The following is a 57,141-nucleotide window of genomic DNA, read 5'->3' on the forward strand; positions in this document are numbered from 1 at the left end:
ACGGTGAGACGCTGGCCGTCTACAAGACCGCTGCCGCCAACTGGTCCGGCAAGATCGTCTGATCTTCCCCCCGGTAAAGCAGAGTCAAGGAAAGGGCCCGGCCTCCAGCCGGGCCCTTTTCCGTTGCCCGAAACACCCACACGCGCGCTTCATCGCGCGGCGGTCACGCCATCGAGCCGATCTCACGCCGGTCTCAGGGCCGGTCTCACGGTCGATCACAGGCCCGATCACAGGGGTGTTCGCCCCGGCCCGCCCCTCTCCCCGCTCCACGGCCGCCGTCTCGCCGTAGCGGGCATCAGAGGCCCGATCGGGCGCTTCGCGAGCGCGTGGAGCAGTCACCCCACACCCCGTAGGCCGCACCCCATATGCGCACGCTTGAGCCGTCCGCCGTCAGAGCCGTATGACGGGCCGACTCACCGCGCGGGCCTTACGTCGCCCCAGACGGACGGGAACGGCACGAGCCCCCCCACCCCATCAGGTCGCCGCAGACCGCCGGTCGAGCCCTTTTGGGCGTCCGGAACGACACACTGAGAGCGTGGGCACCTTCCGCTGAAGGCCCTTTGGACGTTGCACCCCCTCTTCCGGTTTCATCCCTTCGGTGTGATTTACCTCACATGCAGCCCCGCCTCGGAACGGTCGCACTGCGTGACAACGGACATCCGACACCGCTCGTGATCAGCACAGATGCCGCATACACCCACCAACCGGAGCGAAGCACGCGAGCCCGGAGGTGACCGGCAGACGTCGCGGTTCCACTTACACCACACCAACTTCTCCTATAACTTTCTGACCGTTCCTTTACTGACGCATGGGGCGCAGGAGTCGCCTCACGACAGACCAGGGAGAGAAAGTTGAAGCGCACCCTCGCACTCGGTGGCGTTGCGGCCGGCCTGCTGGCCTCCGCTGCGATCGCCGCCCCGGCTCACGCCGACTCGGTTCCGAGCACGAACCTGGCCAACACCAACCTCGCCGCTCAGCAGGTCGCCCAGTACTGGCTCGGCCAGGCCAAGGCCAACCTGGTCAACGCCACGCCGTACACCGCGGAGACCACGGTTTCCGCCAAGCACGTGTCGACCGGCGGCGTCTCCGCCGACGACAAGGCCGGCGTCGTGGGCTCCAGCGGTGACCAGAAGGCTTCCACCGGCACGTCGAAGAACGTGAACCTGCCGAAGACCACCGGCAAGGTGTTCTTCACCGGCGCCGACAACAAGCCGCACTGGTGCTCGGCGACCGCTCTGCAGTCGCAGTACAAGAACATCGTGGCGACCGCGGGTCACTGCGTCTACGACACCAAGTCGAACGCGGCCACCCTGGACAACTGGGTCTTCGTCCCCGGCTACTACGAGGGCAAGACCCCCTGGGGCATCTACGTCGGCAAGACCGCTTACACGCACTACGACTACAGCGTGTACGAGGACGGCGACCGCGACTACGCGTTCGTCGCGGTCTACAACGGCGTCATCCCCACCGAGGGTGACACCCACGGCGGCAAGTACGAGTCCCGGCTCTACAAGAACAAGTGGGACGCTTACAAGGCGCTGAAGAGCCTCCAGGCCGACAAGACCACGGGCTACTCCAAGCTCCAGGTCGTGCCGGTCTACGAGCGCAGCTCGCACAACGGCGGCTGGAACAACAGCGGCTCGCACAACAGCGGCTGGAACAACCAGCACGACAGCCACTCGACGCCGGCCCCGGGCAAGGTCATCGGCTACAAGGTCGTCGGCTTCAAGGTCTCGATCGGCCTCAAGGACGTCGGCACCCTCGGCGCCAACGTCGGCGGTCAGGGCCTGGCCTACAACCAGAAGGTCGGCACCGCCGTCTTCGAGTTCGGCTACCCGAGCGGCTCGCACCCGGACGGCAACTACGCCTTCACCGGCAAGACCCAGAAGTGGGCCTACGGCAAGACCTTCAAGGCCTCTGCCCCGTCGATGAAGGCCGAGGAGCTCGTCGGCATCAAGTCCTCCTTCACCGGTGAGGGCGCCCTCGGCTCGTCCTGGCTGTACCGCTACAGCAGCGCCAAGCGGCTCGGCTACCTCAACGGTGTGACCATCGCGGTCTCCGACACCGATGGGAACGGCCGCATCGACACCAGCGTCTCCCCGTACTTCGACGGTGAGACCCTGGCCGTCTACAAGACCGCTCAGGCCAACTGGTCCGGCAAGATCGTCTGATCTTTTCTCCAGTCGGTGAGATGAAGAAAAGGGCCCGGCCTCCAGCCGGGCCCTTTTCTTTCGCATTTCGCGGGCGACGAGACGGACGACGAGAAAAGGAACGGCGCCGTCAATTCATCCTGCCCTTCTTTCCTTCCCGGACCGCTCGGCCGATCGCGCGCAGGCGCCCCCGCCCCAGGCGTCCCGGCGGACTCTCCGTCCACACGGCCAGCGAGGACCTCTCATCCCTTCAGGGCCTGGTGCGGCCCGTCCGGCCACACGTCCTCCGTGGAAGCGCTGCGCCACCGGCTCAATTCCGGAGTGAAGCGCCCGGCAGCGCCGGGGTGCAATGGCATATCGAGATTGAAGATCACGAGGTGATACCCATCGGTTCTCCTCTCTTACGCCATCAGCTATCAATCCGGTAGTTTTTGCGCATCCTTTACTGACGCATGAGGCGAAAGCCGCGCCTCACGACAGACCATGGAGAGCACTTTGAAGCGCACCCTCGCGTTCGGCGGCGTCGCGGTCGGCCTGCTGGCCACCGCCCTCGTCGCCTCCCCGGCGCACGCCGACCGCGGCCACGGCAAGCCCAAGGCCAAGCCGCTGGCCGAGACCAATTTCGCCGCCAAGCAGGTCGCCGCCTTCTGGTTCGGCGAGAAGATGGCGAACCTGGTCAACGCCACGCCGTACGGCACCGAGACCAAGGTCACCGCCAAGCACGTCTCGACGATGCCCAAGGAGATCACCGACACCAAGCCCGGTGTCGTCTCGTCGAGCGGCGACAAGAAGACCACCAGCACGTCGAAGAACGTCAACCTGCCCCGCACCACGGGCAAGGTGTTCTTCATCGGCACCGACAACAAGCCGCACTGGTGCACCGCGACCGCCCTGCAGTCGCTGCACAAGAACCTGGTGGCCACTGCCGGTCACTGTGTCTACGACACGGTGAAGGACAAGGACCTGATGGACAAGTGGGTCTTCGTCCCGGGTTACTACAACGGCAAGACGCCGTACGGCATCTACGTCGGCAAGATGGCGTTCACCCACTTCGACTACACCACGTACGGTGACGGCGACTTCGACTACGCGTTCGTCGCCGTCTACAACGGCGTCACCCCGACCGACGCCGGCGCCAGCGGCAAGTACGAGTCGCAGGTCTACAAGACCAAGTGGGAAGCCGAGCGGGCCAAGGCCAAGCTCGCCGCCGACAAGACCACCGCTCTCTCCAAGCTCGGCGTCGTGGAGATCAGCACTCTCTCGAGTCGCGCCCCCGAGGTTCCGGTCACCGTCGCCGAGTTCCAGGCCTGGAACAAGGGCAAGAACCTGACCGGAAACGGCCCGTGGGCTCCTCTGACGTCCGCCGGCGCGATCAACGACAGGGTCCGGTCGTACGACTACAGGTCGGACAAGGACTCCTACGTCAGCAGGGACGGGAAGACCCTGTTCTGGCGGGTGAAGCAGCAGAGCAGCCACGAGTACAAGTACTACAGCCGGACGTTCAAGGCGAAGGCCTTCAAGGGCTACAAGGTCGTCGGCGCGAAGCTGACGGTCGGCCTGAAGGACGTCGGCAAGCTCGGGGACAACGTCGGCGGCCAGGGCCTGGCCTACAACCAGAAGGTGGGCCAGCCGACCTTCGTGTTCGGCTACCCGAGCGGGTCGCACCCGGACGGCAACTACGCCTTCTCCGGCAAGACCCTCAAGTACAGCTACGGCAAGACCTTCCCCGCCACCGCTTCGGCTCTGAAGGGCGAGGCCCTCCAGGGCATCAAGTCGTCGTTCACCGGCGAGGGCGCTTCCGGCTCCGCCTGGCTGTACAAGTACAACAACTCGACGCGGTTCGGCTACCTGAACGGCGTCACCATCGGCGTCTCCGACACCGACGGCAACAACCGGTACGACACCAGCGTCTCGCCGTACTTCGACGGTGAGACCCTGGCCGTCTACAAGGCCGCGGCCGCCACCCCCTCGGCCAACATCGTCTGACGCCTCGTGAGGCCCAGCTGAGCAAGGGCCCGGCCGCGTGCGGCCGGGCCCTTCTCTGTTTTCCGGCTCCTGCGTGTCCGTCTGCTCCCACGCGCGCTCTCCCGCGCCCCACATCCCCTCAGGGCCGTCTCCCGTGCCGCTCCTGGGCCAACTCTCGTGGCCGCCGGCGCGACGCGCGCACGGGCGGAATCAGACGTGATCACACGGTCGCGCGGTTCCATCCCTTTAATGTGATTTACCTCACAATAATCACTTGAACGATCAGTCACGCAGCGTGCTCACGAGCTCTCAAAATCAGCATCTCATCAGCGGAAACACAGCAACCTTTCAGGTTCGGAGCCGGTTCTGAGCAAACGCGGGGGCGCGGACGGGACGGTTTGCGGCGCTACTTTGCGCCTTCCTCCTCCGATAGCTTGCTTACCGTCCCTTTACTGACGAGTGGGCGTACTTTGTGCCCCCGACAGACCAAGGAGAACAACCCTTGAAGCGCACCCTCACCCTCGGCGGCATCGCGGTCGGCCTGCTGGCCTCCGCGGTCGTCGCCGCCCCCGCACAGGCGGATTCCGTACCGCACGACACCCTGGCCAGCTCCAACTTCGCCGCCAAGCAGGTCGCCGCCTTCTGGTTCGGCGAGCGTATGGCCAACCTCCGCAACGCCAAGCCGTACAACGTGGAGACGCAGGTCTCGGCCAAGCACGTGTCTACCGGCGGGGCCTCCGCGGACAGCAAGGCCGGCGTGGTCGGCTCCAGCGGCGACAAGAAGGCGACCACCAGCACGAAGAACGTCAACCTGCCCAAGACCACGGGCAAGGTGTTCTTCATCGGCGCGGACAAGAAGCCGCACTGGTGCACCGCGACCGCGGTCCAGTCGCGTTACAAGAACCTGGTGGCGACCGCCGGCCATTGCGTGTACGACACCAAGAGCAACAAGGCGACCCTCGACAAGTGGGTCTTCGTCCCCGGTTACTACCAGGGCAAGACCCCGTGGGGCATCTACGTCGGCAAGACCGCGTACACCCACTACGACTTCGACGTCTACGAGGACGGCGACCGCGACTACGCGTTCGTCACCGTCTACAACGGCGTCCTGCCCACCAGCGGCTCCAGCAAGAGCTACGCCCACACCTACGAGACCTCTTTCCAGGCGAAGTGGGCCAAGGCCAAGCTCGACAAGGACAACGCCTACTCCCACCTCCGTATCCAGTCCGTGGTCGACACGCGCCACGTGGTCAAGGAGGGCACCCGCGACTCGCAGAAGGTCTACGTCAAGCGGGACGACTGGAAGAAGCTCAACCCCGAGGGCACTCCGGCCGACGGGCCCTTCAAGGAGGGCACCGGCGTCACGGACAAGGAATACCGCTTCAAGCCGCGCGGCTGGGACGAGGGCAAGGCGTCCCGCGACGGCAGGGCGTTCTACCTCAAGAAGGGCGACAAGTACGTCGTCCGCACCTACTGGATCAACTACGACGTCGACTACCGCCTGACCGGCCGGACGCTGTCCATCGGTCTCAAGGACGTCGGCACCCTCGGCTCCAACGTGGGCGGTCAGGGTCTGGCCTACAACCAGAAGATCGGCACGGGCATCTTCGTGTTCGGTTACCCGAGCGGCTCGCACCCGGACGGCAACCACGCCTTCTCCGGCAACACCCTCAAGTGGTCGTACGGCAAGACCTTCAAGGCCAGCTCCCCCACCATCAAGGCGCAGGAGCTCGTCGGCATCAAGTCGTCGTTCACCGGTGAGGGCGCGCTCGGCTCGGCGTGGCTGTACCGCTACAGCAGCACCAAGCGGCTCGGCTACCTGAACGGCGTGACCATCGGCGTCGCCGACCGCGACGGCAACAAGCGCTACGACACCAGCGTCTCCCCGTACTTCGACGGTGAGACCTACGGCGTGTACAAGACCGCCGCGAACAACTGGTCCGGCAAGATCGTCTGACCTGTCACCGCGCACGCGAAGGGGCCCGGCACCGCGCCGGGCCCCTTTCCGTTCCTCACCGCGCGGGCGACACCCTCACCACGCGGGCGACACCCTCATCCCAGCGGCGGCGGCTCCACCGCGCCGGCCGGCGTCGCGCCCGTGGCCGACCGTGGTCGCCCGTGGCCGACATTGGCCGACATTGGCCGACGGTGGCCGGCCGATCTGGCCCTACTGCCCTTCGAGGCGCTCGGCCGCCGTCATCCACTCGAACTCGGCCGACTCCTTCTGCGCGGCGATCTCCCGCAGCTCGGCGTCGAGCTTGGCCAGGCGCTCGAAGTCGCTCGCCGCATCGGCCATCTCGGCGTGCAGCTTCGCCTCACGCTCGCCGAGCTTGTCGATCTGCCGTTCCAGCCGGTTGAGCTCCTTCTGCAGCTCCCGCAGCTCCTTGGCGGTCGGCCCGCCCACCGGCGCCGGCTGATCGTCCTGGCCGCCCCGCTCGGGAGCGCTCGCGGCAGAGGCCGCCCGCGCCGACAGGGCCGCGCCCGCCGCACGGCGTTCGAGGTATTCGTCCACTCCGCCGGGCAGCATCGACAACCTGCCGTCTCCGAGGAGCGCGACGCAGCGGTCCGCCACCCTCTCCAGGAAGTACCGGTCGTGGCTCACCACCACCAGCGTGCCCGGCCAGCCGTCGAGGAGGTCCTCCAGCTCGGTGAGCGTCTCGATGTCGAGGTCGTTGGTCGGCTCGTCGAGCAGCAGCACGTTCGGCTCGTTCATGATCAGCCGGAGGAACTGCAAGCGCCGCCGCTCGCCGCCCGACAGGTCGCCGACGACCTTCCACTGGGCCTCGCCCCGGAAGCCGAGGCGTTCGAGCAGCTGGGAGGCCGACCACTCCTTCTTGCCCACCTGGACGTACTTGCGGATCTCCTCGACCGTCTCCAGCACCCGCCGCGTGGGGTCCAGCTCGGCCAGCTCCTGCGACAGGTGCGCGAGCCGCACCGTCCTGCCGCGCACGAGGCGGCCGGAGTCGGGCTCGACCGTGCCGGACAGCAGGCGCAGCACCGACGACTTGCCCGAGCCGTTCACCCCGATCAGGCCGATCCGGTCCCCCGGGCCGAACTGGTACGTGCACTGGTCGAGCACCAGCGGACCCGATGCCGGGCCTCCCGCGTGGAGCGTCACGTCCTCCAGGTCCGCGACGGTCTTGCCGAGCCGCGCCGAGGCGAAGCTGAGCAGCTCGACGGCCTCCCGCGGCGGCGGCTCGTTCGCGATCAGCGCCTCGGCCGCGTTGATCCGGAACTTGGGCTTGGAAGTCCGGGCCGGCGGTCCGCGCCGCAGCCAGGCGATCTCCTTGCGCATGAGGTTCTGCCGGCGCTCCTCCGCCGCCTGCGCGATCCGCGCCCGCTCGGCCTTGGCCAGCACGTACGCCGCGTAGCCGCCCTCGTATCGCTCGACGGAGCCGTCCACGACCTCCCACGTGCGGGTGGAGACCGCGTCGAGGAACCAGCGGTCGTGGGTGACGACCAGCAGCGCGGACTTGCGCTGGACGAGATGCCCGGCGAGCCAGGCGATGGCCTCGATGTCGAGGTGGTTCGTGGGCTCGTCGAGGATCAGCAGGTCGTGCTCCTCGATCAGCAGCCGCGCCAGGGCCGTACGGCGACGCTCCCCGCCCGACAGCGCGCCCGCGGGGGCCGCGAGGTCGATGTCGGCGAGCAGGTTGGCGAGGATCTCCCTGATCGCGGCGTCGCCGGCCCACTCGTGCTCGGCCCGGCCGGCCAGGACGATGTCCTTCACCGCGACGTCCGGGTCGAACTGGTCACGCTGGGAGAGCGCGCCGACCCGCAGTCCGCGGGTGTGGGTGACTCGGCCGCTGTCGGGTTTCAGCGCTCCGGCGATGATCGAGATGAGCGTTGTCTTGCCTCCGCCGTTGCGGCCGACGACGCCGATCCGGTCACCCTCCTCTAGTCCGAGAGAGACGTCGGCGAGCAGGGGCTTGGGCCCGAAGGCGTGGGAGACGGACTCCAGATTGACCAGATTCATCGCCCGTAAAGCTTATCCGGCCACAGTGGCCCCGGGGACGGGCCCGGAGGCGGTGACGACGGACCTGCATCCGTCCACGTCCTTGATCAGAGCGGCCAGCTCGTGCGCCCGCTCCGCCGACTCTGCGAGGAACGCGCAGGTGGGACCGGACCCGGAGACGAGCGCGCCGAGCGCCCCGTGCTCACGGCCGGCGGCGAGCGTGTTCGCGAGCGAGGGACGCAGGGCCAGCGCGGCGGGCTGGAGGTCGTTGGACAGCGCCTGCCCGAGCGCCCTGACGTCGCCCTCGCGCAGGGCGGCGAGCAGAGCCTCGCTCACTGCCGGCGTGGGCGCGGCCACCCCCGCCTCCTCGCGCAGCCGGTCGCACTCGCCGTACACCCTGGGGGTCGACAGGCCGCCGTCGGCGAGCGCGAAGACCCAGTGGAAGACCCCGGCGGTCTCCAGCGGGGCGAGCCGCTCGCCGCGTCCGGTCCCCACCGCGGTGCCGCCGAGCAGCGCGAACGGCACGTCGCTGCCGATGTCGGCGGCGATCTCCATCAGGTCCTCACGGGGCAGGCCGAGGCCCCACAGTTCGTTGCAGGCCACCAGCGCCGCGGCCGCGTCGGCGCTTCCTCCGGCCATGCCGCCCGCCACGGGGATCGACTTGCGGATCAGCAGATCGGCCCGGTACGAGCGGCCCGTCCGGTCGGCCAGCGCCCTGGCGGCCCGGACCGCGAGGTTGTCGTCGCTCACCGGAACCTCTCCGGCCAGGTCCCCCTCGACCCTGACCACGAGCGGGGCGGCGGAGGGGTCCCGCCCAGGGGCAGGGTCGAACGGCTCGGCGGCCGTGACCTCGTCGAACAGCGAGACCGCGTGGAAGACGTTCACCAGGTCGTGGTAGCCGTCCTCGCGCAGCGGGCCGACCGCGAGCTGGAGGTTGACCTTCGCCGGCACGCGCACCGTGATCGCACTCATCGCCCGCTCGCCGCCTCATGTCGTCGCCGTGCCCGGGGCCGCTCTTCGCATGCTCCTGTTCCTGGCATGGGACCCGAGCTTAGCGTCACCACGCGTCCCGGGAGATTCCACAGGCCGGTCCCTGTCAGGGCAGCGGAAAGGGGCCCGGCGCGGTGCCGAGCCCCTTCGCGTGCGCGGTGACGGATCAGACGATCTTGCCCGACCAGTTGGCCTGAGCGGTCTTGTAGACGGCCAGGGTCTCACCGTCGAAGTACGGGGAGACGCTGGTGTCGATGCGCTTGTTGCCGTCGGTGTCGGAGACCGCGATGGTCACACCGTTGAGGTAGCCGAGCCGCTTGGCGCTGCTGTAGCGGTAGAGCCAGGACGAGCCGATGGCGCCCTCACCGGTGAAGGAGGACTTGATGCCGACGAGCTCCTCGGCCTTCATCGACGGCGCGGCCGCCTTGAAGGTCTTGCCGTACGACCACTTGAGGGTCTTGCCGGAGAAGGCGTAGTTGCCGTCCGGGTGCGAGCCGCTCGGGTAACCGAACACGAACATGCCCGTGCCGATCTTCTGGTTGTAGGCCAGACCCTGACCGCCCACGTTGGAGCCGAGGGTGCCGACGTCCTTGAGACCGATCGACAGAGCGCGGCCGGTCAGGCGGTAGTCGACGTCGTAGTTGATCCAGTAGGTGCGGACGACGTACTTGTCGCCCTTCTTGAGGTAGAACGCCCTGCCGTCGCGGGACGCCTTGCCCTCGTCCCAGCCGCGCGGCTTGAAGGGGTACGCCTTGTCCGTGACGCCGGTGCCCTCCTTGAAGGGCCCGTCGGCCGGAGTGCCCTCGGGGTTGAGCTTCTTCCAGTCGTCCCGCTTGACATAGACCTTCCGCGAGTCGCGGGTGCCCTCCTTGACCACGTGGCGCGTGTCGACCACGGACTGGATGGTCACGTGCGAGTAGGCCTTGTCCTTGTCGAGCTTGGCCTTGGCCCACTTCGCCTGCAGAGAGGTCTCGTAGGTGTGGGCGTAGCTCTTGCCGGAGGCGCTGGTGGGCAGGACGCCGTTGTAGACGGTGACGAACGCGTAGTCGCGGTCGCCGTCCTCGTAGACGTCGAAGTCGTAGTGGGTGTACGCGGTCTTGCCGACGTAGATGCCCCACGGGGTCTTGCCCTGGTAGTAACCGGGAACGAAGACCCACTTGTCGAGGGTCGCCTTGTTGCTCTTGGTGTCGTACACGCAATGGCCGGCGGTCGCCACCAGGTTCTTGTACTGGCTCTGCACGGCGGTCGCCGAGCACCAGTGCGGCTTCTTGTCCGCGCCGATGAAGAACACCTTGCCGGTGGTCTTCGGCAGGTTCACGTTCTTCGACGTGCCGGAGGAAGCCGACTTGTCACCGCTGGAGCCGACAACGCCGGCCTTGCTGTCCGCGGAGGCGCCGCCCGAGGAGACGTGCTTGGTGGGCAGCGTGGTCTCCACCGCGTACGGGGTGGCGTTGACCAGGTTGGCCTTGTTCTGGCCGTACCAGAACGCGGCGACCTGCTTGGCGGCGAAGTTGGTGCTGGCCAGGGTGTCGTGCGGAACGGAGTCCGCGTGTGCGGGGGCGGCGACGGCCGCAGAGGCCAGCAGGCCGACCGCGATGCCGCCGAGGGTGAGGGTGCGCTTCAAGTTACTACTCCCTGGTCTGATCGTCGGGCGCCGCTTGCGCCCCAACCGTCAGTAAAGGTCGGCTAAAAGCTATCCGAGGATTTGGGAGAAGTGACCGCCTCAGTGGTTATCAGTCTGATCGCCACGTCAAGATCGCGGCTACCGGCGCCGCCCGCGCCTTCTCCGCGGCCGTCGCGTTTTCGCTGATCACAAGTGCCGCCATCGCCACCCCGTCACCCGGTGTCACCGATCGACACAAGGGCTGTATGTGATGCAAATCACACTTTGTCGATGGAACGGATCACCAGCCGATCACGTCCAACTCGGCCCGCCGGCGCACTCGCGGAGCCCATCCGGCTACCCCGACCGCCGCCACCGCCAGTTCAGCTCCCCGGGCTCCGGAGGCGGACCGGGGAGAGCGTCCGCATCGTCGCCGGTCACGCCGGCTCCCGCGACACCGTCGAGCACCATGGACAGGAAGCGCCGCCGCAGCTCCCGCGTACGCTCCGGGTCCGGCACGCGGACGGCGGCGCACCCCTCCAGCACGAGACCGAAGTCGTCGGCGACGACGTCACCGCGCAACCACGGGGCTGGACGCTTCGGCCCGCGCCTGGGCGACGGTGGACGACGACGCCGAGCAGGGGCCGGTGCCGCTTCCCCAGGGCCCCATGCCCGCATCGCTCGCGGCCGGCGCGTGCGCGCTCGACGCGGCGGTGCACGCCTGGGACATCGCCGTGGCCACGGGGCAGCCCTCGCCGCTCACCCCGGAGATGGCCCTGCCGCTGATGGAGGTCGCCACCCAGATCGTCGAACCGCTGCGGGCCTACGGCGCGTACGCTCCCGCGCTGGAGACCGGCGACGACGCCGACGAAGTGACCGTGCTGCTGGCCTACCTCGGCCGCCGGCCGGTCTGACCCGGCTGGTGCGCCGCCGCCGGGGCCCGCTGTTCGGCGATTCGGGCGAAGTCCTCGACCCTCAGCTGCTCCCCACGCGCCGAGGGGTCGATCCCGGCCCCGAGCAGCGCCTTCTCCGCGGCGGCCGCCGTTCCGGCCCAGGAGGCGAGCGCGGCGCGCAGCGTCTTGCGGCGCTGGGCGAACGCCGCGTCGATGGCGGCGAACACCTCCTCGCGGGTCGCCGTCGTCACCGGCGGCTCCCGCCGTACGAGCGAGACCAGGCCGGAGTCGACGTTCGGCGCGGGCCAGAAGACGTTGCGCCCGACCGGACCGGCCCGGCGCACGTCGGCATACCAGGCGGCCTTCACCGAGGGAACGCCGTAGATGCGCGACCCCGGCGCCGCGGCGAGCCGGTCGGCGACCTCCGACTGCACCATCACCAGCCCGCGCCGCAGCGACGGCAGCACCTCCAGCAGGTGCAGCACGACCGGCACGGACACGTTGTACGGCAGGTTGGCGACCAGCGCGGTCGGCTCGGTCCCGAGCTCGGCGGGCCCGACCTTGAGCGCGTCGGCGTGCACCACGGTCAGCCGGCCGGCCACCTCGGGGGCCCGCTCGGCGACCGTCAGCGGCAACTGCTGCGCCAGCACCGGGTCGATCTCCACGGCGACGACCTCGGCGACCTCGGGGAGCAGGGCGAGGGTGAGCGAGCCGAGCCCCGGCCCGACCTCGATCGCCACGTCGTGCGGTGCGACCCCGGAGAGCCGGACGATACGGCGGACGGTGCCGCCGTCGATCACGAAGTTCTGCCCCAGCTTCTTCGTCGGCCGGATGTTCAGCCTCTCCGCGAGCGAACGCACTTCGACCGGCCCGAGCAGACTCATGCCTCCAGTGTCCCCCGCGCTACCAGGCGCCGAAGACGGTCTGGCCGTTGGCCGCGATCCGCGTGGCGAGGTCGGCGACGTCCATGCCCTTGACCTCCGCGAGGCAGCGCAGCGTGAGCGGGATCAGGTAGGGCGCGTTTGGCCTGCCCCGATGCGGCGTCGGCGGCAGGTAGGGCGCGTCGGTCTCGACCAGCATCAGCTCGGGCGGGGCCACCGCCGCAGCCTCACGCAGATATCCGGCGTTCTTGTACGTCACCGGGCCGGAGAACGACATGAAGTAACCGGCGTCCACACACCGCTTGGCCATCTCGGCGTCGCCGGAGAAGCTGTGGAAGACCACCACGCCGGGGGCGCCCTGGTCGGCGAGCACGGCGAGCACGTCGTCGTGCGCGTCGCGGTCGTGGATCACCAGGGCCTTGCCGGTCCGCTTGGCGATCTCGATGTGCGCGCCGAAGCTGGCGTGCTGGTCGTCCTTCGACGCCCAGTCGCGGAAGTAGTCGAGACCGGTCTCCCCCACCGCCCGCACGTGTGGCCGCCGCGCGAGGTCCTCGATCTCGGCGAGGACCTCGGGCGTGGAGGCGTGCGCCTCGTTGGGGTGGATGGCCACGGCCGCGTAGACGTCCCGGTGCTCGCCGGCCACCTCGGCGTTCCACCGCGAGGAGGGCAGGTCGTATCCCACCGTCACCAGGCGCGTCACACCGACCGACTTCGCCTCGGCGAGGATCGACGCGACGCTCGCCCCGGCCGCCTGGGCCGCCAGCGCGACGGGATCACCCGACGACGCCTGCCGGTTGCCGACCATGATGTCCAGGTGGCAGTGGCTGTCGAACACCTCCGCCGGCAGCGCCTCGGGCGGCGCGGGCGGCGCGGGACGCTCACGCGACATGATCAGGCGTTCTCCAGCCGCGGGAAGAGGATCTCGCCCTTGACGACCTGGGCCCCGGCGGGCAGCCTGCCCCAGGTGGCGACGTCGGCGATCCGCTGGCCGGCGAGCGCGCCCAGATGCGGCTCCGCCCCGATGGACGCCCACAGCTTGGCGCTCGTGGTGGGCATGATCGGGTGGAGCAGGACCGCGATCGCGCGCAGCGACTCGGCCGCCGTGTAGAGAATCGTGGCGAGCCGCGCCTGCCCCTCGGGCGAGTCGTCCTTGGCCACCTTCCACGGCGCCTGCTCGCTCAGGTAACCGTTGACCTGCTTGACGAAGTCGAAGACGGCGCCGATGCCGCCCGCGAAGTCCAGGTTGTCACCGATCAAGGTGTCCGCCCGGGCCACCGCCGTGGCCAGGCCGTCCGCGATCGCCCGCTCGGCGGGACCCGCGTCCGTCGCCTCGGGAAGGGTTCCGTCGAAGTACTTGCCGACCATGGCCGCGACCCGGGACGCCAGATTGCCGAAGTCGTTGGCGAGCTCGGAGGTGTAGCGGGCGGAGAAGTCCTCCCAGGAGAACGAGCCGTCCTGGCCGAACGGAATCGCCCGCAGGAAGTAGTAGCGGTAGGCGTCCACGCCGAAGTGGCTCGTCAGTTCGCGGGGCGAGATGCCGGTGAGGTTGGACTTGCTCATCTTCTCGCCGCCGGCCAGAAGCCAGCCGTTGGCGAACACCTTGCGCGGCAGCGGCAGGTCGTTCGCCATAAGCATGGCCGGCCAGATCGCCGCGTGGAACCGGAGGATGTCCTTGCCGACCAGGTGGACGTTCGCCGGCCAGGTGGCGTCGAACTTCGCCTGGTCCGAGCCGTACCCGACCGCGGTCGCGTAGTTGAGCAGCGCGTCGATCCAGACGTAGATGACGTGCTTGGAATCCCACGGGATCGGGACGCCCCAGTCGAACGTCGAGCGCGAGATCGACAGGTCCTGCAGGCCCTGCTTCACGAGCTGCACGATCTCGTTGCGGGCGGAGGCGGGCTGGATGAAGTCCGGGTTCTGCTCGTAGTGCTCCAGCAGGCGCGGGCCGTACGCGGAGAGCCTGAAGAAGTAGTTCTCCTCCTTCAGCCACTCGACCGGGCGCTTGTGGATCGGGCACAGGTCGCCCTCCAGCAGATCGCCGGGCGACTTGTACTCCTCGCAGCCGACGCAGTAGGGGCCCTCGTACTCGCCCCGGTAGATCTCGCCCTTGTCGTACAGGTCCTGCACGAACTCCTGCACGCGGTCGGTGTGGCGCGGCTCGGTCGTGCGAATGAAGTCGTCGTTGGCGATCTGAAGGTGCTCCCAGAGCGGCTTCCAGGCGTCCTCGACGAGCTTGTCGCACCACTCCTGGGGCGTCATGCCGTTCGCCTCGGCCGTACGCATGATCTTCTGACCATGCTCGTCCGTGCCCGTGAGGTACCACACCTTCTCGCCGCGCTGACGGTGCCAGCGGGTGAGCACGTCGCCCGCGACGGTCGTGTAGGCGTGGCCCAGGTGCGGGGCGTCGTTGACGTAGTAGATCGGCGTCGTCACGTAGAACGCCGACTCCCCGGATGATGCAGTCGTTCCTGTAGCCGCCATGTGCGAATCCTATCGGCCCCGGGGAGATGACTCCCCGGGATAAAACGCCGGTGGCGTCGTCAGGGACGCGGCCCAGCAGACACGGTTCTAGGCCACGGACTCGCGGGTGACGGCCTCGGCGGCCTCCTCGGCGGCGGACGCCGCGATGTCGACCGGGTTCTCCCGCGTACGGCGGATGCCGAGGATGCTGATGAACAGCGACGCGAAGATCGTCTGGAAGCTCATGACGAACGCGGTCGCCGACGGCACGACCAGGCGCAGCGACTCGGCCGGGATCAGCTCGCCGAAGCCGCGGCCGCCCCAGTGGGCGAGCGAGGCCACCAGGCCGGCGAGACCGGCCACCGCCAGGGCACCACCGGCGAGCAGGCCCTTCTCCAGCGTGACGACGTCCACCAGCCTGCGGATGCGCCGGTCCTCGGGGAGGAAGCCCTCCTCCGCCGCGTACACCTTGGTGAACAACGCGAACAGCACGGCCTGGAAGCCGATGATCACCATCGCGGACGCGCCCACCAGCGTGTCGACGTCGAAGGCGAGCTTGCCGATGTAGACCGGGCCGAACGACAGCGTGGCCCCGGCGACGAGGCCGAGGCTCATCAGCACCAGGCCCGGGATGAAGAACAGCCAGCGCGGGCTGTAGAGCAGCAGGAAGCGCAGGTGGCGCCAGCCGTCCCGCCAGGAGCGCAGGTGCGGCGGGCGGGAGCGGCCGTCGGGCGACAGGGTGGTGGGCACCTCGCGGACGTCGAGCCCCTGCAGGGTCGCCTTCACGACCATCTCGGAGGCGAACTCCATGCCACCGGTCTGGAGCCCCAGCCGCAGGATCGAGTCGCGGCGGAAGCCGCGCAGGCCGCAGTGGAAGTCACCGATCTCGCTGGGGAAGAACAGCCGGCCGACGAACGACAGGACCGGGTTGCCCAGGTAACGGTGGAGCGGGGGCATGGCGCCCGGGGCGATGCCGCCGCGGAACCGGTTGCCCATGACCAGCTCGGCGCCGTCCCGAAGCTGCTCGATGAAGGGCACCAGGCTGGTGAAGTCGTAGGAGTCGTCGGCGTCGCCCATGATGACGTACTTGCCGCGGGCGGCGCGGACGCCGCCGATCAGGGCATTGCCGTAACCCTTCTCGTCAATATGGACAACCCGGGCGCCCGCGTCACGGGCCAGCTGTTGCGAACCGTCGGTGCTGCCGTTGTCGGCGATGACCACCTCACCGTCGATCCCGTTTTCGCGCATGCAGGTGAGAGCCTTGCGAACACAGATCTCAACGGTCTCGGCCTCATTGAGGCATGGCATGACAACGGTAAGTTCCACGTCGCAACTCCTCGCATATGACGGCAGGACACCAATGATGCCCGCTTCCCAGTAGCGTCCGAGTCAAGTCCGCGAAACGGCTGGCATTCTGTAACCGTGACTCCACCCACCGCTGGAGCGGCGGGCTTCCCGCGTCGCCGGCCGAGCGGCGACGCAGAGGACGAGCCCGGCCCGGACAGTTCCCAGCACGCCGGCCACGCCGGCGCGCACGGTATGTCCGCAGGTGAGGCGGCGGAACTCCGCCCAGGTGGCGGAGCTCTCCTTCGCCACGCGCCCGCGGATGTGCACTGGAAGGCACCGGCGAGATTCGAGGGGAGGAAGCGCGGACTCACCCGCCTGCCGAAGCAGGCGGTCGAATCCGCGCGACTTTGATGGTCGCGATCGCGGATCCTCCGTCAGTGGACGCCTCCCCGGCCGGCGGCCGGGGCCGTCCACTCGCCCTGCTGCGCCGCCACCGGGTCTTCGCGGTCACGCTCGGCGTCGCCTTCGTGCTGCGGATCGTCACGATGCTGGGCTTCGGCCCGGCCATGTGGTTCAACGACTCCTACGACTACGTGTCCGTGGCGCTGCGCCCGCGTCCGCACCCGATCCGGCCGGACGGGTACAGCTTCTGGCTGCTGCTGCTCAAGCCGTTCCACAGTTTCTCGCTCGTGGTTTTGACCCAGCACCTCATGGGCCTGGCGGCGGCGTTCCTTATCTATGCGCTGCTGACCAGAAGATTTGGGATGCCAGGCTGGGGGGCGACGCTGGCCGCCGCCCCCGTGATGTTCGACGCCTACCAGATCCAGCTCGAACAGCTGATCATGTCGGACACCATGTTCATCCTGCTCGTCGTGGGCGTGGTGACGCTCGTGCTGTGGCGGGAGTCGATGACCTGGCGGGGCGGGACCGTGGTCGGCCTGCTGCTCGCGCTGACGGCGCTGACCCGGAGCATCGGCCTGCCCATCCTCGCCCTGGTCGTGGTCTATCTGGTGATCAAGCGGGCGGGCTGGAAACCGATCGCCGCCATGATCACCGCGTGCGCGCTGCCCGTGCTCGCCTACATGGGCTGGTTCAAGGCGGTGAACGGCCAGTTCGCGATGACCAACAGCGACGGGGTGATCCTCTACATGAGGACGTCGCTGTTCGCCGACTGCCACAAGATGAACGTCGACGAGCGCCGCGAGCTTGAGCTGGCGCTGCTGTGCATCAACGTCGCGCCCAAGGACCGCGGCCTGTCCGCGCAGGCGTACCTGTGGTGGGACGACCAGAACCAGCTCCACGTGTTCGGCTCGGGCATGAAGTTCACCCCGGAGATCAACGCGAACGCGAGCACGTTCGCGAAGAAGGCGATCCTGTCCCAGCCGGGCGACTACGTGGCCGCGGTGGCCAAGGACTTCTTCCGCGCCTTCCAGTGGGGCCGGCCGCGGTTCCCCGACGCCAAGACCTTCCTGCAGTACGAGTTCGACAACGAGTACACCCGCAAGCTGCCCAAGTGGAGCTCCTACCACAGCACCACCGACAAGGACGCCGAGGCGTACGAGAACGGCCCGGCCGCCACGCACGTGGTCTCGCCGTGGTCGGACATCATGATCGGCTACCAGAAGGTCGTACGACTGCCGGGCATCGTGCTGGGCCTGCTGCTGCTGTTCGGCCTGTACGGCGTGGCGCGGCGCTGGCGCGACCTCGGCGGGCCCGAGCTGCTGCCCTGGCTGGGGGCGGTGGGACTGATCCTGGCCCCGGCGGCGACCGCAGAGTTCGACTACCGCTACCTGCTGCCCGCCGCCCCCCTCGCCTGCCTCGCCGCCGCCCTCACCGCGCGTGATCTTGTAGTTAGTCGCAGACATGGCCGCTGACCTGGGCGGCCAGACTCTGTGATCATGCAGTCTCACCCCGACGCACGGCGCGACCTGTGGCTTTCCACTTCGTGATCTTGCAGTCTTCGATGCAAGAGGTACGACCGGACAGCCCACGACTTCTGCATGATCACGGAACGCGTACGGCCAGGCCGACGGGGCCCCGCCCCGTCTCACTGCATGATCACAAAGGATGCCGACCCGGGTCAGCCCACATTGGTGCCACAAACTACAAGATCACGACGGTGGGGTGGTGTGGACGGCGTTGTAGAGGTCGCGCTTGGGGACGCCGGCCGACTTGGCCACCTCGACAATGGCCTGCTTGCGCGGCACGCCGGCGCCCTCGCGCCTGGCCACCTCCTCGACCAGTTCCTCGATGCCCGGCGCGTCCTGCGCGGTCCGTCCCGCCACCACCAGCGTGATCTCGCCCCTGACCTCGCCCGCGGCCCATTCGGCCAGTTCGCCGAGGCCGCCGCGCCGCACCTCCTCGTAGGTCTTGGTGAGCTCCCGGCAGACGGCGGCCGGCCGCTCCGCGCCGAAGGCCTCCGCCATGGCCTCCAGGGTCGCCTGCAGGCGGTGCGGCGCCTCGAAGAACACCATCGTTCGCTCCTCGTCCGCCAACGTCGCCAGCCGCCTGGCCCGCTCCCCCGGCTTTCGCGGCGGGAACCCCTCGAAGCAGAACCGGTCGCTCGGCAGGCCGGAGACGACGAGGGCGGTCGTCACCGCCGACGGGCCGGGCAGCGCCGTCACGGGCAGGCCGGCCTCGACCGCGAGGCGGGTGAGCCGATAGCCGGGGTCGGAGACACCTGGCATCCCCGCGTCGGTGATCACGACGACGGTCCGGCCCTCGCGCAGCGCCTCCAGCAACTCGGCGGCCCTGGCACTCTCGTTGGCGTCGTAGTAGGACACCACGCGGCCGCCGATGGCGATCTCCAGGTCGGACGCGAGCCGCCGCAGCCGGCGGGTGTCCTCCGCGGCGATCACGTCGGCCGCGGCGAGCACCTCCCGCAGCCGTGGGGACGCGTCTTTGGGCTGGCCGATCGGGGCTGCGGCGAGAACGAGCACCCGTCCACCCTATGGCGGGCGTGAAACATTCATCGACGAACGGCCGGATGGCCCAATACACGCGCGACCCATGTCCTTGGCGGGGACTCACCAGTAATCTGTCCGCGTGGCCGTGACCGACTATTCTCACAAGGCGTTCGAGCAGCCGGAAGAGGGACCACAGGACAGTGCTCCCGCGGTTTCCCTGCGCGACCGGCTCGTGCCGCCCATGCCCGGCAGCGCCATGTGGGGCTGGCTCGGCCCCATCCTGGTCGCCCTCTTCGGCGGGTTCCTCCGGTTCTACCGGCTGGGCACCCCGCACTCCGTCGTCTTCGACGAGACGTACTACGCCAAGGACGCCTTCGCCACCATCAGGTACGGCGTCGAACGGCAGTTCGTGGACGGCGCGGACAAGCTCCTGCTCGCCGGCAACGACAACATCTTCAAGCAGTGCGGCTCGGTGAGCGAGTGCGCCTCCTACGTGGTGCACCCGCCGGTCGGCAAGTGGCTGATCGGCCTCGGCGAGCTGATCTTCGGAGCGAACCCGTTCGGCTGGCGCTTCGTCGCCGCGCTGCTCGGCACGCTGTCCATCCTGATCCTCGCCCGCACGGCCCGCAGGATGACCCGCTCGACGCTGCTCGGCTGCGTGGCCGGCCTGCTGCTGTGCCTCGACGCCCTCCACTTCGTGCTGTCCCGTACGGCGCTGCTGGACATCTTCCTGATGTTCTGGGTGCTCGCCGGCTTCGCCTGCCTCGTGGTCGACCGGGACTGGTCCCGCCGGCGGCTCGCCGAGTGGCACGAGGCGGGGTCGCCCGCGGACGGTCCGCGGCTGGGCCTGCGGCCCTGGCGCCTGGCCGCCGGGGTGCTCCTCGGCCTGGCCGTGGCCACCAAGTGGACCGGCGGCTTCTACATCGCCGCCTTCGCGATCATGACGCTGCTGTGGGACGCGGGCGCCCGGCGGGCCGTCGGGACGCCCCGGCCGTACGGCACGGTCGTCCGCCGCGACCTGCCGCTCGCCGCGGCGTGGATGGCGGTCGTCCCGATCGTCACCTACGCGGTGTCGTTCACGGGGTGGTTCGTCACCGACAAGGGATATGGCCGCAACTGGGACCAGGCCACGTCGAGCGGCCCGGTCTACTTCGTCATCGACTCGCTCCGCTCGTGGCTCGACTACCAGAAGCAGGTGCTCACCTTCCACACCGGCCTGGAGTCGAGCCACCCCTACCAGTCCGAGCCGTGGCAGTGGCCGATGCTGCTGCGTCCCGTCGCGTTCTTCTACGAGTCGCCGAAGAACTGCGGCGCCGACTCCTGCTCCTGGGCGGTCCTCGGCACCGGGACCCCGGTCATCTGGTTCGCCGGTCTGCTCGCGCTGATCGGCATGATCGCCTGGTACGTCGCGACCCGCGACTGGCGGGCCGGCGGGGTGCTGCTCGGCTACGCCGCCGGATGGCTGCCGTGGTTCTACTTCGCCATCGCGGACAACCGGACGATGTTCATGTTCTACGCGATGCCGATGGTGCCGTTCATGATCCTGGCAATCGTGCTGGCCTGCGGGCTGATCATCGGGAAGGAGAGCCCGGCCCGGCCCAACCGGCGCGTGACCGGCACCGCTGTGGTCGGCGCGTTCGTGCTCCTGGCTCTGGTCAACTTCTGGTGGCTTTATCCCGTGATCGCCGCCGAACCCATCCCGTACGACTCCTGGCACGCGAGGATGCTGTTCGACTCGTGGATCTGACACCCCCGTATCGTTGGGCGCGTACGTCGCGCCCTAGGGTGCACCCAGAGGGGGGGTGGTCGCGAGTGATGCAGGGTCGTCGTCAACGATGGGGTCGATACGGCAGACTGCGGGTCATGCCCGCACCTGACGTCGCCGCGCTCCTCGCCCAGCTGGAGCGCTCCGAGCCGGACGTCGCCGAGCTCGCCCGCGTCGCGGTCGAGTGGCTCGCCGGCGGCGAGGCGCTGGAGACCATCAGCCAGTTCGACGTGTGCGAGTTCCTCTGGTACACGCTGCCGATCAAGGTGCCGGGCGACCAGGCGACGATCGCCAGGGCGCTCGGCCGGCTGCTCAGGCTCGCGGGCATGGAGCGTTACGCCGCCCTGTGCGACTCCCCTGCCACCACCCGGATCCTGCTGACGTACGCCAGGGAGGGCGAGGAGGCCGGGGCCGCGGCCTACCACCGTGAGCTCGAGGCCACCGGGGTGCTGCCTCCGGACATCGCCGAGCTCTCGTGGAGCTCGATCATGGGGCCGGAGGAGCTCGGGGCGCACGTCGCGTGCGCCGCCGCCCTGGAGCTGGCCATCGTCACCGGCGACCCGGTGGACCGTGAGGAGCTGACCCGCCGCTGGCTCACCGCGCCCCGCGCGGAGCTGGGCGGCGACTGCTGGCTGCACCGGGTGCACGGCGAGCGGCTGAACCGCTGGGTGCTCGGGCGTGGCAGCGCCCGCCGCGAGCTCGCCCAGCCCTTCGAGGTGCGGCTGCACGCCCCCATCGCGGCTCCGGACGAGCCGCATCTGGAGCCGCTGCGCTGGCTGCTCGGCCTGGCCCGCACCGGGGTCCGTCTGACCGAGCGGCTCAACGTCGGGCGCGCCGTGGCCACCGAGGCGGCCGACCGCTTCGGCTGGGGCAGTCGGACCAGGTCCGGGGTGGTGCGCGGTGAGGCCGACGTGCCCGCTCTCACCGAGCTGCGGCAGATCGCCGTACACGAACTCGGGGCGCTGCGGCGCAGCGGCCGGAGGCTGGTGCTCACCACCACGGGCAGGAACCTGCTGGACGACCGTGCCGCAATGTGGGAGGCGGCCGCGCCCACGCTGCTCGTCGCCGCCCCCGGGGAGCACGACTTCGAGGTCTCGATCCGCGAGTCGGCGCTGATGATCCTGGTGGACCGCGACGTGGTGCGGGACGACGACCTGCGCGACCGGGTCGCCGAGGTGGTCAACGGCGAGGGCTGGCGCGCCACGGACGGCGGCCGGGTCGGCGGCGCCGACCTCATCGGCCCGCTCGCCCGGCTCCGGCACCGCCTCGACGCCCTCGGGCTGGGGACCGCGGCCCACCGGCCGGAGGCGGCGGACGCCCCGCCGTGGCGGCTCACCAATGCCGGGCGGCGCGCCGCGCTGGCCGCGCTGCGCGCCCAGGCCCTGCGGCCGCGTCAGTACGCCGGCCTCGGCTAGAACGCAGTACGCCGACCCCGGCTGAACACGCCGGGCTTCCCCCTGCCGCGCGGGGCGCCCGCGACCTTCAGCCGCGGCCTTCGAGGACCTCCAGGTAGTGGGCGTTGTACATGATCCCGAGGATGTTGCCGAACGGGTCGGCGACCGAGGCGGTGACGAACCCGGGGCCGCGCTCCGTCGGCGCCTCGTGCTGTTTCGCGCCCATCGTGAGCAGTCTGTCCAGCACCGTCGTAAGGTCGTCCACGTGCCAGTAGACGACGGCCCCGGCCGGTTCGGCCGTCGGGTGCGGCGCATAGCGCCGGTCGATGAAACCGAGTTCGTGCCGATGGTCACCGAGGCGGAACTCGGCGTAGGCGAGCCGCCCGTCCGGCCCCCTGCGCTCGAAGTACGCCTCCACGCCGAGCACCTCGGCGTACCACCGCGTCGCCTCCTCGACGTCGTCGGCCCAGAAGTTCACGGTCGTCAGTCCACGCAACATCTCGTGCTCCCTTCCTCGGAGACAAACGCTAGGAGGGCTTGAGGAACGTACGGTTCCGCAATGCGCGGGAGACTGTGAGCATGCTGGAAACCTCCGTACGGCTGCTGCGGTTGCTGGCGCTGCTCCAGACCCGGCCCGGATGGTCCGGCGCCGACCTCGCGGACCGGCTCGGCGTGACCACCAGGACCGTGCGCAACGACGTCGAACGGCTGCGCCACCTTGGATACGAGATCCGCTCGGCCACCGGCACGGCCGGCGGATACCGGCTGGGCGCGGGGTCCTCGCTGCCCCCGCTGCTGCTGGACGACGAGGAGGTCGTCGCGGTGGTCGTCAGTTTGCAGGCCGCCGCGGGCAGCACCGTGACCGGCATCGAGGAGACCTCGCTGCGCGCGCTCGCCAAGCTCCAGCGGATGCTGCCGTCCCGGCTGCGCCACCGGATCGAGGCCGTGCGCGCCGCGACGGTCGCGGTGCCGGGGCACGGTCCCACGGTGGACCCCGAGACGCTGACCGCGATCGCCGCGGCCGTCCGCGACCACGAGACGCTGCGGTTCGACTACCTCGACCACCGGGGGCACGAGGGACGCCGCACCGCCGAGCCGCACCGGCTCGTCTTCACCGGCCGGCGCTGGTATCTGCTGGCCTGGGACGCCGACCGCGGTGACTGGCGGACCTTCCGCGCCGACCGCGTGCGGCTCCGCGTCCCGAACGGCCCCCGCTTCACCCCGCGTGAACCGCCCGAGGGCGACGCCGCCGCCCACGTCGTACGCGGGGCGGGCTCGGCCGCCTGGAGACACCGGGCGGTCGTACGGCTGCACGCCCCCGTCGAGGTCGTGGGCGCGCGGCTCACCCCCGCGGCCGGGCTGCTGCGCGCCGAGGGCGCGGACGCCTGTGTGCTGGAGACCGGCGGCGACTCGCTCCACAACCTGACGGCCTTCCTCACGGCGCTCGACGTGCCCTTCACCGTGCTCGACCCGCCCGAGCTGCGCGCCCACCTGCGTGCGCTGGCCGCGCGCTACCTCGCCGCGGGAGGCGGGTAGCGTCTGAGGTCATGCCGGAGGAGACACTTGCCGCGGACGACGACATCCGACACGTGAACGCGTTCTGGCGGCGGCTGGGCCTGCCCGGTCTGATCGACATCCACACCCATTTCATGCCGGAACGCGTCCTGACGAAGGTGTGGGCCTACTTCGACTCCGCCGGGCCGCTCGTCGGCCGGACCTGGCCGATCACCTACCGGCTGCCCGAGGACGACCGCGTCGAACGGCTCAGAGCCTTCGGCGTGCGGGCGTTCACCTCCATGCTCTACCCCCACAAACCCGGCATGGCCGAGTGGCTGAACGACTGGGCCGCCGCTTTCGCCGCCCGGGTGCCCGACTGCCTGCACACGGCGACGTTCTTCCCCGAACCCGGCGCCGCGCGGTATGTCGCGCGGGCGATCGAGGCGGGCGCCCGGGTGTTCAAGGCGCACCTCCAGGTCGGCGGGTACGACCCGAACGACCCGTTGCTCGACGAGGTCTGGGGGCTGCTGGAGGACCACGGCATCCCGGTGGTGACGCACTGCGGATCAGGCCCGGCCCCCGGCCCGCACACCGGGCCGGAGCCGATCGCGGCCCTGCTCGCCCGGCACCCCCGGCTGCCGCTCGTGATCGCCCACATGGGCAGTCCCGAGTACGCCGAGTTCCTCGCCCTGGCCCTGCGCTACCCGAAGGTCTGCCTGGACACGACGATGGCCTTCACCGGCTTCACCGAGAAGACCGCGCCCTTCCCCCGGGAGGCCGTCCCGCTGCTGCTGGAGCTTCAGGACCGCGTCCTGCTCGGCACCGACTTCCCCAACATCCCCTACCCGTACGCGGAGGCGCTGTCGGCCCTGGCCCGCCTGGAACTTCCCTCCGCTGGACGGAAAGACGAGTGGCTGCGCGCCGTCTGTCACGACAACGCCGCCAGGATCTTCGGTCTGTACGAGACGGACCGCCGGAGGTGAGAGGCGACCGCCGTGATCCGCGTGGGAGGTTTCCCTGCGGATCGGGGTTCAGGAAGACACGCTGTCGTCGGCGGGTGCCGTCACGTCGGCACGAGCGGACGGGAGGCACAGGACGAAGCAGGCGCCGATGGGGTTGTCCTCGATCGTCAGGCTGCCTCCGTGGCTCTCCGCGATCTGCCTGGCGATCGCCAGCCCCAGCCCCGCGCCTCCGGCGTCCCTGCTGCGAGCCGAGTCCAACCGGGTGAACCGGTCGAACACCATCTCGCGCTTGTCCCGTGCGATGCCGGGCCCGTCGTCGACGACTTCAAGCACCACGCTGCCCTGCGGAAAGCGCCGATCGCCGCAGTCGCCGCCCGGCTCGTGCCGTACGGACACGGTGATCGTCGAGCAGGCGTGCCGTTCGGCGTTGTCGAGGAGATTGGTCAGCAGGCGGGACAGATTCACCCTGTCGCCGAGCACGAGCGCCCCCGGCTGGAGGGCGCATTCGATTCGCTTGACCGGATGACGGCGGGTGCGCACCTCGGCGGCCGCGACCTCGGCCAGATCGAACCGGTCCTGCTCGCCGCGCATGCCATGGTCGAGTCGTTCGAGGATGAGCAGGTCGTGCACGATCGCCTGCAGCCGCTCGATGCTGGGCAGAAGGACCGAACCCAGCTCACACACACTGGTCTCCTCCGGCGCGAGAAGCCCGTCCTCCACCTCCGCACGCATGGCGGCTATCGGAGTGCGCAGGTCGTGGGAGGCGTTGGAGACGAACTCGCGCTGTTTTCGCAGCGCGTCGTCCAACCGGCTGAGCGTGTGGTTCACGCTTTCGGCCATCCTGTTGATCTCGTCGTCCGTGGCCGGCACCGGTACACGGCGACTCGGGCACTCCTCGTTGATCTCGTCGAGCTCCGCCCGGATGGCGTTCACCGGCTTGAGCGACGCCCGTACGTTCCGGTAGCCGAGATAGGTGATGGCCGCGGCCAGCGCCACCGCGCCCAGCCCCACCAGCGTGGCCAGGCGGGGGTCGACCGACAGGGGCACCACCGGGGAAGCGCTGTAGACCATCCACCTCTCGCCCGCTCGGTGCGCCCACTGTCCCACGACGATGTAGCAGTCGGCAGCCGGGAAGATGCCGCCGCACACCACGCAGGTCGCGCTGTTCGCGCTGTCGTGCGGGGTGAAGGGCGCCATCCTCGGCAAGCCCCGGATATCGGAGGTCGAAGCGACCACACGGCCGGATGGGTCGACCACCTGAAGGTGGCGGAACTTGCGCTCGGCAAGGGGATAAACCAGCTGTCCCCGCTCCATCTGGACGGCCACCCGACCGCCCGCCGCCGCGGTCTCCTTGGTGACGCTTTCGCTGGCGTATTGGTGCACGGCCATCATGAGGAGCAGGGCCAGCAGCGCACACAGCAGTGTGGCCACCACCCCGGTGAACAGGGTGATGCGGCTGGTGATGGAGAAACGGCCCTGCAGGTTCATCCTGTCCCCTTCGGACAGTGGACCACATGGGGCGAAAAGGGCCGGAAAAGAGGCACCCCGTCAATTTCCATGGAGTGTAAAGGCCCTGGCCGTATCTCCTGCAGAACGCCGGATTTCTTCCGCGTCTCCTCCACCTGACAGCACGTGGGGACAGCCGCCGGCCACGGGATCCGCCCTCCTCGACGGCCGGCAGGACGTCACCCCTCGGCGAGCCAGGGTTCGAGGTCACGGAGCCAGCCTGCTGTCGCGACAGACCGAATGCAGTACTCATCGTCCGCTGCACCCCAACCGTCGGCGAACAGGAGGAACTGCCGGTAGCTCGGCGGCAGTTCGCGGGACCTTCGGTCAGGGGGGCCGCTGCCGGAAAGAGAACAGACCATGCGTACGGGGCACGCATAGTGGGCGAAGGTATTCATCACGACTGACACTTCCGCACCTTTACCGAGCATTACGACTCTGAGCAGTGAAAAGGCCCGTGGATCACCCGACGGGCCTTCGTCGTGGTGAAGCCATGAGAATTCGACCCCCAGAACCTTGGTGTGAAGCCAATTCGCGGGTGATTCGACAGGAGGGCGTGGCGGGCGGCTGAAAACCGGATGTCGGCGACGGGACAGAGCCTCTACCCTCCCTGGATGGAGCTTCGAGAAGAGCGGCCGGGCGACGCCAGCGCCGTGCGACACGTCCATCGCCGAGCGTTCGGTGACCACGGCGAAGCGGTGGCCGACCTGGTCGACAGCCTGCGCGACGGAATGCGGTCCGGCGGGGGGTTCGCCCTCGTGGCCGAGGACGCCGGGCAAATCGTCGGGCACGTGATGTTCACCCGCAGCCTGCTGGACGCCCCGCGGCGGCTGGTCGACGTGCAGGTGCTCAGCCCGCTGGGCGTGCTGCCCGAGTGTCAGCGGCAGGGCATCGGCTCGGCCCTGGTCCGGGCTGGGCTCGCGACTGCGCACGAAGGGACGAGCCCCCTCGTCTTCCTGGAAGGCGACCCCGGCTACTACTCCCGCTTCGGCTTCACCCCGGGGGCCGAGCTGGGCTTCCGCAAGCCGTCCCTGCGTATCTCCGACGCCGCGTTCCAGGTGATCAGGCTTCCGGCGTATGAGCCGTGGATGACGGGGACGCTGGTCTACTCCGAGCCGTTCTGGCGTCACGACACCGTCGGGTTCCGCGACCCCGACGCCTGACGCGTCGGCGACGTAGGGTCAAAAGCCGGCGGCCGACGGTCCGCGGCAGCACGCTCCTGCCCTTCACCTTCAGCGCCGCACCTTGACCGCGGAACACCATGACCGCGGAACACCATGACCGCGGAACACCATGACGCGGAACACCGTGACCGAGGAGCATCATGACCAAGGAGAAGGCGCGAGACGACCCCGACGACTTCTCGGGGACCAGCCTCGGCGGTGCGGCCTTCATGGTGACCGTCATGGCCCTGAGACACCCGCGGCAGTCGCTCAAGGGACTGCTCACGGTGGTCCGTCGACTGGGCCGCTGGACGACCAGGCTCGTAGTGGCCCCTGCCGCGCTGGTGGGCGTGATCGTGTGGTGGTACCGCAGGGATCGACGCCCCACCTTCGAGGACTACCTGCACAGCCGCGACGAGGAATGAGACCACTCGCCCCCAGTGGGGTCGTCCCGTAGTCACTCGGTCGGTCACGCGGAAGATCAAAGAGGCCGGTCCCGCTGAGCGGAACCGGCCTCTGTCGTGGTGGAGCTATGGGGATTTGAACCCCAGACCCCTTCGATGCGAACGAAGTGCGCTACCGGACTGCGCTATAGCCCCAACGACCTCGACTAGATTAGCAAACTCTCCGGGGTGTTCGCGCCACCGACTCAGTCTCCGGACGCGCGGCGCCCGTCGGAGTACTGGTCGAAGACCTGGACGCGCCTGCGCGCCTCGAACTTGATGATCTCCGCCTCGCGGGCCGCCTCGGCCAGGGCGCGGCGGCGCTCGCGCTGACGGCGCAGGTGCTCGGCCCGTGCGCGGGCGGCCTTCTCCCGCTGCTCCCTGTCCGCGCGTACGGCCACGCGCAGCACGGCGAGGTAGCCCACAAGGAGCACGCCCGAGGGCGCGACGGCCCACCAGGGCATCACGCGGACGGCGGCGGTGACCACGGAGGCCAGCACGAGCAGGATGCTCCACAGCAGCCGGCGCCGGCGCCGGGCGAGGATCCGGGCGCGGCGGTGGGCGGCGACACGGCGGGCCCGCGCGTGCCGCTCCGCCGCGATCTCGTCCGCGGTGACGGCCTCGGCAGCCGGCGCCGCAGTGGGAGAGACGGCGAGATCGGCGGAGTCCGCGGCCACGACCGGCGGGGTGACGACCGTGTCGGCGTCGCCGCCGTCCGCGTCACCGATGCCGTCGGAGTCGCCGGAGGCGGCGTAGGAGGCGGCGTCGGCGGGCGGCTCGGACAGCGTGAACGCCTCCGCCTGCTCCTCGAGCAGCTCGTCGTCCACGTGCCGGTCCCGGCGCAGCCACATGGGCAGCAGAACGCTGAGCCACATGACGACGATGGCGAGGTAGAGCAGGGCGCTACCCATGCGGCCACCTCCGTACCGCCGTACGGAAGTGCCCCAGGGCATGGTGAACACATCCGTGGCCCTGTGTCGGCGGAGAGGTGTTCACGTCACGCACCGTAGGACTGTGTGTCACTGAATGACGAGCATTCAGTCCGGTGTGTCGCGAGATCGTCAAAGCTCTTCATGTAATTCGATCCCGTGCGAGCGCTGGTTCCCACAGGCCACGCCCGTCGCTCGCCCGAGGACCTCGATGGGGCGGCCGGGGTGCGGTGGCGGCGGGGTGCGGTGGCGGCGGCGTGCGGTGGTCGGGTGCGGTGGCCGGGGTGGGCCGTCGCAGCCGGCCGCGTGCCGTCTTCTAACCGGGGCTGGACTCGCTGCGGCGGGCCGCCGAGTTCATGGTGCGGCGCCACTGAACCAGCAGTCCGCGCGGCACGTCCTCGACGGTCAGCGCGTAGCAGATGTGGTCGCGCCAGGCGCCGTCGATGTGCAGTTGACGTCGGCGGATGCCCTCCTCGCGAAAACCGAGCTTCTCCACGACCCTGCGGCTGGCGTGGTTCTCCGGCCGGATGTTGGCCTCGATCCGGTGTAAACCGGTCGTGAAGAAGCAGTGGTCCACCGCCATGGCGAGCGCGGTCGGGACGATGCCCCGCCCGGCGAGCGCGCCGTCCACCCAGTAGCCCACCTGCGCGGAGCGGGCCGACCCCCAGACGATCGCCCCCACCGTGAGCTGCCCGGCGAATCGTCCCTCGTACGTGAGGACCCAGGGCATGGCGAGCCCCTGACGGGCCTCGCGGCGCAGCGTGCCGACCATCGAGACGTACGGCCCGAGACCGGTGCGAAACAGCGGGGTCTCCGGGTTGCTCGGTTCCCAGGGACGGAGCCATTCGGCGTTGCGCAGCCGGGTGTCGCGCCAGTCCCGCACGTCACGCAGGCGCAGCGGCCGCAGCCCGACGGGCCCTTCGGCCATGGATGCCGGCCAGCCGCGAAGTCGATCCATTCGTCAATCATCCACCGGAAGACGGTCAACGCGCCACGCAGGACGCGCCCGCGGTCTCGGGGGGCTCCTCAGGGGACTCCTCAGCGGGCATGGTCGCCGCCGTGGATCTGGTCGACGACGTGGCCCAGGATCGGGGTCAGCACGGCCATGCCGTCCCGTACGCCGCCGGAGGACCCGGGCAGGTTGACCACCAGCGTCGTGCCGGCCTGCCCCGCGAGGCCCCGGGACAGGATCGACGTCGGCACCTTCTCCCGGTTGACCTGGCGTACGGCCTCGGCGATGCCGGGGATCTCCCGGTCCAGCACCCGGCGGGTCATCTCCGGGGTGAGGTCGAGAGGCGTCACCCCGGTGCCGCCCGTGGTGACGATCACGTCGTAGCCCTCGGCGACGCCCTCGCGCAGCGCGGCCTCGACGGCGTCCCCGTCGGGGACGACGAGGGGCCCGTCCACCCGGTCGCAGCCCGCCTCCTTCAGGAGGGAGGCCAGCAGCGGCCCGGAGCGGTCCTCGTAAACGCCCGCGGACGCCCTGTTGGACACCGTCACCACCAACGCGCGCACGCCCTCACTCCTGTCCGGACCGGGTCCAGTGGCCCGTCTTGCCACCCGTCTTCTCCTCGACCCGGACATCGGTGATCACCGCCGCCGGGTCCACCGCCTTGACCATGTCCACCAGCGCGAGCGCCGCGACGGTGACGGCCGTGAGCGCCTCCATCTCGACGCCGGTCCTGTCGGCCGTACGGACCCGGGCGGTGATCTCCACCCCCTCGTCCACGACGGCCAGGTCCACCTTCACGCCGGTCAGGGCGATCGGGTGGCACAGCGGCACGAGGTCGGGAGTGCGCTTGGCGCCCATGATCCCAGCGATCCGCGCCACGCCGAGCGCGTCGCCCTTGGGCACGTCGCCCGCGCGGAGCACGGCCACCGCCTCCGGCGACAGCAGCACCCGGCCCGTCGCGACGGACGTACGCGCGCTGACGTCCTTTTCGGAGACGTCCACCATCCGCGCGGCGCCCGACTCGTCCACATGAGTCAACTTCATAGCGGTATCACCTCCACCTCGGCGCCCTCGGGCAGCGAGGTCACGTCCTCCGGCACCACGATCAACGCGTTCGCCCCGGCCAGCGCCGCGAGCTGGTGCGAGCCCTGCCGGGTCACCGGCGCGACGGTCTGTCCGTTCAGCATGGACCGCAGATATGACCGCTTTCCCTCGGGAGAGCGCAGCGGCGCGGTCACCACGGCCCGTACGGTCGGGGGCGGCCCGGCCGGGAGACCCTGCATCGCCCGCAGTGCGGGCTTGACGAAGAGCACGAACGAGACGAACGACGAGACCGGATTGCCCGGCAGCGTGAAGATCGGCACGCGGTCGGGCCCCACGACGCCGAAGCCCTGCGGCATGCCCGGCTGCATGGCGACCTTCTCGAAGGTCACCGTGCCCAGTGGGGACAGGGCCTCCTTGACCGGCTCGTACGCCCCCATCGAGACGCCGCCACTGGTGATCACGGCGTCGGCCCGCACGAGCTGGGCGTCCAGCGTGTCCATGAACTCCTTGGGATCGTCGGTCACCGAACCGGCCCGGAACCCCTCCGCCCCGGCCTCGCGTACGGCCGCGGCGAGCATGAAGCTGTTGGACTCCCAGATGCGGCCCGCGCCCAGCGGGGTGCCGGGCTCGGTGAGCTCGGCGCCCGTGGACAGCACGACCACCCTCGGTTTGGGGCGCACCAGCACCCGGCGCCGGCCGACCCCGGCGAGGATCCCGATCTGGGCGGGCCCGATCCTGGCGCCTTCGCGGAGCACCACGTCGCCCGCCCGCACGTCCTCGCCCGCCCGCCGGATCGCGTTGCCCGGCGACGCCGGCCTGTCGATCCGTACGCGGGCGGTGCCGCCGTCGGTCCACTCCACCGGGACGACGGCGTCGGCGCCGGCGGGCATCGGCGCCCCGGTCATGATCCGGGTGACCAGGCCGGGGCCGATGGCGTTCAGCCCGCCGTCCCCCGCCGCCACGTCCCCGATCACCGGCAGTGTGACGGGGGCGGCGGCCACGTCCTCGGCCCGTACGGCGTAGCCGTCCATCGCCGAGTTGTCGAACGGCGGGAGCGGGACGGGCGAGGCGACGTCCTCGGCCAGCACGGCGCCGAGGGCGGCCTCGATCTCGACCTCCAGCGGTGCGAGCGGGCGCACCGCGGCGAGGATGCCGGCGAGATGGCGGTCGACGGACTTCATCGGCTCACTGTCCGGTCTTGTCGAGGAACTCCCGCAGCCAGGGCAGGAACTCGGGGGCGAGGTCGTCCCGGTTCGCGGCGAACTGCACCATGGTCTGCAGATACTCCAGCTTGTTGCCGGTGTCGTAGCGACGGCCGCGGAACAGCACGCCGTGCACCGGACCGCCCTCCTCCGGGCCCGTCGAGGCCAGGGTGCGCAGGGCGTCGGTGAGCTGGATCTCACCGCCGCGCCCGGGCGGGGTGCGCTCCAGCACGCCGAACACGGCGGGGTCGATCACGTAGCGGCCGATGATGGCCCAGTTCGAGGGCGCCTCGTCGGCCGGGGGCTTCTCCACGAGGTCGGTGACCCGGACGACGTCGTCCTCGTCGGTCGGCTCGATGGCGGCGGCGCCGTACAGGGAGATGTGCTCGCGCGGCACCTCCAAGAGTGCGACGACGCTGCCGCCGTAGGTCGCGCGCACCTCGATCATGCGCTTGAGCAGCGGGTCGCGGGGGTCGATGATGTCGTCGCCGAGCAGGCAGGCGAACGGCTCGTGGCCGACGTGCTGCTTGGCGCACAGGACGGCATGGCCGAGACCCTTGGGCTCGCCCTGCCGCACGTAGTGCATGGTGGCGAGGTCGACGGGCTCCTTCACCTGGTTGAGCCGCTCCTCGTCGCCCTTGGCGCGCAGAGCGTCCTCCAACTCGTACGCTACGTCGAAGTGGTCCTCGATCGAGCGCTTGTTGCGGCCGGTCACCATGAGGACGTCGAGCAGCCCGGCGGAGACGGCCTCCTCCACCACGTACTGGATGGCCGGCTTGTCGACGATGGGCAGCATCTCCTTGGGGGTCGCCTTCGTCGCGGGAAGGAAGCGGGTGCCGAGACCCGCGGCGGGCACGACGGCTTTGGTCACGGGATCGAAGTCAGCCATGAGTAGACACTAACGGAGCAGTCTTTGGACAAGATGAACCTGCGTCGGCGTATCCTGCGCGACCGGTCGGAACTCGATCCGGGGACGCTGCGCGAGTCGTCGGCGGCCATCAGGGAGTTACTTCTCGACCAGCCGTGGGTGCAGATGGCGGGGCTGGTGGCCTGCTACTGGTCCACCGGCGCCGAGCCGGCCACGCAGGGGCTGATCCTCGCCCTGTGGAAGCACGGCACCACGGTGATGCTGCCGGTGCAGCGCCCCGACGGCGACCTCGACTGGGCGGTGTACGACGGCCCGGACTCGCTGGCGCCCGGCCCCAACGGGATCATGGAACCGGTGGACGTCCGGCGCGGCGTCGACGCGATCCGCACCGCCGCGCTGGTCATCGCGCCGGCCCTGGCCGTGGACCGGGTCACCGGCGTGCGGCTCGGCCGCGGCGGCGGCTTCTACGACCGAGCGCTCGCCCGCGTCGGGCCGAACGTGCCGACGGTGGCACTTCTGCACGAGGGCGAGCTGATGGAAGGGGTTCCCGCAGAGCCCCACGACCAGCGCGTACGCTTCGCCGCCCTCCCGAGCGGAATCGCCCGATTAGTGCAGATATGACAAGATTGTTTGCGTCGATCGCAGGATAACGACGACGAAGGGAGCGGATGGGTCTGAACATCTGGCTGCTCCTGTCCGCCGCCGTCGTCATCGCGGCCATCGCATCCGTACGGATCGCGCACCGCACCGGCCTTCCCTCGCTGCTCCTCTATCTCGGCCTCGGCCTGCTGCTCGGCGAGGGCGGCATCGTCGGCATCAACTTCGACAACGCCCAGACGGCCCAGCAGCTCGGCATGATCGCTCTCGCCGTGATCCTCGCCGAGGGCGGTCTCACCACCAACTGGAAGCACGTACGCGACGGCGTGCCGACCGCGCTCGTGCTCGCCACGGTCGGGATCGCGGTCAGCGTCGTCGTGCTCGCGGCGACCGTCGCCGTCCTGCTCGGCATGGAGTGGCGGATGGCGCTGCTGCTCGGCGCGTTCCTGGCGTCGACCGACGCGGCGGCCGTGTTCTCCGTGCTGAGACGGCTGCCGCTGCCGCCCCGGCTCGCCGGGATCCTGGAGGCCGAGTCGGGCTTCAACGACGCCCCGACCGTCATCCTCGTGATCATGCTGAGCGCCGGCTCGTCGCTGACCCTCTCGCTGCCGCACATCCTGCTGGAGACCGCCGTCGAGCTGGCCATCGGCACGGCCGTCGGCCTCGCCGTGGGCCCGGCGGGGGTGTACGCGCTGCGCCGGGTCGCGCTGCCCGCCTCCGGCCTCTACCCGATCGCGGTGCTGGCGCTGGCGTTCGTCACCTACAGCGGGGCCACGCTGCTGCACGGCAGCGGCTTCCTCGCGGTCTACCTGACCACGCTGATCCTGGGCAACGCCAAGCTCCCCCACCGCGCCGCCACGCGCGGCTTCGCGGAGGGCGCCGCCTGGCTCGCCCAGATCGGGCTGTTCGTCATGCTCGGCATGCTCGCGGATCCGAGCGAACTGCCCGGCGTGCTCGTCCCGGCCCTGGTGTCGGGCCTGCTGCTGGTCCTGCTCGCCCGCCCGGCGTCCGTGCTGGTGTCCGGCGCGGTGGTGCGCCTCCTGCGGCTCGGCTCGCTGTCGTGGCGCGAGCAGGCGTTCCTGTCCTGGGCCGGGCTGCGCGGCGCGGTGCCCATCGTGCTGGCCGCGATCCCCTGGGCCGCCGGCCTGCCGGGGGCGAAGGGCCTGTTCAACGACGTCTTCATCATCGTCATCGTGTTCACGATCCTCCAGGGGCCCACGCTGCCGTACCTCGCCAGGCTGCTCGGCCTGGCGGCGGAGGGCGAGGCCCGCGACCTCGACGTGGAGGCCGCGCCGCTGGAGGAGCTGAACGCCGACCTGCTCCAGGTCCGCATTCCGACCGGCTCGCTCATGCACGGCGTGGAGATCTTCGAGCTCCGGTTGCCCGCGAACGCCATGGTCACGCTCGTCGTGCGCAACGAGCAGTCGTTCGTACCCACGCAGACGACCCGGCTGCTGGCGGGCGACCAGCTCCTCGTGGTCACCACGGCCGCCCAGCGCGAGACGGTCGAACGCCGCCTGCGCGCCATCAGCCGCCGCGGCAAGCTGGCAGGCTGGTACGGCGAACGCGGCGGCTGACCGCCGTCCCCCGTGGTCGCGCGCCATCGTCGTTTTGAGGTCGCGCGCGTCGTGGTCCAGTGGTCGCGCGCGTCGCTGTCCTGAGGCAGGCCGCCGGGCGGTTGTCCTGAGGCCAGCCAGCCGGCCGGGCGGATCGCGGGGTGAGCGAATGGGACGGCACGGGGCAATAAACCGGGCTGGAGTGGCGTTTGGGCTTGTTGACTGCTTACCATTAGCAATCGACCCGGTCGAGTGCCAGTCTCAGGAGGAGCGAGTGCCTACCTACCAGTACGCCTGTACCGCTTGCGGTGAGCAGCTGGAGGCCGTCCAGAAGTTCTCTGACGACCCGCTCACGGAGTGCCCGGCCTGTCAGGGCAAGCTGCGCAAGGTCTTCTCCGCCGTTGGCATCGTGTTCAAGGGCTCTGGCTTCTACCGGACCGACAGCCGTTCGTCGACCTCGTCGACGACCACGTCCACCACGACGACGTCCTCGAAGTCGTCCGGCGACTCGGGGAAGAAGGAGCCCGCGACCTCCACGAGCTCGTCGAGCACCTCCTCGCCGAGCACGTCGCCGAGCACGTCGTCGTCCGGCTCCACCGCCGCCGCCTGAGGTTATCCACAGGGGTCGGCGGCACGCGGCGGGTGTGCGGCGCCGTTCGCTAGTGTCGGCCCATGGTCAATCACGCAGACATCGGGGTCATCGGCGGTTCGGGGTTCTACTCCCTGCTGGAGGACGCCGAAGAGATCGACGTGACGACGCCGTACGGCCCGCCGAGTGACTCGATCACCGTGGGCCGCATCGGCGAGCGGACCGTCGCGTTCGTCCCACGGCACGGCCGCGGCCACACCTTTCCTCCGCACCGCATCCCCTATCGGGCGAACATGTGGGCCCTGCGTTCTCTCGGCGTCCGCCAGGTGCTCGCGCCCAGTGCGGTCGGGTCACTGCGCACGGAGATCGGCCCCGGCGCCCTCGTGATCCCCGACCAGCTCGTGGACCGCACGCAGAGCCGCGAGCAGACCTACTACGACGCGGGCGGGGCCGTGCACGTGTCGTTCTCCGACCCCTACTGCCCCTCCGGCCGGGCGGCCGCCGTGGCCACGGCGGGCGAGACGGGCTGGGACACGGTCGACGGCGGCACTCTGGTCGTGGTCGAGGGACCCCGCTTCTCCACCCGGGCCGAGTCGAAGTGGTTCGCGGGCGCGGGCTGGTCGATCATCGGCATGACCGGGCACCCCGAGGCCGTGCTCGCCCGCGAGCTCGCCCTCTGCTACACGACGCTCGCCCTCGTGACCGACCACGACGCCGGCGTGGAGGCCGGTGAGGGGGTCACCCACGACGAGGTCCTCGCCTTCTTCGCCGCCAACGTGGAGCGGATGCGCACTCTGGTCGCACAGGTCGTCGAGGCCCTTCCGGAGGAGCGCCCCTGCTCCTGCGGCAACGCCCTCGACGGGATCAAGCTGCCGATCGAGCTCCCCTGACGCGAGATGGTCACGCGTGATCTGAGGCGGCTGGCGGCGCGCCGTCGCCGCCCGATCGCCGCCGTCCTCGCCGGTCTGGCGGTGGCCTGCGTGCTGCTGGCCGTCCGTACCCCTGACGGGGTGGAGGTCCTCGCCGCCGCCCGCGACCTCGCCGGAGGCCGACTGACCGCCTCCGACGTGGTGGTCGTGCGGCTTCCGCCCGACACGGTGCCCGCCGGGGCGTACGTGCCCGGCGCTCCCGTCTCGGGCCGTCTGCTCGCCGGTCCGTTGCGCCGAGGCGAACCTCTCACCGACGCACGGCTGCTCGGCCCGGGCCTGTTCCGCCAGACCTTGACCGGGCAGGCGGGGGTTTCGGCCGCTGAGCCGGGGATGGTCGCGACGCCGGTCAGGATCACCGATCCCGACGCCGCCCGCCTCCTGTCGCCTGGAGACGTGATCGACATCCTGGCGGCCTTCGAGGACGGCCCTTTCCAGGCCCGGCTGGTCGCGCAGGAGGTGCGGGTGATCGCCCGGCCACCGGGCCGTACGGACGGGGGCGCGCTGCTCGTGCTGGCCACGACCCCCGGGCAGGCGGCTCAGCTCGCCCAGGCCCAGGCACAGGGCAGGCTCTCCGTGACCATTCACCCGCACTGATCGGCCTTGTCCACGGCGGAGGACGCTGATCAGGCGGTGCTCGGCCCGGCCTGCCGCCAGGCCTGCTGGTCACGCGTGACCTGCTGGAGCATCTCCTTGAACCCCGCGTAGCGCTCGGCACCGAGGCTTCGTTCGTGCCGCTCCTCGGCGGCGGTGAGGATGGCGCGCGCTTTGGCGATCTCGTCGATGCCGCGCTCGGTGGGGACGATGAGCTTGGCGCGGCGATCGGCGGGATCGGGCTCGCGGGTGACGTAGCCGAGCCTGACAAGCTCGTCGAGGATCGTGCCGATGATCTGCTTGTGCTGGCCCGACCGAGCCGCCAGGTCCGTCGCGCGCACGCCTTCCGGATCGAGGAACGCCAGCACCGTCTCGTGCCGGGGATGCACATCGGGGTGCCCCTGCTCGGCGAGGGTCTCGAACAGCTCCTCCTGGACAGCACGCATCAACTGGCCGGCCAGCACGCCGATGTCAGGAACCTCCACGCTCCACCGTCTTCTCGCCAAATTAGTCACGATCATTGACTATCAATAATCTTGATCATAGTGTGGCGCCAGCACGCGCACCCCCGCCCAGGAGAACGGGCAGCGAGGAGATCACGGCCATGACCGGCAGCGAGATCGACACCTATGTCGAGACGAAGCTCGATCCGAAATACCGCGAGATCGTTGCGGCCCTGCGCACCCTTGTGGCCGAAGAGGCGCCCGAGGCCGTCGAATGCCTCACGTACGGCTCGCCTGCCTGGCGGGGCAAGAAGATCCTCGCCGTCATCAGTCAGAGCAAGACCCATCTCACCTTCGCCTTCGAACGGGGCGCGGAGATGTCCGACGCTCACGGCCTCCTGGAGGGAGTGGGCAAGAAGACCCGCCACGTCAAGATCAAGACGCGGGACGGGATGAACGAGGCCGCGCTGCGCAACTACATCGGTCAGGCCGTCCACCTCGACGCCAACTGACGCGGCCCGTTCTCCTCACCCAGAGCGCGCGACGGGCCCCTCGGCCCGGCCCGCGCGTACCTGTCACAGGAGCGAGCCGAGCTGGGGGTCGTACTCCCAGTGCCAGGGCTCGAAGGGGCTGTGATACGACCAGTCGGGGTGGATCCAGCCATACCGCTTGCTGTTGGCCTCCAGCCAGTTGAACTGAACAGAGCGGAAGCTCTGCACTCCGCCGCACAGGTCGACGGCGAGCCCCAGACCGTGGTTGCTCTTGCCCGGAGTGGCCGCGAAACCGGGCCGCTGATAGTAGATCGACTGCTGCTCACCCAGGTTGCGATAGCTGTCGGAGATGCACATCGAGGCGCCGAAGCGCTTCTTGTAGGCGATGTTGAGATCGGCGAAGGCGATCGCCGCGTCCGCCCGCAGTTCCTCTCCGGCCTGCGGCAGGGGGCACAGGATGGTCTTGGGCAGCAGGCCGTTCGGGTACTGCGCCGCCTGACCGATCCTGGTGGGGTCACAGCCGCCCGCCCCCTTCGTTCCGTTGCCGATCTTCACGCCGAGCTTGATCAACGCCTTGGTCAGCGACCGGACCAGGGTGGAGGAGCGTTTGCGCAGCGCGGTGACCTGGGCGCTCAGCTGCGCCTCCTGCAGGAGGCTGGCCGCCCGGAGTTCCTGCGCCTCCTGCGCGAGCTTCTGCTGCCGTTCCAGCAACTTCACCGCGTCGCCGAGCACATTGTTCCGCCCGGCGACAAGGTGATCGAGGTCGGCGATCCTCCGGAGCGTCTCCGTGCCGTTTCCCGCCCTGAAGAACGGGCTGAGTCCGTCGAGCGAGGGGTCCTGGTACATGGAGGAGGCGAGGTCGGACAGCGGCTTGCGTAGTTTGTTGAGCTCCGCCGTGGCCTGCTGGAGACTCTGCAGCTTGGTCGCCAGCTCCTTCTCGACGGTGCCGAACTTCTTCTGGCGCGCCACCAGTGCCCTGTTCGCGTCCTCGATGGACTTGTACGCCTTCTGTGCCTCTCGCCGCAGCTCGGTCAGCGTGGTGGGCTCCTTGCCGAGCACGCCCGTCTGGGCGCCTCCGGCGGCCTCCGTGCCGGCATTCGTGGTCGTGGTGTCGGCCAAGGCCGCCGCGACCGGTTCGTACGGCGCGGAGACGGCCAGCGAAGTCATCACCGTGACGACCGCGATCAGCCTGGCTGATCGAGGAGATGGCACGTTTGACTCCCCCGTTTGCGAACTCGTGACCTGGGTCAGGGACGCACGTTACTACAGCGCCCTCTGTCCCCGAGCCCCGGTTCACTAAGTGCTATTGACCGGTCACGTCGCATTTGCGCGCTTCCGGGGTCATCGCCCGCCTTCGGGGTGGCCCTCACGTTCGCGGCAGAGCTCCCACAGCCACGTGTCCTTCCACTCCGGCTCGCACCTGAAGGTCGTCACCTCGCGAGGCTCCGGCTTCTCCACCGGCCTGTTCACCTTCGGCGCGTCCCCGTGGACGATCTCACGCACGGGTGGGGCGATCGGCAGGATCCGTACGAGGCCCTCGTAGAGACGCGCGGGGCCGGATGGCTCGGGCACCGGGGTCGGGTTCAGGAGGGGCTTGCGCACCGTCCCCACCATCGGAACCACGTCGGCCCTCCGGACCTCCCGGCCATCCGCGAGATTCGGCAGCACGGTCGGCCGCCCACTGGGAGTTTCAGCGAGAGTCCGGTCTCCCATGGTCCCGGGCGCTCCGGCGCCTTCTCCCGTGGTCCCGCGCTCTCCGGCGCCTTGCTCGTCCGCCGTCCCCGCCGCAGCCGCGCGTACGGCCGCATCGCGTGAGAAGTCGCTCCGCGCACGTTCCCCGTAGCCGGCGAAGTGGGCCATGAGCATGCCCGAGGCAAGGATCGCCGGCACGAGCAGCGCCGCGACGAGCACCCCCGATCGCAGCCCGCGCGCGGATCCACGTCGCGTTACCGTCACGTCGAGCGACGGTAACCAGCCTCCCCAGGTCGCGTACGACCACTTGCCATGCCTTTACCGCAGGTCAGCCTGCTGATAACCGACTGCCTCGAAACGACACCCCCGGGGGAGGCGCGAGCGGGCCCAACCTTTCGCTAGGCTTACTGATGCACGTCGTGCGCCTCCGTAGCTCAGGGGATAGAGCACCGCTCTCCTAAAGCGGGTGCCGCAGGTTCGAATCCTGCCGGGGGCACTCTTTGATCAGATCAAACAGCCCCTCACCTGGGGTTTCTCTGTAGCCGCCCGGCGATCATGCGCAGCGAGATGCAGCTGTAGGCAGCTGCATGTCAATGATCGCGAAATATACGTGAAATGATCTCGCAGATGTTTCCCCCGGTCAGGCCGCGCATGCGAAGAGGCACGCTGTGCCCCGCCCGTTGAGCCACCTCGGCTGCCGAAACGCCAGCGTGCGACCACAGCGAGACGGCCGGCTGTCATGATCGGATGGGGCCGGGATATGCGCAGGTGGACAGGGGTCGTACCGCCAGAAGCGCAGCTTGAACAGCTCTACCCGAAAGATGTCAGGCGGGAAGTCCGGATCGACGTCGTTTCCTAGCGTCTTCGCGTGCACTTCGACCGACCACTCGACATCAGCGCATCCCAGGTCGAACGTCTTATGGTTGTCGCTCCCGAGGTACTCGCGAGCTTGCACCTTGCCTGATGGCACGCGCACCCGGCCGCTCCACGAGCGCTTCCAGGAGGGATCGACCTTCGGGGGCGGGCCGCTCCACAATTCGAACCGCACGTAGACGCCGCCTTCCCTATCCGCACTACGAAGGAAGAACTTCTCATCAGTCTCGATCCACCAGTAATCCTCTCGCGCTTCCGTCGGCGACGACACGGTCAGATCGTCACCGCTGTCGCCGTCCACGATGTCGAAGTTCCCGTAGAGATCCTTGACCTCATCTACGAAACTCGTCAGACATTCAGTCACGCCGTACCTCATCTCACCCTCGGAGCCCGCCTCAGGGAGCTGACAGCAATGTAGCTAAACCGATGATCTTCGTCACTTATGGTGATGAGTAGACGGGTTTAGGTCGTGACGATCGCCCACTTCGGTTCCCGCCGTAATAGTTGGGGCGGTCGCTGCCGCGCGGCTTCCGATCCTCGGGCCTGGCGGCCCTGCGGATCGGGCCGCTTGCCACCGGATGACTGACCCACGCTTGCCATTGGGCGGGTATCCACAGCCTCGAAGCCCATGATGAATCGAAATTTTGTGTGATGGATTTCTGAGACAGGATTCAGGCCTGCGGCTTACGATGCCTCTTTATAGAAACGGAGGGTACGAGATGGCGTTTGACTATCCGGTTCGAGCGGAGGCGGCGGAGGAAAATCACTGCTTTGAGGACTTGCCGACCGAGTGGTCAGAAGACTGGGTGATCGAGGTAACACCTCGTGAAGTGGATGAGGAAGCGGACTCGGCGGTTATTGGTCCGATGAGTGCGAAGCAGGCTTGGGATTACGTTCACGAGCTTCTTGAGCTTCGCCCCTACTGGACCTACGTTCCGCAGCCGCTCTACGAACCTCACCCCCACTACACAAGGGCTCGTTGACGCTCTGGACATCGGCCCTGTTGCTGAACTCTCAGAACCTATGTAACGGCTCTTTTTTCTGCCGCGAGGAAGCTGCTTCAAGAGCGACCCGAGACGGAGGGCTTTACAGCAACACCGCCTCACACGATCAAACGCCATTGGCCTGCACCTACTGGCCAGGGCCGATGCGCTCGAAGCCTAGAAGCCAGTCATTGGAGCTGTCGACGAGGGTAAGTTGCCGAGATTGCCCCAACTTGCCCGTTCAGCCCGAGATGGGGTCGAGGTCGCCATGGGGTCTCGCGGCAACGACCAGTTGCTGCTCAACACTTACGCGTGCGACACCTCGGCGGACATGGCCCCGTATTGGGCCTTGCGCAGGTCATCAGTGGTGACATGATCACCATCTACGTCGACAGCTACGGAAGGTATGGGACCAGGCCAGCCCGACAGGGTCCTGATCTATGGCACGCCGGATCGACTGTTACGACGATCCTCGAGCCCCGAAGCCCGACAGTCTCGTCCCCTCGGTCAACGTCGTGGTCACCAAAGATGCCGGCGGCATCCTCATGATCCGGCGCAGCGACAACGGCAAGGCTGAGCAGCCGAGTAACACCCGAATGAACATCTGTTGACACTCTGAGCAGTGTCGCTGAACTGAGCATGAATCTCGCGGGAAGACTCTTGCGTCATGCGACTGTGCTGCTAAGCGTGGCCATAAGTTCGGTTCGTTAGCCGCTGTCTACCCTGCGAGTCCTTGCTGTGCGTTCTTCCGTTTTTGTCGTACCCGGCGGGCGGCGACTGTCGGTGGTTGTGGCCGTGATCGTTGCGGTCGTGATCGTTGCAGTGAGTGCGGTGTTCGTGTCGCGGACCTTCGGTTCAAGTCGGGAGCCCTCTTCGCCTTCGGCGGGCGCGATAGCGGTCGTGAACGGCTTCGATGCATGTGGTGACGGCTGGTCGGGTCCGGCCACCGGCGGCGCGTTCGATTTCGCGGTGTCGAATTCCACCATCGCCGGTGAAGCGGTCTACCTCGAAGGGGCCGATGACCGGAAGGTGTATGCCGAGGCTGAGGGTCTGGGCCCGAGCTCGGTCTACCACCTGCGGGTCACTCTCGCCGACGGCCGGTACCGGTTCGTGTGTATGCCGGCTGGTAACGATCCGATCGCCGGGCCGGTGGTGACGGTGCGTGACTCCCCGGCTGGGCTTGTCCCGACTCCTGGCATCGAGGTGGTGACCCGAGCGGATTTGCTTCCCGCCGCTCACACTTACAACGAGTGGGTCGGCTCCCGTATCAAGGGACTGGCGAGAGACGCACAACGACTCGCCACAGCGATTGTGAGTGGCGACCGTGCTGTCTCACAGGCGGCTTGGCTGACGGCCCAGCAGGACTACTCGCGCCTCGGTGCGGCCTACGGGGCGTTCGGGGATCTGGCCGACGCTATTGATGGTGATCCAGCCGCCGGTAGCTCGGCGCTGGAGGACTCCGATCTGCATGGGCTGCGCAAGATCGAGGCGCTGTTGTGGAGCGATCGACCGATCGCGGACGCCGCGCCGGTTGCCTCGCGGCTCATCGCCGATATCGGATCGTTAACGGCGACGCTGGCCAAGACGCCGGTGAACGCCATCGACCTCGGTCTGCGCTCGCATGAGATCTTGGAAGACGCGATCCAGTTCACCCTCACTGGTGCCGACGACGCCGGTTCGCACACCGGGTTGGCGGTGATTGCGGCCGATATCGAGGCGACCCGCGCGGTGCTCGACCCGATCCGCCCCCTCGTGACACCCCGCTACGCCGGGCTGAGCGACGCGGACGCGTGGCTGGCCCGCACCGCGACCTTGGTTGCCTCCTACAAGACCGGCGGTACCTGGCGGGCGTTGGATTCGCTGGACCGCGCCCAGCGCGAAGCGCTCGACGCCGACTTGGAGCGCACCGTGGAGCTGCTCGCCCCGATCGCCGCGGTCACCGACCCGAGGGTGGCCGACCAGTGACCCGGAACCGGAACGCCAGCACGGGCGGAACCGGCCCCACGCGGACGGTGGGCCGGCGTGGGTTCTTGGGCGCGGTCGGCGCGAGCCTCGGCACCGCCGCCCTCGGCGCGGGGATAGGTGCGGCGGCCGTTCACGCCGACGCAGCGCCATCGGCTGCGGACTCGTCGGCCGCGCCTACCGGTGGGCGGTTCGCCTTCCACGGCGAGCACCAGCAAGGTGTGCTCACTCCGCCCCAAGCCGCAGCGGCATTCCTGGCGCTCGATGTCACCGCAGCCGATCGTGCCGAGCTGTCCGAGCTGTTCCAGGCGGTCACTAGCCGGGCACGATTTCTGGCTGCTGGTGGTGCGCCGCCGTCGGTCGGCATCACGGCGCCGCCGTCGGACTCTGGCGTCGTGGGGCCCGACATCAGCCCGGATGGTCTGACCGTGACGCTGTCGGTGGGCGCGAGCCTGTTCGATGACCGTTACGGGTTGGCGGATCGGAAACCGGCCCGGCTGGTGACGATGCCGGACTTCCCGAATGACGCGCTGCGCCGCGACATGTGTGACGGGGACCTCCTGCTGCAGTTGCGCGCCGACCATGCCGACACCGTGATCCACGCCATGCGCGACATCACCCGCGCCACCCGCGGCGGCATGGCCGTCCGGTGGCGGACCGACGGGTTCATCTCCCCGCCTCGCCCGACCGGAACACCCCGCAACCTGATGGGGTTCAAGGACGGCACCGCGAACCCGAACATCGACGACCCGGCCGAGATGGCACGGCTGGTCTGGGCCGCGACCGACGGTAGCGAACCCGCCTGGACCGCGGGCGGCAGCTACCACGTCGTCCGGCTCATCCGCATGCTGGTCGAGTTCTGGGACCGGGTTCCGCTGCGTGAGCAGGAGAACATGATCGGCCGCTCCCGCGACGTCGGCGCGCCCCTGACCGGAGTCAACGAGACGGACACTCCGGACTACCTCAACGACCCGAACGGTGACGCGATCCCCACCGGCGCCCACATCCGGCTCGCCAACCCGCGCACGCCCGCGACGGACTCTTCGCGGTTGCTGCGTCGCGGCTACAACTACAACGCCGGCACCGACACCAACGGCCAGCTCGACATGGGCCTCATCTTCACGACCTTCAATCAGGACATCAAGCGGCAGTTCGCCGCCGTGCAGCAGCGGCTGGTCGATGAAGCCCTGACCGACTACATATCCCCGTTCGGCGGCGGCTACTACTTCGCGCTGCCCGGTGCCCACGACTCCAACGACTGGCTCGGCCGGACCCTGATGAACTGACCGGCCCGCCAAAGCACCCACCAAAAAGAAACCCGAAAGGCACCATGCAATGCGCTCCATCGGTCACAAACGCGCCGCCGTCGCGGCCGCGTCGGTTGCCGCCCTGGCCGCGACCGTGTTCGGCGTCGCTAACCTCGCCACGTCAGCCGACGCCGCACCGAAGGCCGACAATTCCGCCAAGACTGCGACCCCGATCAAGCACGTCGTGGTGATCTACGAGGAGAACAACTCCTTCGACCACTACTTCGGCACCTACCCGCATGCGGCCAACACCGACGGCACCACGTTCACCGCCAAGGCGGGAACGCCGATCCCGAACAACTACATCTCCCACCCGGACCTGCTCACCAACAACCCGAACGCGTTCAACCCGCAGCGTCTCGACGCGGCGCACGCGCTCACTTGTGACCAGTCCCACTCCTACGGCAGTGAGCAGAAGGCCTTCGATGGCGGCCTGATGGACCGCTTCGTCGAGGAGACCGAGACCAGCAGTTGCAGCCCGTCCACCCTCTACGGCACCGACGGAATCGTCATGGACTACTACGACGGCAACACTGTGACCGCGCTGTGGACCCTGGCCCAGAACTACGCCATGAGCGACAACAGCTTCAGCACCGGCTTCGGCCCGTCCACGCCGGGCGCTCTCAACCTGGTCTCGGGCAACACCTCCGGCGCACTCAGCGTGAACTCCGTCACCGGGGTCCCGACCTCAACCACCACGACGACCGTGACGAGCGACCCTGACCCGTTCTACGACGACTGCGCCGACAGCAACCACACCAAGACCGGCAACCTCACCAAGATGACCGGCAAGAACATCGGCGACCTGCTCAACTCCCGCGGCGTCAGCTGGGGATGGTTCCAGGACGGCTTCACGCCGACCACGACCGCGGCCGACAGTCCGACCGGCTACGCCGTCTGCGGCGCCCAGGTTCCGATCACCGCGGAGAACGCGAACTTCCCGCTCGGCGCCTATGTGCCGCACCACGCGCCGTTCGCCTACTACGAGTCGACCTCCAACCCGCACCACCTCCTGCCCGCCTCGCTCGACGAGGTCGGCCACGACGGCCAGGCAAACCACAACTACGACGTCAGCTACTTCTACCAGGCGCTGGCCGCCAACAAGCTCCCCGCGGTCTCCTTCGTGAAGGCCGCGGCCGCCCAGGACGGACACCCCGGCAGCTCCAACCCGGTCGACGAGCAGATCTCCCTCGTCAAGGAAATCAACGCCATCGAGGCCTCGCCCGCTTGGGCCGACACCGCGATCGTGATCGCCTACGACGACTCCGACGGCTGGTACGACCACGTCGCCGCCACCATCACCAACGGCAGCGCCGCCAGCGGCAACTCCGCAATCTGCACCGACGCCGCCACTGTCGACATCGGCGGCCAGGTCAACCGCTGCGGCCCCGGCCCCCGCCAGCCGCTCCTGGTGATCTCGCCCTACGCGAAGAAGAACTTCATCGACCACACCCTGACCACCCAGTCCTCCATCCTCAAGTTCATCGAGGACAACTGGAACACCGGAAGGGTCGGCGGTGTCTCCGCCGACGCCACCTCCGGAGACCTGGACAACATGTTCGACTTCAAGGCGCCCCCGGGACAGGCGATGCGCCTCACCCTCGCCGCCAACGGCACGGTCGCATCCGAGTCAAAGGTCCACGGTAACGGGAAGGGCAACCGCAAGAACTAGCAGAACGCCTACGAACCACTAAATGAAACACCTCAAAGTGGGCGGGGTCAGCTTCTGCTGACCCCGCCCACGGCGAATCTCCTTGTTCAGCCGCTCCTGAGGGTTGGTTCGAGGGACTGTACGGTCTTCGGCTCTGTCCCGTAATCGGTGGTGGCTTTTAGCGATCTTCATCGCAGCAGGATGCGGTGGCGCAGGAGGTCGAACCGGGCCCGGCCGTGCATCTGCCGCATGATTCTCTTTGTTCGGGTGTTGACGCCTTCGGTTCGGCCGTTGTGATACGGCAGGGTGATAGGGATCGACGAGGGTGGGCCGGTAGCGCGGAGCGCGGCGCAGTGCCTCCGGCTGCCGGGTGCGGGCGTACCGCTTGACGGTGTTCAGGGACAGTCGTGGCATCCCGCAAGGCCTCGGCGGGAAGGATGTCGCTGTAGGCGCCCATCACGCCCGTCGCGGCGAACGCGTCGCGTTCGCGTAGTCGATCGCACTCCGCCCACCACCGTGTCAGGCTCCCGTCCACAGCGGCCACCGCCTCCAGCAGCAGGCGTTCCGCACTCTCATCCGTGCCGTACAGGCCAGGGCGACGAAGCACATCGTTCACCCGCTTCAGGTGGTGCCGGCGAGCCGCACACAGAACGGGATCGGAGTTCCCCGCACTGCTCATCGTGCCCGATCATGACACACCGACGCGATCCGACGTATCGGCTCATCGGCATGAGCAGACGCATGCCGCTCCCTCACTGCCACGAGCCGTCAGCCGATGGTGAAGCGACTCCCGAACATGCGCCAACCACCGCAAATCCGCACGTCATGCCCCTTCCCCACCTGTATGCCCTCGCACGATGTCGGGCTCGCTACGCAGTGCCTGCTTGACCGCGCGGACGACCACTGGGGCAGGATCGGCGAGCATTCCGGCGATCCTGGAGAGGGGTCCGCCCAGGCGGCGGACGGCGCGTACGGTCTCCGCCCGCACCCTGGGACTCGGGTGTTCCAGAAAAGGCAGGAGTACGTCCACATCCTGATGCGTGCCGCATTCGCCGAGGCCGGCGACCAACGCACGAGCCCGGCCCATCGGCGAATCCGCGGCCAGGGCGCTCCGGTAGATCGCGGCAGGACTGCGGCCCGTGCGGCGGACCCCCCACTGCGCGGTGGCGCGCATCATCCCCAATCGATCAGCCAGATGGGCCACACCGGTTTCGGGGCGGCCGAGCTTCACAAGGGCGGTGAGCGCCTCGATCCCGACCTTCGCGCTTCCCTCTGTCAGCAACCCTTCCAGCACGTCGACGCGCCGGTCTCGGACGGCACCGGCCACGAGCCATTCCGCGCACAGGAGCCGGCAGACCCAATCCTGTTCGCTCAGGGCGGCACGCATGATCTCCTCGTGCCGGGAACGGCCGGACTCCAGCCACAACCGGTACGCCAGACGCCGCACCCCGAGGTCCTGGGGCGTACGGGCCGAGGCCAGCACGCCGTCGGACGCCGCACGCAGTGCCCCCGCAACGGCTTCCACGGCATGCCCACCACGCGCCCACGATCCGATCGCCACAGCGACACTCGCCGCCGCCAACAACGCCGAGGCATCCGCCGACCTCAACACGGCGGTCAGCGACCTGCGTGCCCGCTCACGCACCTGCGGCACCCAATCGGCGGTCCGCAGCACCAGAACGGGCAGCAGCAACCCATCCGCGGCCGTAGCCAGGCCCGCGACCGCCGACTCCCTTCGGCGCCCGTCCCGGGAACAGCCCGCCACCAGTGACGACAGCCCCTCGTCCGCCAGCAGCCCGGTTTTCGTCGCATTCTCGCCGTACGTCACCGCGGGCGTGCGCAGCGCCCGGTCGAGCCCGATCCAGGTCTTCGCCCCGGCGACCGACAACATCGCCAGCACCTCGTCCGCCGGCTCCCGACCGGCAGCGGCTGCGGTGACCCGCATCGCCAGCCGGCCATATCCGGGAGCGTGAAACTCACGGACCACGTGGATCGTCCCCGCCAGATGAGCGTTGAACTCCTCCAGCTCCTCCGCCGGAACCCACAGCTCCACGATGGTCCGGCCGCCCGCCTGCCGCACCGGATAGCGGCGTGCGAAGTCCGCATCGAGCTCAAAACACGTCACAAAACCGGCTCCCGACGCCGGGACGTTCCAGTCACGAGCGATCTTCACCGCATACGCCTCGTTCAACACCGGATAGAAGATCGGCTGATCGGACAGCCGAGGCGGCCAGGCCCGCCACCCCGACGCACGCACCAATGCCAACTCCGCCGGTCCCACCGGGCGCCACAACCGCATGGCGGCCCGCCCGCCCGCCCGTACGCGCTCCGCTCTGCTCCTCGGTCACGAAACCCGAGTCTCGCGATCCTGTCAGGCTCTGACCACTGAATATCCCCGGCACCGCCTCGGGGCCGGCAGACCCGCCGGGCGCCTCCCGAAACGCAGGAACCAGTGAGGCCATCGGCGGCGAATGAGGACGGCCATCGCTGCTACCGGTGGTGCTGACAGTACTCAATATGTAGTTCCGCCCACGGACGGCGGCGGTCCGGATACCCCATCCGCCTCCGGCCCAGGCTGATTTCAGCGCAGCAATGCGCGTCGGGACTCTTCGCGAGATGCCCCGGGCAATCTTCCGCCAGGGCACGCACCGCAGCTGCCTCCAGTTCGTACGCCTCGCGACTGCCGATCAGGAAGAGGGTGTCGGCGGCGATGTCCCAGCGGAGGTGATCACGGAAGCCCTGGTGGGTCCACCGTCGCTGATCAGCATGGGGGCGCCGGCGAAACGCCTGAGGGGGGAGTCTCACGCCATGCGGCGCACCCGCTCCCAGCAGGGCGCGGACCTGTTTCCAGCGGGAGACCGGAAACGCCAGGCGATGATGCAGCAGGACCAGATCCAGCAGCCGCTCCTGGTTGGCCGAGTCAGCCGGGCGGGCCGTGCGCAGCGGCAGATAGATCAAGCTGTGCGGGGAGCGGGCGGCCAGCCCCCAGGCCATCGCGAGCACCACGGCCGCTCGCTTGTCCACGCTGAGCTCCGCGCCGAGCCGGCCTTCGTACAGCATCGCGTGCCGCAGGGCCCGGGCCGGCCGGACCAGGCGGTACTCGTCGCGGCCAAGGCGAACCTTGCTGATCAACGTCGGCCATGTCTGCTCAGAAAGGCGCACTCCCACCCCGTCTCGTCCGGGAAAGCATGCTAGGAGCGACACGCCGGCTTTGACGAGCGGTTCTGTCCGCACCGATTCGCCCTGATCACCACCACGGCGCTCAATGCAGCGGAGCCACGCCTCCTGCCTCGATGGCGCCGGCCGCACCGCGCAGCGTGGCGACCAGGCCGGGCAGCCGATGCCGGTCGTAGCGCACCGACGGCATGGAGACGGACAGCCCCGCGACCGCCCGGCCCTCCGCATCGCGGACCGGGACACCGACCGCGACGACCCCGCGCTCCGAGAGCTGGTCGTTCAACGCGAAACCGGACCGGCGGACCCGGGCCAGCTGCGTCCGGAGACTCGCCAGGTCGGGCCGCTCCTCCGGGCGCTCCGCGTAGCGCTCCGGGGCGTAGAGGGCGTCGACCTCGGACGGCGAGAGCTCGGCGAGCAGCACGAGTCCACCCGTGGTGCGGTACGCGGGGAACACCATCCCCTCACGAGAGCCCACCCGCAGCGCGTGCTGGCACTCGACGCTGGCGATGAACCGGCATCGGTCCCCCGTCCGGATCGCCAGGTTCGCCGACTCCCCCACGACGTCGACGAGGTGTTGCAGATGTCCCAGCGCCCGGCTGCGCAGGTGCGACACGCTCGACTGCGAGTACGTCGCCAGCTCCAGCACCGGGCCGGGGTGGTACGTGCGGCGGTCATCCTGGACGGCGAAGTCGCGATAGACGAGCGTCTGCAGGAGCCGGTGGGCGGTCGAGCGGGCGACACCGAGCCGCTCGGCGACCTGGCTCACCGTGAGGCCGCCCTCCAGCTGCAGCATGACCGCGGCGCGCAGCGCGTGGTCGGCACTGGTCACCACGTAGGCCGGCGGGGTCTTCAGGTCCACGCTGTTTCTCCGATCGGTTCCGTAATGCAGAATCTCAAGTTCTGCACCGGCGACGCCTGCCACCGTAGACCACATGACGACGACAGACAGCCCGGTCCGTCTGCAGGCGGTCTCCTCGCCCGACCAGCCCGACGTGACGCCTGCCCTCGAGGAGCTCTACCGGGGCTTCGAGCAGGAGTTGCTGGTGCCCCTGTGGACCGAGATCGGCGACCTCATGCCCGCCCACCCGCGGTCGCGGGCCGTGCCGCACCTGTGGCGGTGGGAGAACCTGCTGCGGCTGGCCGCGCAGGCCGGCGACATCGTGCCGGTCGGACGTGGCGGCGAGCGGCGCGCGATCGCATTGGCGAACCCGGCCCTCGGAGGACGGCCGTTCGCCACGCCCACCCTGTGGGCGGCGATCCAGTACCTGATGCCCGGGGAGAACGCGCCGGAGCACCGGCACACCCAGCACGCGTTCCGGTTCGTCGTCGAGGGCTCGGGCGTCTGGACCGTCGTCGGCGGCGACGCCGTCCCGATGAACCGCGGCGACTTCCTGCCCCAGGCCGGCTGGAACTGGCACGCCCACCACAACGCCACGTCGGAGCCGATGGCCTGGATCGACGGGCTCGACATCCCGCTCCAGTACGTCACCGAGGCCCAGTTCTTCGAGTTCGGCCGCGACGAGATCTCCGACGCCGAGCGGATCACCCCCGAGCGTTCCCGCTCCGAGCGGCTCTGGGCCCATCCGGGCCTGACGCCGGTCGCCGTCGCGCACACCACCCCCGGCTCGCCGCTGCTGTCCTACAAGTGGGAGTACACCGACCGTGCGCTGAGCGACCAGCTGCTCCTGGAGAAGGAGGGCTACGCCGGCACCGTCGAGCCCGGACACGCCGCGGTCCGCTACTCGAACCCCGCCGACGGCCGGGACGTGCTCCCGACCATCCGCGCGGAGGTCCACCGTGTCGCCCGCGGAAGTGAAACCGTACCCGTGCGCGAGACCGGCTCCAGCGTCTACCAGGTCTTCGACGGCTCGGGCACCGTGACCGTCGGCGACCGCACCTGGTCGGTGACCCGCGGCGACCTGTTCGTCGTCCCGTCCTGGGAGCCCTTCTCGGTCCGCTCCGAAGCCGGCGCCACCGACTCCGACTCGCAGGCCCTCGACCTCTTCCGATTCACTGACGCACCCGTTTTCGAAGCGCTTCGACTCAACCGCCAGGAGACCACCCGATGAAGCTCGCAACCCTTCGTGTCGATGGCGGCACCCGCGCCGTCCGTGTCGAGGACGATCGGCTGGTCGACCTCGGCCACGACGACCTCGGTGCGCTGTTCGCCCGCGAGGACTGGGAGCAGGTCGCCGCGGCGGCCGACGGTGAGTCCTGGCCGTTGGAAGGCGCTGACCTCGCCCCGGTGGTGCCGAACCCGTCGAAGGTGATCTGTGTCGGGCACAACTACACCAACCACATCAAGGAGATGGGCCGCGAGCTGCCGTCGTACCCGACCCTGTTCCCCAAGTTCGCCGACACGCTGATCGGGCCGAACGACCCGATCGTCAAGCCGGCCGAGACCGAAGCCCTCGACTGGGAGGTCGAGCTGGTCGTGGTCATCGGCAAGCAGGTGCGGCGTGCCACCGAGGACGAGGCGGCCGCCGCCATCGCGGGCTTCACCGTGATGAACGACGTCTCCGTGCGGGACTGGCAGTTCCGCACCATTGAGTGGACCCAGGGCAAGATCTGGGACTCCTCCACCCCGGTCGGCCCCTACGTGGTCACCCCCGACGAGGTCGGCGGCGTCCGGCCCGCACTCGCCGTCCGAACCGTCGTCGACGGCCAGGTCATGCAGAGCGACGACACCGGCACCCTGCTCTTCGACCCGGTCCAGCTGGTGCGGTACATCTCCACCGTGGTCCGGCTCAACCCGGGCGACCTGATCGCGACCGGCACACCGGCCGGTGTCGGGCACGCCCGCGACCCGAAGGTCTACCTGGTCGGCGGCGAGACCGTCGTCACCGAGATCGAAGCGCTCGGGGCCTGCACCAACCTCGTCGTCAAGGAGCTCTGACATGCGCACCCATGCCGACACTCTGGCCTGGGTCGCCCTCGGCACCGAGCTGCTCGTCGCCCAGGTCGCCGTGCTGGACGAGGCGGGGATGACCGAGCCGAGCCTGCTGCCCGGCTGGACGCGCAAGCACCTCCTCGCCCATGTCGCCGCCAACGCCGACGCCCTCGGCAACCTGGCGGCATGGGCCCGGACCGGTGTGCCGACGCCCATGTACGCCTCGATGGAGCAGCGCGACGCCGACATCCGCGACGGCTCCCAGCGCCCGGCCGGCGAGCTCGCGACCTGGGTCGACGGATCGGCCCGGTCCCTGGCGGCGGCCATGGAGGCCCTCACCGCGGACCAGTGGTCCGCGGAGGTCGTCACCGCCCAGGGCCGCACCGTGCCGGCCACCGAGATCCCCTGGCTGCGGGCCCGCGAGGTGTGCGTGCACGTCGTCGACCTCGGGACCGGCCTGACCTTCGCCGATCTCCCCGAGGACTTCCTGACCGCGCTGGCCGCCGACATCAAGGCCAAGCGCGGCCTCGACGAGCTGCCCGACGGTCCCCTTCCCGACGTCGTGAGCTACCTCGCCGGACGTCCCCACGTCCTCGCCGGGGTCCCCGACCTCGGCCCCTGGCTCTGAGGAGGCCCGCACCATGAGCAACGTGGACGTGATCATCGTCGGCGGCGGCATCGGCGGACTGAGCACCGCCTTCGCCCTCACCCGGCTCGGCCTGAAGGTCCAGGTCCTGGAGCAGGCACCCGAGTTCGGGGAGGTCGGTGCCGGCCTGCAGCTCGCGCCGAACTGCACCCGGATCCTCGACGACTACGGCCTGCTCGACAAGGCGAAGTCTCTCGGCGTCGTTCCCGACCGGATGGTGATGCGTGACGCGCTCGACGGCAGCGAGCTGACCTCGCTCGACCTGCGCGACCTCGAACGGACCTACGGCTATCCCTACATGGTCATCCACCGCAGCGACCTGCACGGCCTCTTCCTCGAGGCCTGCCGTACCGCCGGTGTCGAGCTGCTCACCGAGCAGCGGGTCACGGCGTACGCCCAGGCCGAGGGCGGCGCCACCGTCGTCACCGAGGACGGCACCACCCGGGCCGCCCCGCTCGTGGTCGCCGCCGACGGCCTGCACTCGGTCGCGCGAAAGCTGCTCGTCGACGACGAGCCGGTCTCCTCCTCCTACGTCGCCTACCGCGGCACGGTCCCCATCCCCGAGCTCACCCGTCCAGTGGACCTCTCCGAGGTCGTTGTGTACGTGGGCCCGCGCTGCCATTTCGTGCACTACGGGCTGCGCGGCGGAGACCTCCTCAACCAGGTCGCCGTGTTCCAGTCGCCGAAGGCACTGGCCGGGCTCGAAGACTGGGGCACGCCGGACGAGCTCGACACCGCGTTCGCGGCCACGTGCGACGACGTCCGCTCCGGAATGTCGCACATGTGGCGCGACAAGTGGTGGCGGATGTTCGACCGCGACCCGATCAGCACCTGGGTCCGGGGCCGAATCGCGTTGCTCGGCGATGCCGCCCACCCGCCGCTGCAGTACATGGCGCAGGGCGCGATCATGGCGATCGAGGACGGCTGGGTGCTGACCGAGCACCTCAAGCGGCTGCGTGCGGGTGACGGCGCGCCGGACTGGGACGGTGCCCTCGCGGCGTACGAGGCCGTACGTCCCGAGCACTGCCGCCGCGTGGTGCTGACGGCCCGCGCCTGGGGCGAGTTGTGGCACCTCGACGGGCGTGCTCGCGAGCAGCGCAACCTTCTCCTCCGCCACCGGGCGATCGACGACTACTCGTTCACCGACTGGGTCTACGGGCCCACGGCCCTGTTCCCCGAGGACGAGCCGCCCATGTTCGAGCCGATCCCGCTGGCCGCGGCCGACCTGATCGTCAGCAGCTCCCAGGCCGGCTGAGCCGGGCCGCCTGACAACCGCGCATCACCGGGAGTCCTGCCCCGGGTCCTGCCCGAGTCCTGTCCCGGGGCCGGCCCGCCGGCCGCCTGGCCGGCGGCTGAGCGGCCGCTCGCGGCAGCCAAAGGGCGTGCGGACGCCGTCGACGATGACGGCGTCCGCACGCCCTTCTGCTTCTTTCGTCGTGCTCAGGAGAGCTGGAGGGGGTAGCCGCCGGAGATCGACAGGGTCTGTCCGGTGACCATGCCGGCGGCGTCGGTGCACAGGTAGTTCATGGCGTTGACGATGTCGGCCATCCTTCCCATGCGGTGGATCAGCTGCATGTCGTCGATCAGCACCCGCAGCTGGCCGGACAGCTCGTCGATCGCGTTGTCCGAGCCGATCGCGCCCGGCGCGACGGCGTTGACCCGGATGCCGTCGGGCGCGAACTCCTCGGCGAGCGCGACGGTCAGGCCCCGGACGCCGAGCTTGGTGATCCCGTACACGGTGTTCGACAGGTAGCCGGCGATCGACGAGAGGTTGAGGATCGCCGGGCCCTTCCCCTGGGCGAGGTACGGCCGGGCAGACCTCGCGCAGTTGACAACGCCCACCACGTTGACGCCGAGGATCTGGTGCCACTGCTCGGCCGTGACCGAGGTGACCGGGACGTTCCACTTCATCAGGTGCAGGCCGGCATTGTTGACCAGGACGTCGATGCCGCCGAGCCTCTCGGCCGCGGCGTCGACCGCGGTCTGGACGGACTGCTCGTCGGCGACGTCGCAGAGCACCGCCATCGCGGCGTCGCCGAGCTCGGCCGCGGCGGCCTCGGCCGCGGCCAGGTCGACGTCGGCGATGGCCACCTTGCCGCCCTGGCGTACGACGTCGCGCGCCATCTCCCTGCCGATGCCGTTGCCGGCGCCGGTCACGAACGCCACCCGGTTCTCGAATCCTCGTGCGTCAGTCATCTTCTCGGTCTCCTTCTCGGGTGGGTCGGCCTTCAACCCCCCGCCGGGTCGCGTGGTGCGAGCGACAACCCGGCCACGGTCTGCGGCGGGGGCAGGTGCGTCAGGCGGCCGTCACACGGTCGGCGCGGCGGGCGACTGGCGGGCGGCCTCCTCCATGGCGGCGCGCACGTCGATCGGCGTCCACCAGGGCTTGAGACCGAGGTCCTCGGCGATGATGCGGGACACGATGTAGCCGGCACCGCCGGAGATCGCACCGCCCGGGTGCGTGGGGGACCCGGCCATGTAGAGGTTCGAGATCGGTGTGCGGTAGCCGAAGTGGTTCCACATGCTCTGGTCGCCGCCGAACGAGCCCACGAAGATGTCACCCTCGACCATGTTGGTGATCTCCTTCGTGTAGTCGTTGGGCGTGTAGGTCCACGCGTGAACGATGTTGTCGTCGGTGAGGTTCGGGGCGTACTCGCGCCACTTGTCGATCACCTTGCGGGTGATCTCCTCCTTGACGGGCTCGATGTTCTCCGGGTCGCCGTCGGGCGCGTAGGGCATCGCGTACCAGGCGTACGCTGTCGAGCCGCCTTCCGGCGCCTGCGACGGGTCGAAGGCCGTGATGTTGCCGGTGCCGAACGACACGAGGTCGGGGATGCGGCCCTCGGCGACCTGCTGGTGCAGTCCGAACAGGTCCTCCATGGTCTCCGCGCCGACGTTGTACTTCAGCGACTTGTGGAGCGCGGGGTTGGCGTCCGAGCCGATGTAGCGCGGCGCCTCCTTGAGCGCGAGGTGGACGCCGAACAGGCCCCAGGCCGTCTGCTTGAAGTTGTCGATCTTTTCGAGGTAGTCGGCCGGCAACTGGTCACGGCCGACGAGCTTGTTCCAGGTCTGCGGGACGTCGATGCAGCTCGCCACGAACTGCCGGGCCTTGAGCGAGCGACCGTCGGTCAGCTCGATGCCGGTGGCGCGGCCGCCGTCGACGACGATGCGCGCCGCCTCGGCCTTGTTGATGAAGGTGCCGCCCGCGCGGATGAACTGCTCCATCAGGCCGCGGGCGAGGTTCCAGCTGCCGCCGACGCAGACCTGATAGCCGGCCGACAGGTCGAAGCCGCGGACGGCGGCGCCCATCGGGCTCTTCTCCGAGACGGCGTCGTAGAGGACGGTGCCGAAGAGCGAGAGCTTGAACAGCATGAGGAGCTGGACCTTCTCGTTCTCGAACAGCTCCTTCACGAGGTCGAGCGGCTGGCGCTCGATGATCTGGAGGAAGTCGCGGCCGATCTCGCTCTTCTCCAGCAGCGCCACGCGCTCGGCCTCGGCCAGCGGCTCGGAGTAGCGCTCGGCCAGGAAGATCGCGTTGCTGATCTTCTCCGAGCGCAGGTTCCACTCGCGGAAGGTCTCGGCGTCCTTCTTCGAGAACTGCGCGATCGAGGCGATCGTCTCCTCCGCGTCGCGGGAGATGACCAGCGACGAGCCGTCGAGATGCGGCTGCGCGAACTCGTACTGCGGGGTCACGTAGTCGACCGTGGCCGAAAGACCCAGGTCCTTGTACCAGGGCGTCTCGGTGATGTTGAAGTGGTTGATCGAGTGCGGGTTCTGGTAGAAGCCCGGCGGGCCCGGCTCGATGGTGCTCAGTCCCCCGCCGAACTGCAGCCGGCGCTCCAGTACGGCGATCTTGAGCCCGAGCCTCGACAGGTAGGTGCCCAGGATCAGCCCGTGCTGGCCGGCGCCGATGATGAGGCCGTCGTAGGTGTCAGACATGGTGCGCTTC

General features: G+C 69.2%; 52 protein-coding genes, 2 tRNA genes and 1 pseudogene. 27 read left to right on the plus strand and 28 right to left on the minus strand.

Annotated elements, in window-relative coordinates; all coding sequences use genetic code 11:
• Positions 1–851 precede the first annotated feature (851 nt).
• The 3 genes from FLX07_RS38085 (at position 852) to FLX07_RS38095 (ending at position 6,072) form a co-directional block, all read left to right on the plus strand.
• Positions 852–2,171 carry a trypsin-like serine peptidase gene (locus FLX07_RS38085; RefSeq protein WP_223853162.1) on the plus strand — a complete coding sequence of 440 codons (1,320 nt, stop codon included), beginning with the start codon at positions 852–854 and terminating at the stop codon, positions 2,169–2,171.
• 474 nt (positions 2,172–2,645) lie between these two features.
• Complete coding sequence (locus FLX07_RS38090; RefSeq protein ID WP_223853161.1) at positions 2,646–4,136, plus strand: trypsin-like serine peptidase; 1,491 nt, start codon at positions 2,646–2,648, stop codon at positions 4,134–4,136.
• Positions 4,137–4,617: 481 nt separating this feature from the next.
• A complete protein-coding gene (locus FLX07_RS38095) occupies positions 4,618–6,072 on the plus strand; it encodes a trypsin-like serine peptidase (protein ID WP_223853160.1) in 1,455 nt (484 codons plus the stop codon).
• A gap of 210 nt (positions 6,073–6,282) precedes the next feature.
• On the opposite strand, the gene FLX07_RS31550 is transcribed toward FLX07_RS38095, so the two are convergent.
• From FLX07_RS31550 to FLX07_RS31570, 4 genes are all read right to left on the minus strand, one after another.
• Positions 6,283–8,091, minus strand: a complete 1,809-nt coding sequence (locus FLX07_RS31550; protein WP_142575345.1) for an ABC-F family ATP-binding cassette domain-containing protein — start codon at positions 8,089–8,091, stop codon at positions 6,283–6,285.
• Between the two features lie 12 nt (positions 8,092–8,103).
• Positions 8,104–9,042 carry a 4-(cytidine 5'-diphospho)-2-C-methyl-D-erythritol kinase gene (locus tag FLX07_RS31555; RefSeq protein ID WP_142575346.1) on the minus strand — a complete coding sequence of 313 codons (939 nt, stop codon included), beginning with the start codon at positions 9,040–9,042 and terminating at the stop codon, positions 8,104–8,106.
• 184 nt (positions 9,043–9,226) lie between these two features.
• Entirely contained in the window at positions 9,227–10,684 is a 1,458-nt protein-coding gene (locus FLX07_RS38100; RefSeq protein WP_223853159.1) for a trypsin-like serine peptidase, read from the minus strand.
• Between the two features lie 336 nt (positions 10,685–11,020).
• The gene (locus tag FLX07_RS31570; RefSeq protein WP_142575347.1) at positions 11,021–11,245 is read right to left on the minus strand and encodes a hypothetical protein; all 225 of its coding nucleotides are present in this window, start codon (positions 11,243–11,245) and stop codon (positions 11,021–11,023) included.
• Between the two features lie 38 nt (positions 11,246–11,283).
• Here FLX07_RS31570 and FLX07_RS31575 point away from each other — a divergent pair, with 38 nt between their 5' ends.
• Entirely contained in the window at positions 11,284–11,577 is a 294-nt protein-coding gene (locus FLX07_RS31575) for a DinB family protein (RefSeq protein WP_142575348.1), read from the plus strand.
• Here the strand turns inward: FLX07_RS31575 and rsmA are convergent.
• The 4 genes from rsmA to FLX07_RS31595 all read right to left on the minus strand — a co-directional run bounded on the left by rsmA (position 11,553) and on the right by FLX07_RS31595 (position 16,223).
• The gene (rsmA, locus tag FLX07_RS31580) at positions 11,553–12,440 is read right to left on the minus strand and encodes a 16S rRNA (adenine(1518)-N(6)/adenine(1519)-N(6))-dimethyltransferase RsmA (protein WP_142575349.1); all 888 of its coding nucleotides are present in this window, start codon (positions 12,438–12,440) and stop codon (positions 11,553–11,555) included. The two genes, FLX07_RS31575 and rsmA, sit on opposite strands and share 25 nt — an antisense overlap.
• Positions 12,441–12,459: 19 nt before the next feature.
• A complete protein-coding gene (locus FLX07_RS31585; protein ID WP_142575350.1) occupies positions 12,460–13,326 on the minus strand; it encodes a TatD family hydrolase in 867 nt (288 codons plus the stop codon).
• 2 nt (positions 13,327–13,328) lie between these two features.
• Positions 13,329–14,918, minus strand: a complete 1,590-nt coding sequence (gene metG / locus FLX07_RS31590) for a methionine--tRNA ligase (protein ID WP_142575351.1) — start codon at positions 14,916–14,918, stop codon at positions 13,329–13,331.
• Between the two features lie 87 nt (positions 14,919–15,005).
• Complete coding sequence (locus tag FLX07_RS31595) at positions 15,006–16,223, minus strand: glycosyltransferase family 2 protein (RefSeq protein WP_208762484.1); 1,218 nt, start codon at positions 16,221–16,223, stop codon at positions 15,006–15,008.
• A 398-nt stretch (positions 16,224–16,621) separates the two neighbouring features.
• Between FLX07_RS31595 and FLX07_RS31600 the strand changes: the two genes are divergently transcribed.
• Positions 16,622–18,058: a hypothetical protein gene (locus FLX07_RS31600; RefSeq protein WP_229689764.1), complete on the plus strand. Its 1,437-nt coding sequence runs from the start codon at positions 16,622–16,624 to the stop codon at positions 18,056–18,058.
• Between the two features lie 237 nt (positions 18,059–18,295).
• On the opposite strand, the gene rsmI is transcribed toward FLX07_RS31600, so the two are convergent.
• Positions 18,296–19,123, minus strand: a complete 828-nt coding sequence (gene rsmI / locus FLX07_RS31605; RefSeq protein WP_142575353.1) for a 16S rRNA (cytidine(1402)-2'-O)-methyltransferase — start codon at positions 19,121–19,123, stop codon at positions 18,296–18,298.
• A gap of 208 nt (positions 19,124–19,331) precedes the next feature.
• On the opposite strand from rsmI, the gene FLX07_RS31610 reads away from it, so the two are divergent.
• The gene (locus FLX07_RS31610; protein WP_208762491.1) at positions 19,332–20,837 is read left to right on the plus strand and encodes a dolichyl-phosphate-mannose--protein mannosyltransferase; all 1,506 of its coding nucleotides are present in this window, start codon (positions 19,332–19,334) and stop codon (positions 20,835–20,837) included.
• A 116-nt stretch (positions 20,838–20,953) separates the two neighbouring features.
• Positions 20,954–22,270 carry a hypothetical protein gene (locus FLX07_RS31615; RefSeq protein WP_142575355.1) on the plus strand — a complete coding sequence of 439 codons (1,317 nt, stop codon included), beginning with the start codon at positions 20,954–20,956 and terminating at the stop codon, positions 22,268–22,270.
• A gap of 67 nt (positions 22,271–22,337) precedes the next feature.
• Here the strand turns inward: FLX07_RS31615 and FLX07_RS31620 are convergent, their stop codons facing one another.
• Positions 22,338–22,748, minus strand: coding sequence for a VOC family protein (locus tag FLX07_RS31620; protein ID WP_142575356.1), 411 nt, complete (start codon positions 22,746–22,748; stop codon positions 22,338–22,340).
• Positions 22,749–22,828: 80 nt separating this feature from the next.
• Between FLX07_RS31620 and FLX07_RS31625 the strand changes: the two genes are divergently transcribed.
• Both FLX07_RS31625 and FLX07_RS31630 read left to right on the plus strand, forming a co-directional pair.
• Positions 22,829–23,785, plus strand: coding sequence for a helix-turn-helix transcriptional regulator (locus FLX07_RS31625; protein ID WP_142575357.1), 957 nt, complete (start codon positions 22,829–22,831; stop codon positions 23,783–23,785).
• Positions 23,786–23,796: 11 nt separating this feature from the next.
• Entirely contained in the window at positions 23,797–24,729 is a 933-nt protein-coding gene (locus FLX07_RS31630) for an amidohydrolase family protein (protein ID WP_142575358.1), read from the plus strand.
• 48 nt (positions 24,730–24,777) lie between these two features.
• On the opposite strand, the gene FLX07_RS31635 is transcribed toward FLX07_RS31630, so the two are convergent.
• Positions 24,778–26,196, minus strand: coding sequence for a sensor histidine kinase (locus FLX07_RS31635; RefSeq protein ID WP_142575359.1), 1,419 nt, complete (start codon positions 26,194–26,196; stop codon positions 24,778–24,780).
• 632 nt (positions 26,197–26,828) lie between these two features.
• Between FLX07_RS31635 and FLX07_RS31640 the strand changes: the two genes are divergently transcribed.
• On the plus strand, positions 26,829–27,377 hold the full coding sequence (locus FLX07_RS31640; protein WP_142575360.1) for a GNAT family N-acetyltransferase: 549 nt from the start codon (positions 26,829–26,831) through the stop codon (positions 27,375–27,377).
• Between the two features lie 161 nt (positions 27,378–27,538).
• Positions 27,539–27,802, plus strand: a complete 264-nt coding sequence (locus FLX07_RS31645; protein WP_142575361.1) for a hypothetical protein — start codon at positions 27,539–27,541, stop codon at positions 27,800–27,802.
• Positions 27,803–27,899: 97 nt separating this feature from the next.
• Here FLX07_RS31645 and FLX07_RS31650 read toward each other — a convergent pair.
• The 7 genes from FLX07_RS31650 to galU form a co-directional block, all read right to left on the minus strand.
• Positions 27,900–27,976: transfer RNA gene (locus FLX07_RS31650), tRNA-Ala, on the minus strand.
• Between the two features lie 50 nt (positions 27,977–28,026).
• Positions 28,027–28,731 (minus strand): divisome protein SepX/GlpR, encoded by a 705-nt coding sequence (sepX, locus tag FLX07_RS31655; protein ID WP_142575362.1) that lies wholly within the window; start codon positions 28,729–28,731, stop codon positions 28,027–28,029.
• A 334-nt stretch (positions 28,732–29,065) separates the two neighbouring features.
• Complete coding sequence (locus FLX07_RS31660; RefSeq protein ID WP_142575363.1) at positions 29,066–29,707, minus strand: GNAT family N-acetyltransferase; 642 nt, start codon at positions 29,705–29,707, stop codon at positions 29,066–29,068.
• Between the two features lie 80 nt (positions 29,708–29,787).
• Positions 29,788–30,264, minus strand: coding sequence for a MogA/MoaB family molybdenum cofactor biosynthesis protein (locus FLX07_RS31665; RefSeq protein ID WP_229689765.1), 477 nt, complete (start codon positions 30,262–30,264; stop codon positions 29,788–29,790).
• A 4-nt stretch (positions 30,265–30,268) separates the two neighbouring features.
• Positions 30,269–30,745 (minus strand): cyclic pyranopterin monophosphate synthase MoaC, encoded by a 477-nt coding sequence (moaC, locus tag FLX07_RS31670; RefSeq protein WP_142566122.1) that lies wholly within the window; start codon positions 30,743–30,745, stop codon positions 30,269–30,271.
• The gene (glp, locus tag FLX07_RS31675) at positions 30,742–31,926 is read right to left on the minus strand and encodes a molybdotransferase-like divisome protein Glp (RefSeq protein WP_142575365.1); all 1,185 of its coding nucleotides are present in this window, start codon (positions 31,924–31,926) and stop codon (positions 30,742–30,744) included. Before glp ends, moaC begins: the two co-directional genes overlap by 4 nt.
• Positions 31,927–31,930: 4 nt before the next feature.
• Complete coding sequence (gene galU / locus FLX07_RS31680) at positions 31,931–32,836, minus strand: UTP--glucose-1-phosphate uridylyltransferase GalU (RefSeq protein WP_142575366.1); 906 nt, start codon at positions 32,834–32,836, stop codon at positions 31,931–31,933.
• Between the two features lie 24 nt (positions 32,837–32,860).
• Between galU and FLX07_RS31685 the strand changes: the two genes are divergently transcribed.
• The 5 genes from FLX07_RS31685 to FLX07_RS31705 all read left to right on the plus strand — a co-directional run bounded on the left by FLX07_RS31685 (position 32,861) and on the right by FLX07_RS31705 (position 37,080).
• Positions 32,861–33,436, plus strand: coding sequence for a 5-formyltetrahydrofolate cyclo-ligase (locus FLX07_RS31685; RefSeq protein ID WP_373292563.1), 576 nt, complete (start codon positions 32,861–32,863; stop codon positions 33,434–33,436).
• Between the two features lie 47 nt (positions 33,437–33,483).
• Positions 33,484–34,989 (plus strand): potassium/proton antiporter, encoded by a 1,506-nt coding sequence (locus tag FLX07_RS31690; protein WP_142575367.1) that lies wholly within the window; start codon positions 33,484–33,486, stop codon positions 34,987–34,989.
• A 253-nt stretch (positions 34,990–35,242) separates the two neighbouring features.
• The gene (locus FLX07_RS38935) at positions 35,243–35,578 is read left to right on the plus strand and encodes an FmdB family zinc ribbon protein (protein WP_142575368.1); all 336 of its coding nucleotides are present in this window, start codon (positions 35,243–35,245) and stop codon (positions 35,576–35,578) included.
• 62 nt (positions 35,579–35,640) lie between these two features.
• Positions 35,641–36,447, plus strand: coding sequence for an S-methyl-5'-thioadenosine phosphorylase (locus FLX07_RS31700; RefSeq protein WP_142575369.1), 807 nt, complete (start codon positions 35,641–35,643; stop codon positions 36,445–36,447).
• A 6-nt stretch (positions 36,448–36,453) separates the two neighbouring features.
• Entirely contained in the window at positions 36,454–37,080 is a 627-nt protein-coding gene (locus FLX07_RS31705; protein WP_142575370.1) for an SAF domain-containing protein, read from the plus strand.
• 29 nt (positions 37,081–37,109) lie between these two features.
• Here the strand turns inward: FLX07_RS31705 and FLX07_RS31710 are convergent, their stop codons facing one another.
• Positions 37,110–37,562 carry a MarR family winged helix-turn-helix transcriptional regulator gene (locus tag FLX07_RS31710; protein ID WP_229689766.1) on the minus strand — a complete coding sequence of 151 codons (453 nt, stop codon included), beginning with the start codon at positions 37,560–37,562 and terminating at the stop codon, positions 37,110–37,112.
• Positions 37,563–37,681: 119 nt separating this feature from the next.
• Between FLX07_RS31710 and FLX07_RS31715 the strand changes: the two genes are divergently transcribed.
• Positions 37,682–38,032, plus strand: a complete 351-nt coding sequence (locus tag FLX07_RS31715; protein ID WP_142575372.1) for a DUF1801 domain-containing protein — start codon at positions 37,682–37,684, stop codon at positions 38,030–38,032.
• A gap of 63 nt (positions 38,033–38,095) precedes the next feature.
• Here the strand turns inward: FLX07_RS31715 and FLX07_RS31720 are convergent, their stop codons facing one another.
• On the minus strand, positions 38,096–39,223 hold the full coding sequence (locus FLX07_RS31720) for a M15 family metallopeptidase (protein WP_142575373.1): 1,128 nt from the start codon (positions 39,221–39,223) through the stop codon (positions 38,096–38,098).
• A gap of 129 nt (positions 39,224–39,352) precedes the next feature.
• On the minus strand, positions 39,353–39,967 hold the full coding sequence (locus FLX07_RS31725; protein ID WP_142575374.1) for a hypothetical protein: 615 nt from the start codon (positions 39,965–39,967) through the stop codon (positions 39,353–39,355).
• Positions 39,968–40,126: 159 nt separating this feature from the next.
• Here FLX07_RS31725 and FLX07_RS31730 point away from each other — a divergent pair.
• Positions 40,127–40,199: transfer RNA gene (locus FLX07_RS31730), tRNA-Arg, on the plus strand.
• 144 nt (positions 40,200–40,343) lie between these two features.
• Here the strand turns inward: FLX07_RS31730 and FLX07_RS31735 are convergent.
• The gene (locus tag FLX07_RS31735; protein WP_142575375.1) at positions 40,344–40,940 is read right to left on the minus strand and encodes a hypothetical protein; all 597 of its coding nucleotides are present in this window, start codon (positions 40,938–40,940) and stop codon (positions 40,344–40,346) included.
• A gap of 355 nt (positions 40,941–41,295) precedes the next feature.
• Here FLX07_RS31735 and FLX07_RS31740 point away from each other — a divergent pair, with 355 nt between their 5' ends.
• The 5 genes from FLX07_RS31740 to FLX07_RS31760 all read left to right on the plus strand — a co-directional run bounded on the left by FLX07_RS31740 (position 41,296) and on the right by FLX07_RS31760 (position 46,500).
• Positions 41,296–41,559, plus strand: a complete 264-nt coding sequence (locus tag FLX07_RS31740) for a hypothetical protein (RefSeq protein ID WP_142575376.1) — start codon at positions 41,296–41,298, stop codon at positions 41,557–41,559.
• A gap of 440 nt (positions 41,560–41,999) precedes the next feature.
• Positions 42,000–42,170: a hypothetical protein gene (locus FLX07_RS31745; RefSeq protein ID WP_373292566.1), complete on the plus strand. Its 171-nt coding sequence runs from the start codon at positions 42,000–42,002 to the stop codon at positions 42,168–42,170.
• Positions 42,171–42,348: 178 nt separating this feature from the next.
• Positions 42,349–43,524 carry an EfeM/EfeO family lipoprotein gene (locus FLX07_RS31750; RefSeq protein WP_189104992.1) on the plus strand — a complete coding sequence of 392 codons (1,176 nt, stop codon included), beginning with the start codon at positions 42,349–42,351 and terminating at the stop codon, positions 43,522–43,524.
• Positions 43,525–43,571: 47 nt separating this feature from the next.
• Complete coding sequence (gene efeB / locus FLX07_RS31755) at positions 43,572–44,807, plus strand: iron uptake transporter deferrochelatase/peroxidase subunit (protein ID WP_142575429.1); 1,236 nt, start codon at positions 43,572–43,574, stop codon at positions 44,805–44,807.
• A 49-nt stretch (positions 44,808–44,856) separates the two neighbouring features.
• Positions 44,857–46,500 carry a phospholipase C gene (locus FLX07_RS31760; protein ID WP_142575378.1) on the plus strand — a complete coding sequence of 548 codons (1,644 nt, stop codon included), beginning with the start codon at positions 44,857–44,859 and terminating at the stop codon, positions 46,498–46,500.
• 802 nt (positions 46,501–47,302) lie between these two features.
• On the opposite strand, the gene FLX07_RS38770 is transcribed toward FLX07_RS31760, so the two are convergent.
• The 4 genes and pseudogenes from FLX07_RS38770 to FLX07_RS31780 all read right to left on the minus strand — a co-directional run bounded on the left by FLX07_RS38770 (position 47,303) and on the right by FLX07_RS31780 (position 50,515).
• A complete protein-coding gene (locus FLX07_RS38770; protein ID WP_341874029.1) occupies positions 47,303–48,424 on the minus strand; it encodes a HEAT repeat domain-containing protein in 1,122 nt (373 codons plus the stop codon).
• A gap of 27 nt (positions 48,425–48,451) precedes the next feature.
• Positions 48,452–48,778 (minus strand): annotated as a pseudogene (locus FLX07_RS36745) (ADP-ribosylation/crystallin J1); the annotation flags it as partial.
• Positions 48,779–48,969: 191 nt separating this feature from the next.
• On the minus strand, positions 48,970–49,641 hold the full coding sequence (locus FLX07_RS31775) for a hypothetical protein (RefSeq protein ID WP_142575380.1): 672 nt from the start codon (positions 49,639–49,641) through the stop codon (positions 48,970–48,972).
• 100 nt (positions 49,642–49,741) lie between these two features.
• Positions 49,742–50,515, minus strand: coding sequence for an IclR family transcriptional regulator (locus FLX07_RS31780; RefSeq protein WP_208762485.1), 774 nt, complete (start codon positions 50,513–50,515; stop codon positions 49,742–49,744).
• Positions 50,516–50,588: 73 nt separating this feature from the next.
• Between FLX07_RS31780 and FLX07_RS31785 the strand changes: the two genes are divergently transcribed.
• The 4 genes from FLX07_RS31785 to FLX07_RS31800 are packed head-to-tail and all read left to right on the plus strand — an operon-like array spanning position 50,589 to position 54,447.
• A complete protein-coding gene (locus tag FLX07_RS31785) occupies positions 50,589–51,725 on the plus strand; it encodes a cupin domain-containing protein (protein WP_142575382.1) in 1,137 nt (378 codons plus the stop codon).
• A complete protein-coding gene (locus FLX07_RS31790; protein ID WP_142575383.1) occupies positions 51,722–52,552 on the plus strand; it encodes a fumarylacetoacetate hydrolase family protein in 831 nt (276 codons plus the stop codon). Before FLX07_RS31785 ends, FLX07_RS31790 begins: the two co-directional genes overlap by 4 nt.
• A 1-nt stretch (position 52,553) precedes the next feature.
• Positions 52,554–53,174, plus strand: coding sequence for a maleylpyruvate isomerase family mycothiol-dependent enzyme (locus FLX07_RS31795; RefSeq protein ID WP_142575384.1), 621 nt, complete (start codon positions 52,554–52,556; stop codon positions 53,172–53,174).
• Between the two features lie 13 nt (positions 53,175–53,187).
• Positions 53,188–54,447, plus strand: a complete 1,260-nt coding sequence (locus FLX07_RS31800; protein WP_189104993.1) for an FAD-dependent oxidoreductase — start codon at positions 53,188–53,190, stop codon at positions 54,445–54,447.
• A gap of 185 nt (positions 54,448–54,632) precedes the next feature.
• Here FLX07_RS31800 and FLX07_RS31805 read toward each other — a convergent pair whose 3' ends face one another.
• On the minus strand, positions 54,633–55,388 hold the full coding sequence (locus tag FLX07_RS31805) for an SDR family NAD(P)-dependent oxidoreductase (protein WP_142575385.1): 756 nt from the start codon (positions 55,386–55,388) through the stop codon (positions 54,633–54,635).
• 111 nt (positions 55,389–55,499) lie between these two features.
• Positions 55,500–57,131: a phytoene desaturase family protein gene (locus FLX07_RS31810; protein WP_142575386.1), complete on the minus strand. Its 1,632-nt coding sequence runs from the start codon at positions 57,129–57,131 to the stop codon at positions 55,500–55,502.
• Positions 57,132–57,141: the final 10 nt, after the last annotated feature.

This window comes from Microbispora bryophytorum, from assembly GCF_006874465.1.
Taxonomy (GTDB): domain Bacteria; phylum Actinomycetota; class Actinomycetes; order Streptosporangiales; family Streptosporangiaceae; genus Microbispora; species Microbispora bryophytorum.

Excerpts from the sequence above, each read along its gene's own strand:
- FLX07_RS31635 (WP_142575359.1), bottom strand. The coding sequence starts at position 26,196 with ATGAACCTGCAGGGCCGTTTCTCCATCACCAGCCGCATCACCCTGTTC.
- FLX07_RS31615 (WP_142575355.1), top strand. The coding sequence starts at position 20,954 with ATGCCCGCACCTGACGTCGCCGCGCTCCTCGCCCAGCTGGAGCGCTCC.
- FLX07_RS31660 (WP_142575363.1), bottom strand. The coding sequence starts at position 29,707 with ATGGATCGACTTCGCGGCTGGCCGGCATCCATGGCCGAAGGGCCCGTC.
- FLX07_RS31550 (WP_142575345.1), bottom strand. The coding sequence starts at position 8,091 with ATGAATCTGGTCAATCTGGAGTCCGTCTCCCACGCCTTCGGGCCCAAG.
- FLX07_RS31645 (WP_142575361.1), top strand. The coding sequence starts at position 27,539 with ATGACCAAGGAGAAGGCGCGAGACGACCCCGACGACTTCTCGGGGACC.
- FLX07_RS31625 (WP_142575357.1), top strand. The coding sequence starts at position 22,829 with ATGCTGGAAACCTCCGTACGGCTGCTGCGGTTGCTGGCGCTGCTCCAG.
- FLX07_RS31785 (WP_142575382.1), top strand. The coding sequence starts at position 50,589 with ATGACGACGACAGACAGCCCGGTCCGTCTGCAGGCGGTCTCCTCGCCC.
- FLX07_RS31690 (WP_142575367.1), top strand. The coding sequence starts at position 33,484 with ATGGGTCTGAACATCTGGCTGCTCCTGTCCGCCGCCGTCGTCATCGCG.
- FLX07_RS31700 (WP_142575369.1), top strand. The coding sequence starts at position 35,641 with ATGGTCAATCACGCAGACATCGGGGTCATCGGCGGTTCGGGGTTCTAC.
- FLX07_RS31640 (WP_142575360.1), top strand. The coding sequence starts at position 26,829 with ATGGAGCTTCGAGAAGAGCGGCCGGGCGACGCCAGCGCCGTGCGACAC.
- FLX07_RS31745 (WP_373292566.1), top strand. The coding sequence starts at position 42,000 with ATGGCACGCCGGATCGACTGTTACGACGATCCTCGAGCCCCGAAGCCC.
- rsmA (WP_142575349.1), bottom strand. The coding sequence starts at position 12,440 with ATGAGTCTGCTCGGGCCGGTCGAAGTGCGTTCGCTCGCGGAGAGGCTG.
- FLX07_RS31620 (WP_142575356.1), bottom strand. The coding sequence starts at position 22,748 with ATGTTGCGTGGACTGACGACCGTGAACTTCTGGGCCGACGACGTCGAG.
- moaC (WP_142566122.1), bottom strand. The coding sequence starts at position 30,745 with ATGAAGTTGACTCATGTGGACGAGTCGGGCGCCGCGCGGATGGTGGAC.
- metG (WP_142575351.1), bottom strand. The coding sequence starts at position 14,918 with ATGGCGGCTACAGGAACGACTGCATCATCCGGGGAGTCGGCGTTCTAC.
- FLX07_RS31790 (WP_142575383.1), top strand. The coding sequence starts at position 51,722 with ATGAAGCTCGCAACCCTTCGTGTCGATGGCGGCACCCGCGCCGTCCGT.
- FLX07_RS31740 (WP_142575376.1), top strand. The coding sequence starts at position 41,296 with ATGGCGTTTGACTATCCGGTTCGAGCGGAGGCGGCGGAGGAAAATCAC.
- sepX (WP_142575362.1), bottom strand. The coding sequence starts at position 28,731 with ATGGGTAGCGCCCTGCTCTACCTCGCCATCGTCGTCATGTGGCTCAGC.
- FLX07_RS31715 (WP_142575372.1), top strand. The coding sequence starts at position 37,682 with ATGACCGGCAGCGAGATCGACACCTATGTCGAGACGAAGCTCGATCCG.
- FLX07_RS31705 (WP_142575370.1), top strand. The coding sequence starts at position 36,454 with ATGGTCACGCGTGATCTGAGGCGGCTGGCGGCGCGCCGTCGCCGCCCG.
- FLX07_RS31800 (WP_189104993.1), top strand. The coding sequence starts at position 53,188 with ATGAGCAACGTGGACGTGATCATCGTCGGCGGCGGCATCGGCGGACTG.
- FLX07_RS31555 (WP_142575346.1), bottom strand. The coding sequence starts at position 9,042 with ATGAGTGCGATCACGGTGCGCGTGCCGGCGAAGGTCAACCTCCAGCTC.
- FLX07_RS31805 (WP_142575385.1), bottom strand. The coding sequence starts at position 55,388 with ATGACTGACGCACGAGGATTCGAGAACCGGGTGGCGTTCGTGACCGGC.
- FLX07_RS31610 (WP_208762491.1), top strand. The coding sequence starts at position 19,332 with ATGCCCGGCAGCGCCATGTGGGGCTGGCTCGGCCCCATCCTGGTCGCC.
- FLX07_RS31630 (WP_142575358.1), top strand. The coding sequence starts at position 23,797 with ATGCCGGAGGAGACACTTGCCGCGGACGACGACATCCGACACGTGAAC.
- FLX07_RS31760 (WP_142575378.1), top strand. The coding sequence starts at position 44,857 with ATGCGCTCCATCGGTCACAAACGCGCCGCCGTCGCGGCCGCGTCGGTT.
- FLX07_RS31795 (WP_142575384.1), top strand. The coding sequence starts at position 52,554 with ATGCGCACCCATGCCGACACTCTGGCCTGGGTCGCCCTCGGCACCGAG.
- FLX07_RS31810 (WP_142575386.1), bottom strand. The coding sequence starts at position 57,131 with ATGTCTGACACCTACGACGGCCTCATCATCGGCGCCGGCCAGCACGGG.
- FLX07_RS38770 (WP_341874029.1), bottom strand. The coding sequence starts at position 48,424 with ATGCGGGTCACCGCAGCCGCTGCCGGTCGGGAGCCGGCGGACGAGGTG.
- FLX07_RS31585 (WP_142575350.1), bottom strand. The coding sequence starts at position 13,326 with ATGTCGCGTGAGCGTCCCGCGCCGCCCGCGCCGCCCGAGGCGCTGCCG.
- galU (WP_142575366.1), bottom strand. The coding sequence starts at position 32,836 with ATGGCTGACTTCGATCCCGTGACCAAAGCCGTCGTGCCCGCCGCGGGT.
- glp (WP_142575365.1), bottom strand. The coding sequence starts at position 31,926 with ATGAAGTCCGTCGACCGCCATCTCGCCGGCATCCTCGCCGCGGTGCGC.